The 56,306-nt window shown below is 68.2% G+C and carries 58 protein-coding genes (1 of these 58 running past the window's edge); 40 read left to right on the forward strand and 18 right to left on the reverse strand.

The window, feature by feature from the left end; all coding sequences use genetic code 11:
* Window positions 1–150 precede the first annotated feature (150 nt).
* The 3 genes from ON21_RS05970 to ON21_RS39870 are packed head-to-tail and all read left to right on the forward strand — an operon-like array spanning window position 151 to window position 1,965.
* Window positions 151–882 (forward strand): rhomboid-like protein, encoded by a 732-nt coding sequence (locus ON21_RS05970; RefSeq protein ID WP_051020395.1) that lies wholly within the window; start codon window positions 151–153, stop codon window positions 880–882.
* Between the two features lie 37 nt (window positions 883–919).
* On the forward strand, window positions 920–1,609 hold the full coding sequence (gene nucS, locus ON21_RS05975; protein WP_039796352.1) for an endonuclease NucS: 690 nt from the start codon (window positions 920–922) through the stop codon (window positions 1,607–1,609).
* A gap of 47 nt (window positions 1,610–1,656) precedes the next feature.
* The gene (locus tag ON21_RS39870; RefSeq protein WP_083880417.1) at window positions 1,657–1,965 is read left to right on the forward strand and encodes an Rv1322 family protein; all 309 of its coding nucleotides are present in this window, start codon (window positions 1,657–1,659) and stop codon (window positions 1,963–1,965) included.
* Window positions 1,966–2,066: 101 nt separating this feature from the next.
* Here ON21_RS39870 and ON21_RS05980 read toward each other — a convergent pair whose 3' ends face one another.
* Together ON21_RS05980 and mce are read right to left on the reverse strand one after the other, a co-directional pair.
* A complete protein-coding gene (locus ON21_RS05980; protein ID WP_039796353.1) occupies window positions 2,067–3,068 on the reverse strand; it encodes a coiled-coil domain-containing protein in 1,002 nt (333 codons plus the stop codon).
* 86 nt (window positions 3,069–3,154) lie between these two features.
* Complete coding sequence (gene mce, locus ON21_RS05985) at window positions 3,155–3,628, reverse strand: methylmalonyl-CoA epimerase (RefSeq protein WP_245562476.1); 474 nt, start codon at window positions 3,626–3,628, stop codon at window positions 3,155–3,157.
* Window positions 3,629–3,754: 126 nt separating this feature from the next.
* On the opposite strand from mce, the gene ON21_RS05990 reads away from it, so the two are divergent.
* The 3 genes from ON21_RS05990 to ON21_RS06000 all read left to right on the forward strand — a co-directional run bounded on the left by ON21_RS05990 (window position 3,755) and on the right by ON21_RS06000 (window position 6,390).
* Window positions 3,755–4,933 carry an acetyl-CoA C-acetyltransferase gene (locus ON21_RS05990; protein WP_039796355.1) on the forward strand — a complete coding sequence of 393 codons (1,179 nt, stop codon included), beginning with the start codon at window positions 3,755–3,757 and terminating at the stop codon, window positions 4,931–4,933.
* Window positions 4,934–5,111: 178 nt separating this feature from the next.
* The gene (locus tag ON21_RS05995; protein WP_039796356.1) at window positions 5,112–5,480 is read left to right on the forward strand and encodes a DUF3817 domain-containing protein; all 369 of its coding nucleotides are present in this window, start codon (window positions 5,112–5,114) and stop codon (window positions 5,478–5,480) included.
* 61 nt (window positions 5,481–5,541) lie between these two features.
* Window positions 5,542–6,390, forward strand: a complete 849-nt coding sequence (locus ON21_RS06000) for a tetratricopeptide repeat protein (protein WP_039796357.1) — start codon at window positions 5,542–5,544, stop codon at window positions 6,388–6,390.
* A gap of 44 nt (window positions 6,391–6,434) precedes the next feature.
* On the opposite strand, the gene glgB is transcribed toward ON21_RS06000, so the two are convergent.
* From glgB to ON21_RS06025, 5 genes are all read right to left on the reverse strand, one after another.
* Window positions 6,435–8,588, reverse strand: coding sequence for a 1,4-alpha-glucan branching protein GlgB (gene glgB, locus ON21_RS06005; RefSeq protein ID WP_039796358.1), 2,154 nt, complete (start codon window positions 8,586–8,588; stop codon window positions 6,435–6,437).
* Complete coding sequence (locus tag ON21_RS06010; protein ID WP_039796359.1) at window positions 8,585–10,588, reverse strand: alpha-1,4-glucan--maltose-1-phosphate maltosyltransferase; 2,004 nt, start codon at window positions 10,586–10,588, stop codon at window positions 8,585–8,587. Before ON21_RS06010 ends, glgB begins: the two co-directional genes overlap by 4 nt.
* A gap of 208 nt (window positions 10,589–10,796) precedes the next feature.
* Window positions 10,797–11,240 carry a hypothetical protein gene (locus ON21_RS06015; RefSeq protein ID WP_157170732.1) on the reverse strand — a complete coding sequence of 148 codons (444 nt, stop codon included), beginning with the start codon at window positions 11,238–11,240 and terminating at the stop codon, window positions 10,797–10,799.
* A 425-nt stretch (window positions 11,241–11,665) separates the two neighbouring features.
* Window positions 11,666–13,009: a site-specific integrase gene (locus ON21_RS06020; protein WP_039796361.1), complete on the reverse strand. Its 1,344-nt coding sequence runs from the start codon at window positions 13,007–13,009 to the stop codon at window positions 11,666–11,668.
* Window positions 12,999–13,667, reverse strand: coding sequence for a hypothetical protein (locus ON21_RS06025; RefSeq protein WP_039796362.1), 669 nt, complete (start codon window positions 13,665–13,667; stop codon window positions 12,999–13,001). The genes ON21_RS06020 and ON21_RS06025 overlap by 11 nt, the downstream gene beginning before the upstream one ends.
* Before the next feature lie 407 nt (window positions 13,668–14,074).
* Between ON21_RS06025 and ON21_RS38185 the strand changes: the two genes are divergently transcribed.
* The 11 genes from ON21_RS38185 to ON21_RS06085 all read left to right on the forward strand — a co-directional run bounded on the left by ON21_RS38185 (window position 14,075) and on the right by ON21_RS06085 (window position 24,383).
* Window positions 14,075–14,524: a DUF6907 domain-containing protein gene (locus tag ON21_RS38185; RefSeq protein ID WP_157170733.1), complete on the forward strand. Its 450-nt coding sequence runs from the start codon at window positions 14,075–14,077 to the stop codon at window positions 14,522–14,524.
* Window positions 14,521–14,871 carry a hypothetical protein gene (locus ON21_RS06040; protein WP_039796365.1) on the forward strand — a complete coding sequence of 117 codons (351 nt, stop codon included), beginning with the start codon at window positions 14,521–14,523 and terminating at the stop codon, window positions 14,869–14,871. Before ON21_RS38185 ends, ON21_RS06040 begins: the two co-directional genes overlap by 4 nt.
* Window positions 14,868–15,113, forward strand: a complete 246-nt coding sequence (locus ON21_RS38190) for a DUF6011 domain-containing protein (RefSeq protein WP_157170734.1) — start codon at window positions 14,868–14,870, stop codon at window positions 15,111–15,113. Before ON21_RS06040 ends, ON21_RS38190 begins: the two co-directional genes overlap by 4 nt.
* Window positions 15,110–15,838, forward strand: coding sequence for a bifunctional DNA primase/polymerase (locus ON21_RS06050; RefSeq protein WP_051020396.1), 729 nt, complete (start codon window positions 15,110–15,112; stop codon window positions 15,836–15,838). The genes ON21_RS38190 and ON21_RS06050 overlap by 4 nt, the downstream gene beginning before the upstream one ends.
* Before the next feature lie 368 nt (window positions 15,839–16,206).
* Window positions 16,207–17,325, forward strand: a complete 1,119-nt coding sequence (locus ON21_RS06055; protein ID WP_051020397.1) for a DUF3631 domain-containing protein — start codon at window positions 16,207–16,209, stop codon at window positions 17,323–17,325.
* Between the two features lies 1 nt (window position 17,326).
* The gene (locus ON21_RS06060; RefSeq protein ID WP_039796367.1) at window positions 17,327–17,710 is read left to right on the forward strand and encodes a hypothetical protein; all 384 of its coding nucleotides are present in this window, start codon (window positions 17,327–17,329) and stop codon (window positions 17,708–17,710) included.
* Window positions 17,697–18,041 (forward strand): hypothetical protein, encoded by a 345-nt coding sequence (locus tag ON21_RS06065; protein WP_039796368.1) that lies wholly within the window; start codon window positions 17,697–17,699, stop codon window positions 18,039–18,041. Before ON21_RS06060 ends, ON21_RS06065 begins: the two co-directional genes overlap by 14 nt.
* 315 nt (window positions 18,042–18,356) lie before the next feature.
* Window positions 18,357–22,532: a hypothetical protein gene (locus ON21_RS06070; RefSeq protein WP_039796369.1), complete on the forward strand. Its 4,176-nt coding sequence runs from the start codon at window positions 18,357–18,359 to the stop codon at window positions 22,530–22,532.
* Window positions 22,533–22,558: 26 nt separating this feature from the next.
* Entirely contained in the window at window positions 22,559–23,176 is a 618-nt protein-coding gene (locus tag ON21_RS06075) for a hypothetical protein (RefSeq protein ID WP_039796370.1), read from the forward strand.
* Window positions 23,177–23,482: 306 nt separating this feature from the next.
* A complete protein-coding gene (locus ON21_RS06080; protein ID WP_039796371.1) occupies window positions 23,483–23,824 on the forward strand; it encodes a hypothetical protein in 342 nt (113 codons plus the stop codon).
* Window positions 23,817–24,383: a hypothetical protein gene (locus tag ON21_RS06085; protein WP_039796372.1), complete on the forward strand. Its 567-nt coding sequence runs from the start codon at window positions 23,817–23,819 to the stop codon at window positions 24,381–24,383. Before ON21_RS06080 ends, ON21_RS06085 begins: the two co-directional genes overlap by 8 nt.
* A gap of 171 nt (window positions 24,384–24,554) precedes the next feature.
* On the opposite strand, the gene ON21_RS06090 is transcribed toward ON21_RS06085, so the two are convergent.
* Together ON21_RS06090 and ON21_RS38195 are read right to left on the reverse strand one after the other, a co-directional pair.
* Window positions 24,555–24,737 (reverse strand): hypothetical protein, encoded by a 183-nt coding sequence (locus tag ON21_RS06090; RefSeq protein ID WP_039796373.1) that lies wholly within the window; start codon window positions 24,735–24,737, stop codon window positions 24,555–24,557.
* The gene (locus ON21_RS38195) at window positions 24,734–24,901 is read right to left on the reverse strand and encodes a hypothetical protein (protein ID WP_157170735.1); all 168 of its coding nucleotides are present in this window, start codon (window positions 24,899–24,901) and stop codon (window positions 24,734–24,736) included. Before ON21_RS38195 ends, ON21_RS06090 begins: the two co-directional genes overlap by 4 nt.
* Before the next feature lie 174 nt (window positions 24,902–25,075).
* On the opposite strand from ON21_RS38195, the gene ON21_RS06095 reads away from it, so the two are divergent.
* The 4 genes from ON21_RS06095 to ON21_RS06110 all read left to right on the forward strand — a co-directional run bounded on the left by ON21_RS06095 (window position 25,076) and on the right by ON21_RS06110 (window position 31,051).
* Window positions 25,076–26,008, forward strand: coding sequence for a helix-turn-helix domain-containing protein (locus ON21_RS06095; RefSeq protein WP_051020398.1), 933 nt, complete (start codon window positions 25,076–25,078; stop codon window positions 26,006–26,008).
* A gap of 313 nt (window positions 26,009–26,321) precedes the next feature.
* Window positions 26,322–28,895, forward strand: a complete 2,574-nt coding sequence (gene glgP, locus ON21_RS06100; RefSeq protein ID WP_039796374.1) for an alpha-glucan family phosphorylase — start codon at window positions 26,322–26,324, stop codon at window positions 28,893–28,895.
* Window positions 28,896–29,004: 109 nt separating this feature from the next.
* Window positions 29,005–30,366 (forward strand): NCS2 family permease, encoded by a 1,362-nt coding sequence (locus tag ON21_RS06105; protein ID WP_039796375.1) that lies wholly within the window; start codon window positions 29,005–29,007, stop codon window positions 30,364–30,366.
* A 151-nt stretch (window positions 30,367–30,517) separates the two neighbouring features.
* Entirely contained in the window at window positions 30,518–31,051 is a 534-nt protein-coding gene (locus ON21_RS06110; RefSeq protein ID WP_039796403.1) for a DoxX family protein, read from the forward strand.
* A gap of 133 nt (window positions 31,052–31,184) precedes the next feature.
* Here ON21_RS06110 and ON21_RS06115 read toward each other — a convergent pair whose 3' ends face one another.
* On the reverse strand, window positions 31,185–33,233 hold the full coding sequence (locus ON21_RS06115) for an ATP-dependent DNA helicase (protein WP_039796376.1): 2,049 nt from the start codon (window positions 33,231–33,233) through the stop codon (window positions 31,185–31,187).
* Window positions 33,234–33,290: 57 nt separating this feature from the next.
* Window positions 33,291–33,857 (reverse strand): pyrazinamidase PncA, encoded by a 567-nt coding sequence (gene pncA / locus ON21_RS06120; protein WP_039796377.1) that lies wholly within the window; start codon window positions 33,855–33,857, stop codon window positions 33,291–33,293.
* 186 nt (window positions 33,858–34,043) lie between these two features.
* Between pncA and ON21_RS06125 the strand changes: the two genes are divergently transcribed.
* Complete coding sequence (locus ON21_RS06125; RefSeq protein WP_039796378.1) at window positions 34,044–34,235, forward strand: hypothetical protein; 192 nt, start codon at window positions 34,044–34,046, stop codon at window positions 34,233–34,235.
* Window positions 34,236–34,237: 2 nt separating this feature from the next.
* On the opposite strand, the gene ON21_RS06130 is transcribed toward ON21_RS06125, so the two are convergent.
* Window positions 34,238–35,548, reverse strand: a complete 1,311-nt coding sequence (locus tag ON21_RS06130; protein ID WP_039796379.1) for a nicotinate phosphoribosyltransferase — start codon at window positions 35,546–35,548, stop codon at window positions 34,238–34,240.
* A 123-nt stretch (window positions 35,549–35,671) separates the two neighbouring features.
* On the opposite strand from ON21_RS06130, the gene clpS reads away from it, so the two are divergent.
* From clpS to rdgB, 10 genes are all read left to right on the forward strand, one after another.
* Window positions 35,672–36,022, forward strand: coding sequence for an ATP-dependent Clp protease adapter ClpS (clpS, locus tag ON21_RS06135; RefSeq protein WP_039796380.1), 351 nt, complete (start codon window positions 35,672–35,674; stop codon window positions 36,020–36,022).
* Window positions 36,023–36,044: 22 nt separating this feature from the next.
* Window positions 36,045–36,614, forward strand: coding sequence for an oxidative stress transcriptional regulator AosR (gene aosR, locus ON21_RS06140; protein WP_039796381.1), 570 nt, complete (start codon window positions 36,045–36,047; stop codon window positions 36,612–36,614).
* 61 nt (window positions 36,615–36,675) lie between these two features.
* Window positions 36,676–37,740 carry a P1 family peptidase gene (locus tag ON21_RS06145; protein WP_039796382.1) on the forward strand — a complete coding sequence of 355 codons (1,065 nt, stop codon included), beginning with the start codon at window positions 36,676–36,678 and terminating at the stop codon, window positions 37,738–37,740.
* 195 nt (window positions 37,741–37,935) lie between these two features.
* Complete coding sequence (locus ON21_RS06150) at window positions 37,936–38,355, forward strand: M67 family metallopeptidase (RefSeq protein ID WP_039796404.1); 420 nt, start codon at window positions 37,936–37,938, stop codon at window positions 38,353–38,355.
* 33 nt (window positions 38,356–38,388) lie between these two features.
* Window positions 38,389–38,661, forward strand: coding sequence for a MoaD/ThiS family protein (locus ON21_RS06155; protein WP_039796383.1), 273 nt, complete (start codon window positions 38,389–38,391; stop codon window positions 38,659–38,661).
* 8 nt (window positions 38,662–38,669) lie between these two features.
* Entirely contained in the window at window positions 38,670–39,632 is a 963-nt protein-coding gene (locus ON21_RS06160) for a cysteine synthase (RefSeq protein ID WP_039796384.1), read from the forward strand.
* Window positions 39,633–39,698: 66 nt separating this feature from the next.
* Window positions 39,699–40,424 carry a rhomboid family intramembrane serine protease gene (locus tag ON21_RS06165; RefSeq protein WP_083880425.1) on the forward strand — a complete coding sequence of 242 codons (726 nt, stop codon included), beginning with the start codon at window positions 39,699–39,701 and terminating at the stop codon, window positions 40,422–40,424.
* Between the two features lie 69 nt (window positions 40,425–40,493).
* A complete protein-coding gene (locus ON21_RS06170; RefSeq protein ID WP_083880421.1) occupies window positions 40,494–41,258 on the forward strand; it encodes a cyclic nucleotide-degrading phosphodiesterase in 765 nt (254 codons plus the stop codon).
* A gap of 391 nt (window positions 41,259–41,649) precedes the next feature.
* Window positions 41,650–42,420: a ribonuclease PH gene (rph, locus tag ON21_RS06175; protein WP_039796406.1), complete on the forward strand. Its 771-nt coding sequence runs from the start codon at window positions 41,650–41,652 to the stop codon at window positions 42,418–42,420.
* On the forward strand, window positions 42,420–43,031 hold the full coding sequence (gene rdgB, locus ON21_RS06180) for an RdgB/HAM1 family non-canonical purine NTP pyrophosphatase (protein ID WP_039796386.1): 612 nt from the start codon (window positions 42,420–42,422) through the stop codon (window positions 43,029–43,031). The genes rph and rdgB overlap by 1 nt, the downstream gene beginning before the upstream one ends.
* 11 nt (window positions 43,032–43,042) lie before the next feature.
* Here rdgB and ON21_RS06185 read toward each other — a convergent pair whose 3' ends face one another.
* The 4 genes from ON21_RS06185 to ON21_RS06200 all read right to left on the reverse strand — a co-directional run bounded on the left by ON21_RS06185 (window position 43,043) and on the right by ON21_RS06200 (window position 46,499).
* Window positions 43,043–43,408 carry a DUF3817 domain-containing protein gene (locus ON21_RS06185; protein WP_039796387.1) on the reverse strand — a complete coding sequence of 122 codons (366 nt, stop codon included), beginning with the start codon at window positions 43,406–43,408 and terminating at the stop codon, window positions 43,043–43,045.
* Window positions 43,405–43,878: a glucitol operon activator gene (locus ON21_RS06190; RefSeq protein WP_039796388.1), complete on the reverse strand. Its 474-nt coding sequence runs from the start codon at window positions 43,876–43,878 to the stop codon at window positions 43,405–43,407. Before ON21_RS06190 ends, ON21_RS06185 begins: the two co-directional genes overlap by 4 nt.
* A gap of 212 nt (window positions 43,879–44,090) precedes the next feature.
* Window positions 44,091–44,966 carry an oxidoreductase gene (locus tag ON21_RS06195; RefSeq protein ID WP_039796389.1) on the reverse strand — a complete coding sequence of 292 codons (876 nt, stop codon included), beginning with the start codon at window positions 44,964–44,966 and terminating at the stop codon, window positions 44,091–44,093.
* 117 nt (window positions 44,967–45,083) lie between these two features.
* Window positions 45,084–46,499, reverse strand: coding sequence for a lipase family protein (locus tag ON21_RS06200; protein WP_245562478.1), 1,416 nt, complete (start codon window positions 46,497–46,499; stop codon window positions 45,084–45,086).
* 162 nt (window positions 46,500–46,661) lie between these two features.
* Here ON21_RS06200 and ON21_RS06205 point away from each other — a divergent pair, with 162 nt between their 5' ends.
* The 5 genes from ON21_RS06205 to ON21_RS06225 all read left to right on the forward strand — a co-directional run bounded on the left by ON21_RS06205 (window position 46,662) and on the right by ON21_RS06225 (window position 52,506).
* Complete coding sequence (locus ON21_RS06205) at window positions 46,662–47,321, forward strand: TetR/AcrR family transcriptional regulator (protein ID WP_039796390.1); 660 nt, start codon at window positions 46,662–46,664, stop codon at window positions 47,319–47,321.
* 55 nt (window positions 47,322–47,376) lie between these two features.
* On the forward strand, window positions 47,377–49,410 hold the full coding sequence (locus ON21_RS06210) for an MDR family MFS transporter (protein WP_039796391.1): 2,034 nt from the start codon (window positions 47,377–47,379) through the stop codon (window positions 49,408–49,410).
* 61 nt (window positions 49,411–49,471) lie between these two features.
* Complete coding sequence (locus ON21_RS06215) at window positions 49,472–50,116, forward strand: PadR family transcriptional regulator (protein ID WP_039796392.1); 645 nt, start codon at window positions 49,472–49,474, stop codon at window positions 50,114–50,116.
* Window positions 50,117–50,297: 181 nt separating this feature from the next.
* A complete protein-coding gene (locus ON21_RS06220; protein WP_039796393.1) occupies window positions 50,298–51,500 on the forward strand; it encodes an FAD-dependent oxidoreductase in 1,203 nt (400 codons plus the stop codon).
* An 82-nt stretch (window positions 51,501–51,582) separates the two neighbouring features.
* Complete coding sequence (locus ON21_RS06225; protein WP_039796394.1) at window positions 51,583–52,506, forward strand: LysR family transcriptional regulator; 924 nt, start codon at window positions 51,583–51,585, stop codon at window positions 52,504–52,506.
* A 10-nt stretch (window positions 52,507–52,516) separates the two neighbouring features.
* Here the strand turns inward: ON21_RS06225 and ON21_RS06230 are convergent, their stop codons facing one another.
* A complete protein-coding gene (locus ON21_RS06230) occupies window positions 52,517–53,308 on the reverse strand; it encodes a helix-turn-helix domain-containing protein (protein WP_039796395.1) in 792 nt (263 codons plus the stop codon).
* 86 nt (window positions 53,309–53,394) lie between these two features.
* Here ON21_RS06230 and ON21_RS06235 point away from each other — a divergent pair, with 86 nt between their 5' ends.
* Together ON21_RS06235 and ON21_RS06240 are read left to right on the forward strand one after the other, a co-directional pair.
* Window positions 53,395–53,838, forward strand: a complete 444-nt coding sequence (locus ON21_RS06235) for a hypothetical protein (RefSeq protein WP_039796396.1) — start codon at window positions 53,395–53,397, stop codon at window positions 53,836–53,838.
* Entirely contained in the window at window positions 53,808–54,854 is a 1,047-nt protein-coding gene (locus ON21_RS06240; protein ID WP_245562479.1) for a zinc-dependent alcohol dehydrogenase family protein, read from the forward strand. The genes ON21_RS06235 and ON21_RS06240 overlap by 31 nt, the downstream gene beginning before the upstream one ends.
* A gap of 3 nt (window positions 54,855–54,857) precedes the next feature.
* Here the strand turns inward: ON21_RS06240 and ON21_RS06245 are convergent, their stop codons facing one another.
* The gene (locus ON21_RS06245; protein WP_245562480.1) at window positions 54,858–55,403 is read right to left on the reverse strand and encodes an HNH endonuclease family protein; all 546 of its coding nucleotides are present in this window, start codon (window positions 55,401–55,403) and stop codon (window positions 54,858–54,860) included.
* An 848-nt stretch (window positions 55,404–56,251) separates the two neighbouring features.
* Between ON21_RS06245 and ON21_RS06250 the strand changes: the two genes are divergently transcribed.
* Window positions 56,252–56,306: the 5' portion of a haloalkane dehalogenase gene (locus tag ON21_RS06250; protein ID WP_039796409.1), read on the forward strand. 818 nt of this gene lie beyond the right edge of the window; only the first 55 of its 873 coding nucleotides appear in the window; the start codon lies at window positions 56,252–56,254; its stop codon lies beyond the right edge, outside the window.

Consider the following 56,306-nt stretch of genomic DNA (forward strand, 5'->3'; position numbering starts at 1 on the left):
GGCCCTCGACACAGTCGAGGGCCTTTCGTCGTATTCGGGCCAGAACGTTTCGCAGCAATTTCGTAGGGAACCTTAAGCACATACAGCGCGCGGACGACGATGATGGAGGGTGGGATGGATCGCCGCCCCGCGCGAACAACGGAGGTATGCATGGTCGTCGCGACGACGCCGGGTCACCCGGCGCCGGCCGAGTCCGCCACGTCGGCTCGGCCGCGGTGGTGGCGGCCGCGGCTGCCCGCGACGGCCGTGTACTTGGCGGGGCTGGTCGTCGTCTCGGCGGTCTTCTCCGTACTGAGCGACTCCGCGCAGACGCGGGTGGTTCTGCACGCGAGCACGAACCTGCAGAACTTGCTCGACGGGCGGATCGGGACGTTGCTGGCAAGCGCATTCGTGATCGGCGACGTCGTCGGGTCGTGGGTGATCATTCCGTTGCTGGCCTGCTTGCTGGCTCTCGCCGAGCTGCGCTTCGGTGCGCTGAGGCTGGTGCGCGTTTTCCTGGCCGGTCACATCGGCGCCACATTGCTCGTCGCGGCGGGTCTGTGGGTGGGTGTGGAGGCCGGATGGGCGCCCGCGAGCATCCGCTGGGCCGAAGACGTCGGTGTCAGCTACGGCGCCATGGCCCTGATCGGGGCGCTGGTGGCTGCCCTGCCCTACCGGTGGCGGGCCGCCTGGTCGACGCTGTGGTTCATCGTCGGGGTGGAGGGCGTGCTCATCGAGCAGACCTTCACCCAGGTCGGGCACTTGGTGGCGTTCACGATCGGCACCGTGGTCGGGTTCTTCATGATCTGGACCAGGACGACCACTCGTCGGCAGCTCACCCGGATCGAAAGCGCGTTGCTCGCCGTCAGCGTGGTTCTCGCGGCGATTCTGCTCATGGGCTGACGACAGGGGCGTACCGGCGTTCGCCTACAGTGCTTGGGTGCGCCTAGTGATTGCTCGCTGTCAGGTCGACTACGTAGGGCGACTCACCGCCCATCTTCCGATGGCCCGCAGGCTACTGCTGATGAAAGCGGACGGCTCGGTGCTCGTGCACTCCGACGGCGGCTCGTACAAGCCGCTGAACTGGATGAGCCCGCCGTGCTGGCTGGAAGAACGCAACGGCGATGCGCAGCTCCCGGATGGAGCGAAGGCGCTGTGGGTCGTTGCCAACAAGGCCGGTGAGGAACTTCGCATCACCATCGAGGACATCGAGCACGACTCCTCGCACGAACTGGGCGTAGACCCGGGCTTGGTGAAAGACGGCGTGGAGGCTCATCTCCAAGAGCTGCTCGCCGAGCACGTGCAAACGCTCGGCGCGGGCTACACCCTCATCCGCCGCGAGTACATGACCGCGATCGGCCCGGTGGATCTGCTGTGCCGGGACGCTGACGGCGCCACCGTTGCGGTGGAGATCAAACGGCGCGGTGAGATCGACGGCGTCGAACAGCTCACCCGCTACCTCGAGTTGCTCAACCGGGATCCGCTGCTGGCTCCGGTGGTGGGCGTCTTCGCCGCCCAGCAGATCAAGCCGCAGGCGCGCACGCTCGCCGAGGATCGCGGCATCCGCTGTCTCACACTCGATTACGACGCCCTGCGCGGCACGGAGAGCAACGAATTCCGCTTGTTCTGAACTCGGGGGCGCGCGGGGCTCGCGCGGGCGAGTAATAGGCTTGTCGCATGCCCCGCCGGAAACCGCGTTCGGATCGCCACGCTGATCACTCGCGGGCGGGGGGCGCGCCGATCGGGGATGTTTTCGGACGAACCGAATCGGGTCCGGATGGTGACGAGGCGTATGTGGTCCGCACCATTCCGGGTGCCCGTGCGATAAAGACCTACCGCTGCCCCGGCTGCGATCACGAGATTCCGCCCGGCGTCGCGCACATCGTCGCGTGGCCGGCTTATGGCGGAGAAGACGACCGCAGGCATTGGCATCGTGGGTGCTGGAACGGTCGCCGCACTCGGCGAATCACCCGGCGGTGGTCCTGAGGCCGGAAGGTCCGGATCGACCCGGAATTGAGGAAGGCCGCCCCGATGGGGCGGCCTTCGGTGAATTCGGTTCAGTGTGCTGCAGTCGCCGTGGCCCGACGTCAGTTGCTGATGTCGGCGCTCTCGCGCTCTTCCGAGTCGATCTCGTCGTCCTCGGTGGCGACCTCGGGGATCGCCTTCTGACGGGAGCCGGTGACCGACTTGGTGTTGCCGCCGATCGACTTGCGCTGATCCGGAACGCCGTCGAGCAATTCGCTTTCCCGGTTGACCGCGGCGAGCATCGCGGGCACCGAGTCGAGCTGACCGCGGATACCGAGCAGCTGGGCGAGCACGCGGCCGCGCAGTACGCGCATCTCCTCGGCCAGTTCCTTCGCGTGCGCGATCTTGCGCTCGGAGGTCTGGGTGGCGGAGGTGATGAGGCGGTTGGCCTCGTCGGTCGCGTCCTTGATCCGCTGGGCGGCCTCGGCGCGGCTGGTGGCTTCCAGCTCCTCCATGGCGCGGGTGAGCTTGGTGCGACGCTCGGCCATGGTGGCCTCGAAGTCCTGCTGGGTGGCCTTGCGCTTCGCGTCGGCTTCCTTCGCGATGCGGTCGGCCTCGGCCTGGGCGGCCTCGATGATCTTGGCGGACTCGGTGCGCGCGTTCGCGAGGGTCTGCTCGAATTCGATCTCGAGCGCCTCGCGCTTCTCCTTGGTCTCCGCGAGCAGCGACTCGTACTTGCCACGCATCTCGGTGGCCTGCTGCTCGGCGATCGACACCATTTCCGCGGCCTCGGCCTGTGCCAGAGCACGAACCTCGGACGCCTCGTCGGAGGCGAGCCGGAGCATGCGGGAAATGCGGTCGGACATGCCTTCCGCGGTGGTCGGCGGCACCGAGAGTCGGTCGACCTCCTTGCGGAGTTCGTCGATCTCGTCGCGCGCGTCTTCCAACTGGCTCGCGAGGTTACGTGCTTGGGCCGCAGCCGCATCGCGGTCGGTGGCGGTGACTCTCAGTTCCGCGTCGAAGCGGTCGAAGTAATTACGCACCTCGTCTTGCGCATAACCCTTGCGCACAACGGTGAAGGGCAGTGCAACGAAGCGATTGCGATCGGACTCGGGTGACGACATGGCACACAAACTACAGCCTGAAGACAGCCGATGGTGACTCGACTGCGAATGTCATTCCAACGAGTTTTCCCGACCTGACGCCGATACTAGTGCGTAACATTCGCGTTCGGTTCGACCAACTCGATCAGCACACCTCCAGCATCCTTCGGGTGAATGAAATTGATGCGGGAATCGGCCGTTCCATGCCGTGGGGCGTCGTACAGCAAACGCAGACCCTTGGCGCGCAGGTACGCGGAGACGGCCTCGATGTCGGTCACCCGGTAGGCCAGTTGCTGCAAGCCGGGGCCGCTGCGGTCGATGAACTTCGCGATCGTCGATTCCGCGTCGAGTGGCGCCAGCAACTGCAGGGCAGTGGCGCGGTCGGGTGCGCCGGGCAGCGACAGCATCGCCTCGTGCACGCCCTGGGCCTCGTTGACCTCGCGATGGGTCTCGATCATGCCCAGGTTCTCCGCGTACCAGGCGACCGCGGCGTCCAGGTCGGGCACCGCGATGCCGACGTGGTCCACCGCGGTCACGTAATCCGCGGGGATGAAAGATGACTGTTCGATAACGTTGCTCACCATTCGAAAGTAGCGCGACCTGGCACGGGGTGCGCGGGACACACCCGCTACCGTTGAGTAGAACACCTGCTCTCGCACTGCCGGTATGGGCGCGAGCAGGTCCGATCTACGAATGCGAGGCTCGTCGTGACCACTTCCGTGATCGTCTCCGGTGCGCGTACCCCGGTCGGCAGGCTGCTCGGAGGTCTGAAGGACTTCAGCGGTTCCGATCTGGGCGGGTTCGCGATCAAGGCGGCGCTGGAGAAGGGCGGTGTCGCGCCCGACCAGGTCGACTACGTGATCATGGGTCAGGTGCTCACCGCGGGCGCGGGACAGATCCCGGCCCGGCAGGCGGCGGCGGCCGCGGGCATCCCGATGGACGTGCCCGCGCTGACGCTGAACAAGGTCTGCCTGTCCGGCATCAACGCGATCGCGCTGGCCGACCAGCTGATCCGGGCGGGCGAGTACGAGATCGTCGTCGCGGGCGGTCAGGAGTCGATGAGCCAGGCGCCGCACCTGCTCGAGAAGAGCAGGGAGGGCTTCAAGTACGGCGACGTGACCCTGCGCGATCACATGGCCTACGACGGCCTGCACGACATCTTCACCGATCAGGCCATGGGCGCGCTCACTGAGCAGCGCAACGAGGCCGATCGGATCAGCCGGGAGGATCAGGACGCGTTCGCGGCGGCTTCGCACCAGCGTGCGGCGGCGGCGTGGAAGAACGGCGTCTTCGACGACGAGGTGGTCCCGGTCGCGGTGCCGCAGCGCAAGGGTGATCCGGTGCTGGTGACCACGGACGAGGGCATCCGTGCCGACACCACGGTGGAGTCGCTGTCGAAGTTGCGTCCGGCGTTCCGCAAGGACGGCACCATCACCGCGGGCACCGCGTCGCAGATCTCCGACGGAGCCGCGGCGGTCGTGGTGATGAGCAAGGAGAAGGCGCAGGCGCTGGGTCTGAGCTGGATCGCCGAGATCGGCGCCGCGGGTGTGGTCGCGGGCCCGGACTCGACCTTGCAGGATCAGCCCGCCAACGCGATCGCCAAAGCCTGCGCTCGCGAGGGCATCTCGCCCGCCGACCTGGACCTGGTGGAGATCAACGAGGCGTTCGCCGCCGTCGGCATCGCCTCCACTCGAAAACTGGGCATCGACCCGGAGAAGGTGAACGTGAACGGCGGCGCCATCGCCATCGGCCACCCGCTGGGCATGTCCGGCGCCCGCATCCTGCTGCACCTGGTGCTGGAGCTGAAGCGGCGCGGCGGCGGCGTCGGCGCGGCCGCGCTCTGCGGTGGCGGCGGCCAGGGCGACGCGCTGATCGTCCGCGTCTGAGCCCGGCGGGGCGAGTCCCCGACCTGAATCGTCAACCGATGGCCGCCCCGACGTGGGCGGCCATCGGCCGTCCTGTCCGGCCTGGCACTGATGGGCCGCGAACACCCAGCGCCGAAGGCGCCGCCAATTAGACACAGCTCACTACGACAGCCTGTAGTGCATCGGGCAGAATGGGCGCATGGGCAATGTCTTCGACCTGAGTACGGTGGCCAAGCGGTTTCGTTTCATCGCGGTGCTCGAGGCGATCTCCTGGGTGCTGCTGATCATCGGCATGGTGTTCAAGCGGATTCCCGAGCCGGTGCTGTGGCCGGTCAAGGTGTTCGGCATGACGCACGGCATCGTGTTCGTGCTGTTCGTGATCACCGCGATCATGGCGGCGCGCGAGCTGGGCTGGAATGCCAAGACCACCGTTCTGGCGCTGCTGTCGAGCATCCCGCCGTTCTGCACGGTGCTGTTCGAGGTCTGGGCGGTGCGCACGGGGCAGTTGGGTGAGCTGAGCAACGCCGATTCGGTCGAGTCCGGGGCACCCGCATCCGCCACGTCGTGACAAACTGGAGGTCGTGAATCGACCAGCCGCACGCCGTCCTTCGCCCGCTGTCGCCGCCGCCATGTCCGGCGCGGTCGATCTGTCCAGCCTGAAGCAGCCCGCGGGAGGCGCGGGCGGTCCGGCCGGTGGCGACTACGCGGTTTCCGAGGCCGATTTCGAGACCAAGGTCCTGCGCCGTTCGATGCAGGTGCCCGTGGTGGTCGTGCTGTATTCGCAGCGCAGTCCGGGCAGCGTCGAGCTGGTGCGGACGCTGGAACGTCTGGTGGCCGCCGACGGCGGCGCCTGGGATCTGGCCGCCGTCGAGGCCGAGGCCAATATGCGTATCGCGCAGGCGCTGCGGGTGCAGGGCATCCCGACCGTCATCGCGATCGCGGCCGGGCAGCCGCTGGCCGATTTCGAGGGCGCCCAGCCGGAGCCGCAGGTGCGGCAATGGCTGAACGCCGTGGTCGACGCGGTGGCGGGCAAGCTGGAGGACGGCGGGCAGCCGCAGCCGCAAGCGGAGGACCCGCGTTTCGCGGCGGCCGAGGCGGCGCTGGAGCACGGTGATCTGGCCGGCGCCGAGGCGGCCTACCAAGCGATTCTCGACGCCGAACCGGCGAACGAGGAGGCCAAGGGCGCGCTGCGGCAGCTCCGCTTCCTGGCCCGGGCCCAGGAACTGCCGGAGTCGGCGATCGCGGATGCCGACGCCGACCCGTCGAACGTCGATGCCGCGATCCGCGCCGCCGATCTGGAGTTGTTCCAGCAGCGGCCCGAAGCGGCCTTCGATCGGCTGATCGGCGTCGTCAAGCGCACTTCCGGCGACGAGCGCACCAAGGCGCGCACCCGGCTGCTGGAGCTGTTCGAGCTGTTCGATCAGGCCGAGCCGTTCGTCGTGGCCGCGCGCCGCAAGCTGGCCGCGGCACTGTACTGAGAGCGCGCGGATTCGGGGTCGTGTCGGGTGCGGCCCCTCGTTCGCTACGCGGGGCGTAGCCAGACCGCGCCGTGCGGTGCGAGCGTCACGGTGGCGGAGGCGGGTCGGTCGTGCCACGGCTCGTCGGTCGCCGTCACCTCGCCCAGGTTGCCCAGGCCGGAGCCGCCGTAGTCTGCGGCGTCGGTGTTGAGGATCTCCAGCCAGGGGCCCTGGTGCGGCAGGCCGACTCGGTAGGCGTGGTGCGCCGACCCGGAGAAGTTGTAGACGCAGGCCACCACGGAGCCGTCGGAGCCGTATCGCAGGAACGCCAGCACGTTGTTCGCACGGTCGTTCGCCTCGATCCAGGCGTAACCGCCGGGGGTGGTGTCCTGGCTCCACAGGGCGGGGTGGGCGCGGTAGACCGCGTTCAGGTCGCGCACCAGGGTGGTGATGCCCTGGTGCAGCGGGTTGTCCCGTTCGTGCCAGTCCAGGCCGCGATCGTGCGACCACTCCCGGAACTGGCCGAAATCCTGCCCCATGAACAGCAGCTGTTTACCCGGGTGGGCCCACATGTAGGCCAGCAGCGCCCGCACGCCCGCGGCTTTGGCGAAATCGTCGCCCGGCATCCTGGTCCACAGCGTGCCTTTGCCGTGCACGACCTCGTCATGGCTGATCGGCAGCACGTAGTTCTCGCTCCAGGCGTAGACCAGCGAGAAGGTGATCTCGTTGTGGTGCCAGGAGCGGTGCACCGGGTCTCGGCCGAGGAACCCGAGGGTGTCGTGCATCCAGCCCATGTTCCATTTCATGGTGAAGCCGAGACCGCCGACGTCGATGCCGCGGGTGACGCCGGGCCAGGTGGTGGACTCCTCGGCGATCGTCACGACGCCGGGGTGATGCCGGTGCAACGTCTCGTTGAGATCCTGCAGGAAGTCGACGGCCTCCAGGTTCTCCCTGCCGCCGTGCACGTTGGGCTCCCACTGGCCTTCGGCGCGGGAGTAGTCCAGGTAGAGCATGGAGGCGACCGCGTCGACGCGCAGGCCGTCGATGTGGAATTCCTCGATCCAGTAGCGAGCGTTGGCGATGAGGAAGTTGCGTACCTCGGGTCTGCCGAAGTCGAACACATAGGTGCCCCAGTCGAGTTGCTCGCCCCGGCGCGGGTCGGCGTGTTCGTAGAGCGGGGTGCCGTCGAATCGGGCCAGCGCCCACTCGTCGCGCGGGAAGTGGGCGGGGACCCAGTCCAGCAGGACGCCGATGCCCGCCGCGTGCATACGGTCGACGAACGCGCGGAAGTCGTCCGGGGAACCGAAACGGGCCGTCGGCGCGTAGTAGGAGGTGACCTGGTAGCCCCACGAGCCGCCGAACGGATGCTCGGCGATGGGGAGCAATTCGATGTGGGTGTATCCGGTCGCCCGCACGTAGTCGGCGAGCTGATCGGCCAGTTCGCGGTAGCCGAGGCCGGGTCGCCACGACCCGAGATGCACTTCGTAGACGCTCATCGGGGCGCGGGTGGGGTCGGTCGCCGCGCGCTGCTCGAGCCAGGCGCTGTCCTGCCACACGTGGTGGCTTTCGGTGACCACCGACGCCGTGGCCGGAGGATGCTCGGTGGCGAAGGCCAGCGGGTCGGCGTGGTCGACGGTCCGCCCGTCGGCGCCGTGGACGCGGTATTTGTACTTGGCGCCCGGCGCGACACCCGGGACGAAGACTTCCCAGATCCCGGACGACCCGAGCGCGCGCATCGGCGCGGTGTTGCCGCTCCAGCCGTCGAAGTCGCCGATCACGGTGACGCCGCGCGCGTTCGGCGCCCACACCGCGAACGACGTGCCCACGACGTCACCGTCGAGGGTCGTGTAGCGGCGCGGGTGTGCCCCGAGCACATCCCACAGGCGTTCGTGGCGTCCTTCGCCGATCAGGTGCAGGTCGAGTTCGCCCAACGTGGGCAGGAAGCGGTAGCCGTCGGCGGCGATGATGGTCTGGCCGCCCGGATAGGTCGTCACGACGCGGTAGTCCATGATCTCCGGGTACGGCAGCACCGCGGCGAAGACGCCGTGGCCGAGGGACTTCAGCGTATGGTCGTCGCCGCCGACGCGCACCGACACGGTTTCCGCGTGCGGGCGCAGCACCCGGACGGCCGTGCCCTCGGGATGGGGGTGCGCGCCGAGCACGGTGTGCGGGTCGGAATGGGTGCCCGCCGCGAGCAGCATGAGGTCGCGACGTTTCATCGCAAGGTCCTGCGGTAGGCCAGCTCGGTGCGCGCCTGCTGGGACACCGGGGGCAGGGCGATGATGTGCGCGACGGAACGCGCCGGGTCCAAGCGCACGTAATTGGTCTGCGCCCAGTGGTATTCCTCGCCGCTGACCTCGTCGTACACCACCGGATGGTCGTGCCACTCGCGGCCGATCGCGGGGAGGTCGAGCGAGAGCATCCCCCATTCGGCGCCGAAGGGGTTGAGATTCACCACGACCAGCACCGCGTCGCCACTGCCGGGATCGATCTTGGAGTAGGCGATCAGCGCGTCGTTGTCCACGTGGTGGAAATGCAAGCAGCGCAATTGTTGCAAGGCGGGGTGCGCCCTGCGGATCTCGTTGAGCCGGGTGAGCCAGGGCTCCAGCGATTCTCCGCGCGCGAGCGCCTCGGCGAACGGGCGCGGGCGCAACTCGTACTTCTCCGAATCCAGGTACTCCTCGCTGTCGGGGCGCACCGCTTGGTGCTCGAACAGCTCGAAGCCGGAGTAGACACCCCAGGTCGGGGCGAGGGTGGCGGCCAGGACGGCGCGGATGGCGAACATCCCCGGCCCGCCGTGCTGGAGACTCTCGTGCAGGATGTCCGGGGTGTTCACGAAGAGGTTCGGGCGGGCCTCGTCGGCTTTCGCGGCCAATTCGTTGCCGAATTCGGTCAGCTCCCATTTGGCCACTCGCCAGGTGAAATACGTGTAGGACTGGCTGAATCCGCGCCGGGCCAGCCCGTAGAGCCGGGCGGGGCGGGTGAACGCCTCGGACAGGAAGATGACATCCGGGTCGGTGCGCCACACGTTCGCGATCAGCCACTCCCAGAAGTCGGCCGGCTTGGTGTGCGGGTTGTCGACGCGGAAAATCCTGACGCCGAGCGCGATCCAGTGTTTGACCACTCGCAGCACTTCGGCGTAGAGACCGTCGGGATCGTTGTCGAAGTTGACGGGGTAGATGTCCTGGTACTTCTTCGGCGGGTTCTCCGCGTAGGCGATGGTGCCGTCGGGCAGGGTGGTGAACCACTCGGGGTGCGCCTGCACCCACGGATGATCCGGTGCGCACTGCAATGCGAGGTCCAGCGCCACCTCCAAGCCCAGTTCCCGCGCCGTAGTGACGAACTCGGCGAAGTCGGCTTCGGTGCCCAGATCCGGATGCACGGCATCGTGACCGCCGTGCTTCGAGCCGATGGCCCACGGCGAGCCGACGTCGCCCGGCTCGGTGGTCAGCGTGTTGTTGCGGCCTTTGCGGTTGATCTCGCCGATCGGGTGGATCGGCGGCAGGTAGACCACGTCGAAGCCCATGGCGGCGATGCGCGGAAGGTCCTTGGCGGCCGTGACGAAGGTGCCGTGGACCGGCTTGCCGGTGGCGTCACGGCCGCCGGTCGAGCGGGGGAAGAACTCGTACCAGGAACCGTAGAGCGCGCGGTGCCGCTCGACCAGGACGGTGTGTTGCGGCCCCCGGGTGACCAGGTCGCGCAGCGGCGTGGCGCGCAGGATCTCGGCGACCTCCTCGGTGAAGGCCGGGGCCACCCGCGCGGGCAGTTGTTCGTCGCCGCGCAACGCCGCCGCGACCCCGCGCAAGCGCTCGAACTGCTTCTTCGGAACGGCCTGTGCCGCGCGGTCGAACAGGCGGGCGCCCAGCTCCAGATCGTTGGCCAGGTCGGCGGCGCTCTGCCCGACGGCCAGCTTCGCCTCGATCGCCGATCGCCAGGTCGCGATCGGATCGCTCCAGCCTTCGATCCGGTAGGTCCAAACCCCCGGCGTGTTCGGCGTGAAGGTCGCGTTGAAGACGTCGGGCTCGTAGTCCGGCGTCATGCGGACGCGGGTGGCTCGCGACGCGCCGGGGGCACGCACGACGAGTGTTGCGGCGACGGCCTCGTGTCCCTCTCGCCAAACCACTGTGCGCACCGGGAATACCTCGCCGACCACCGCCTTGGCGGGCCGGCCGCCTGGGATGGACGGGGCAGTGTCATCGATAGCGATGCGGCCGGTCACGGTCCCCAACCTACCGGTAACCGAACTTTCGGACCGGCTCAGCCGATTTTTCGTACGCCGTCGCGGCCTGTCACGGCGGCGGCCGAGCCGGGCGGTCCGGTCAGCGTGCGTCGGCGGCCAGGCCGAGGGGAGAGCTGCCCGGGCGGCCACGGCCCGCTTGTCCGTTGTGGCCACCCGGGCGCTCAACCTGCGGTGCCCGGAACGCCGATCACGGCATGACCATGCACGCGAAGCCGAGGTTCATTCCGTTGCCCACCGTCATTGCCGGTGAAGTCCAAGCGGGCGTGGAGCCTTGCGTGGCGGAAATGGTGTGCTGCCCGGTCGCCTCCGGGATCCAGACCGTGGTGGCCTGGTTGCCGACCACCGGTGCGGGATTCGGTGAGAAGGTGCCCCCGGCACTGTCGGCGAAGTGCACGGATTCGGTCGAGGGATTGTTGTCCACGGTCGCAGTCACTCGGTATTGGCAGTTGGTTCCGTAGTTCCCGAAGCCGAAGCTTGTGCCCTGTGCCGGGCTCGCGGTCGCGGTCGTGACCGCAGCGCCCGCGGCGGGTGCGGCGAGCACGAATGCCGCCGCGAAAGCTCCGAACCCCGTGATCGCTGCTCCAGCGCGCGACCAGCGCCGATCGCGGGCGCGATTTGGGTGTGCTGTCATCCACATCTCGATCACTCCCGTACTGATTCGGTTGGTGCGGCCGGTTGGTCCGCACAGCTTGTGGGTTTGCCCGGCGTTCCGGAGTTCACAAGCGAGCGCGGGTCTCGATCGGGTAGCGGGAACGCGGGTACCGGTGCGCCCGGCGTGGCCGTTCCGTGACGATGGAGAGCGTTACGCAAGATCGGGTTCGTCGCTCGGATCGACGCGCAGCGCCGGGAAACACGCTGGTCGGACGGTTGTTCCGTGCCCTGGTCACGCGGGGCGCGTCCCGCGGTCGCCGTGTAGGTTCTACCCAATGAAGGCATTGCGTCGATGCAACGCCTATGGGCGGTGGAAACCCGCCCTCACCTGCGTCTAGCCCACAGACTGATCAGGCGAAATTCGGCCCTGTGACAGTTTTGTGTCAGCTTTGGGCCGGTTAACCGTCACAGTGCGTCCGCGAAGTCGACCACGACGGCCGTGGCGCGGCCCGGGACATAGTGCTGTGTGGTCACCGGGGAGTTCTTCTCATGGCCCAGGATGAGCCGAGCGGCGTCGATGCCGTGTGCCTCGGCGACGCGGGTTGCGCGCGTGCTCCGCAGTGTCCGTGGTGTCGACCATTCGATCTCGGTGCCCTTCACGATCCGCCGCCAGATCTTCCCCATCTGGTCCGCGCTGAGCACCTTCCCCGCCCTACTCGGCATAACGAGGGTTTGTCCCGGTGCAGCGGCCAGACGACGCCGTCGCAGCATCGCAAGTGACTCCGTCGTCACCTTGACCGTCTTTCCCATGGACTCGAACGTCTTCGTGAACGGCTGCCGATATACCACCGACAGCACGCGGTCGTCGTCCATCTCTCGCCAGCCGCTCGGAACGACTATCTCGTGCTCGTCGAGCTGGTAGTCCCCGATGACTTTCCGGATCTGCCGCACGCGCAGTTCGGTGTCGACGACCGTGGCGCCGAGCGTGACCGTACCGGCGTCGAAGTCCACGCCATCGGTCCAGCGGATTGCCACGCCTTCGCCCGGCCGCGCGGCCACGTCGTAGACAAGCTTGGTGTAGTCGCGGTACTTCGGGTCACGGCGGTACCGACGGTTCTCAGGGCCGAAGTACGCGGCTTCCAATTCCCAGTACAACGCCATCTCTTCAGGGGTGAACGGCTGCGGTTCCTCCGGGAAGTACGGGTTCACCACGATGTTCTTGCGGTGCGCCCGCTGCCCGTGCTCGCCGCGGTACCCCTTCAATGCCGTGACCGGGTTGTAGTCCCGTAGTCCGTCGTCGACGAGCATCTGGAACGACTGGCTGAGGATCGTCTTCTGTAGGGCCTGTTTGGTGGTCGACCAGTTCAGTTGCTCGAGGTGCAACCGGATGTGGAACGGCTTCACATCCACGGCCTTCATCCGGCCGAGGTCGGATCCGACGATGACCACCTTGTCCTTCTTGGCGAGTGGACCCGTCGATGCCTCGATCTCGCGGCGGTAGGTGCGCGAGTTCTGCGGTCGCTTCTTCGTGTTGTTCTCGTACGCCTTCAGCCAGGACAGGACGACTTCGGCCACGGTCGCGTCAGGGCTGTACGCGCTGAGGGCGGTGTGCCGCGGACGCCACAGTTTGACCCGTTCCTTCAGTGCGTCCTTTGCCTTGCGCTTCGTCTCCCCAGATGCCCATAGCCGGGACGGCCGACCGATGGGTTCGCCGATGAGGCAGTAGATCTGGAAGCACTGCCTTTGTTCATTCCACTTCGGTTCGCTGAAATCGCCGTGCTCACCCGGCGCGAGTGGCCTACGGGGCATTGTGCAAATCCTTCTGTTGCGCAATAAATTTGGAAAGCTCTGCCTTGAGTTCGCGCGTCACCCGACCGCGCTTCTGCGCATTTGCGTCAGCGCCAGCGAGTTCGTTCCGCTTCTGGGTGAACGTCTCACCCCAGAGCTTCGCGGACAGAAAGACCATGAAGAGATCGGATACGCCGAGTTCGCGGCTGACCTTCGCGTCGGTTTCGGTGGAGTCGTGGTGTATCTGTCGAACCGTTCCCATGCGCACCCCCTGCCGTAGCCAAGCGGGCAACTCGGACAGCTCCCGCAATGCATCGGACACCACCCCAGTGGCGTCGACACCGGGACGCTCGACGGGCTCCCCTCGTAGCGCTGCCGCCACGGCCCGGCCGGTCATGATCAGTTCGTCGTTGATGCGGATATTGCCGTCGTGTGCAACGAGATCGCTCAGCGCAACGTCCTGATCGGTCGCTGAACTCAAAGCGATCGAGAGGCTGAGCAGAGTTGGAAGGGTCGGTTTGATGCGGCCGGCTTCGAGGTCGCCTACCTTGCCCGTTGTCCACCTGAGTCCCACATGCCGCGCCTCGCGGCTCACCTCCTCGAGCGTGGTCTCGCTGGCCAGTCGAATCCGCCGGGCATTCGCCCCGACGACGGCGGCGAGATCGCTGATGTCTGTCATGACAGCTGAGATTACCTCAGTTCGAGTGAGTTGACAGGAGGGTTGCTGGGGTGCATGGTTATCTCTAGTCACACAAATTCGAGTGATCAGAGATGGAGGTTCGGTCTAGTGGATGTCCGCAAGCCGTTGGCAACGCCGAAAGAGGTTGCTGCTTACCGGCGCACGACCGTCGGAGCGCTTGAGCAAGAGCGTCACACAGGTACCGGTCCGCGGTTCAAGAAGCTCGGTCGGCGCGTTTTGTACGACTGGGAGGACGTATACGCCTGGGTCGACGCGAATACGGCTACGAGCACGTCGGGGGCGGCGTGACAGTCGCTCACAAGCCCATAGACGGGAGCGACCCGGCGAGCGGGTACCAGCCGCTCAACCGGGTCGGAAACACCAAATCCTCACCACAAGGAAGTGTCATGAACAAGACTACCAACCCCGCCCAGTGGATCGACCTGGCCTGCTCGGTCTGCAAGACGGTCATCGCTACCGTGTCCGCCCCGCTGCCGGACGTCCCGGTCAAATGCGCGCAGTGCAGCCGCGCTGCAACCTGCGCAAGCTGGTGCACCGACGGTACCGGCCACCGCGGCGAGTACTTCGACGCCGACCGTGTCTGCTGGGGGCGTGACGTCGTGATCCCGCTGACGCTGGAAACCCCGACCCACCCCCAGCAGATGCCCGCCTGCGAGATCACTCCCCATCGGAGGTGGGGCGGCAGCGACAGCGTCTACTTGGCGTGCCCGGGCGGCGACCTGGACATGACGGTGTCCGAGGCGCGGCGGATCGCGACCACCTTGCTCCAGGTCGCCGATCAGGTCGAAGCCGAAAAGACCACCGTGCCCGGTTCCACCGAGGGGGCGCAGGCATGACCGCAAACCCTGATCGTTTCGTGATCGTTGGTGACGACGGATTGCCGCGCAGCGTCGTCGACCTCGCCGACATGCAGGCGCACTCGACCCGGCTCATGTACCAGATGGCCGCCGTCGCAAGCGATAACGACGCACTCGACCGGATCGGCACCGAATGGGCGGAAGCCCTGGATCCCGATTTCTTCGGCTACGTCGCCGCGGGCGCGCTGTCGCTGATGGTGCGCAACGTCCTGGACCCGCTGTTGCAGGTGCTCGACACGCTCTCACCGTCGCTCGGTGCCGACCTACGGGCGAAGTTGGTCGAGAGCCGCGACCACGCGGAGCGGACTCTCGGAGGTGGCCGTTGAGTGACCACGAAATGACCCAAGGCGCGACCGGTTCGGTCGCGCCTTCGGGCGTTCCCCCGACGGAGCGGTACGAGGACCGGTTGGACGCGGCGGTGCTCGCCGCTGCCCGTGAGCGCGGATTCCGTCTCGCGGTCCGCTGCAACAGGTGCGGGCAATGGGTTGTCGCCGCGGAATCTGTTGCGTGGCACCTGGGCCCGGTTTGCCGCCGCAAGCTCGCGATCGAGAAGGGGGACGCCGCGTGACCGTGGAAGCTCTCCCCCTGGAATACGCGCTGGCCTACGCCCGCGCGGGGTTGTCGGTGCTGCCGCTGGCCCCGCGCGGGAAGCTCCCCGCCTGCGCGCACGGCAAGGACGACGCCACCACCGACCCGGAGGTGATCCGGGCGTGGTGGCACCAGAACCCGCGCTACAACGTCGGCATCCGCCCCTCCGACACCACAGTGGTGCTCGACATCGACCCGCGATCAGGCGGAACCCTCGAACAGTTGGGAGAGGTTCCGGAGACGTGGACCGCCCACACGGGTGGGGGCGGCTGGCACTTGTGGTTCCGATACCGGGGCCGCTGCCGGGGCAAGCTCGCCGACGCCGTGGGGGTCGACGTCAAGACCGCCGCCGGATATCTCGTGGTCGCGCCGAGCATGCACCCGTCGGGGCGGCGGTACGAGTGGGCCAACAGTGCCCGTATCGCGCCGCTGCCTGATCACTTGGTGGAGCGGGTGGCCTATCCGGTGCGCCAGCAGTACCGGGCCCGGCCGTCCAGCGACCGGAACGAAGGACTCATTCGCACCGTGGCCACGGCTGCCCCGGGGAACCGGAACCAGGCGCTGTTCTGGGCCGCGTGCCGCGCATTCGAGCAGGGCGCCGACCCGGGCCTGATGGACCTGCTACGCGCCGCGGCCGCCACGGCGGGGCTCAGCGCCCCCGAGATCGAGCGGACCTTGATGTCCGCAGAACGGAGACGTGCATGAGCAATGGACTCGACTTCTCACATGCGGCTGAATCAGCGCCTTCGGGCGTGCCGACCTATCCGGGGTGTGTCGAGCACGGCGGAAGGTTCACCGACCACTGCCCCGCCTGTTCCCGCGCGTACGCCCGTGCTCTCCGCGCGGAGAGGGAGCGTGCCGTCTCCGCGGCTGCGGCGGAGACCTCCGGAGTAACCGGAGTAACCGGTGGAAGTGGCGGAACTGGTGATACGAAGCCGCCGGTTACTCCGCCTCCGCCAGATTCTCCGGTTACTCCGGGGCAGGGTGGGGAGCCGGTTACTCCGCCTCCGCCACTTACTCCGGTTACTCCAGAGGAAGGGCCGGATCCACTCCTGGAGGCAGCACTCGCAGGAGTGCTCGAGGAAGTCCGGGAGCACTTCGCCGCCTACGTTTACACCGCCGACCCTGACGACTCGGTCACGCTGTCGTTGTGGGTGGCGCACACCTACGCCTGCGAGGAGACCTACACCAGCCCCCGGCTCAAGTTCGATTCCCCGATGCCGGGCAGTGGCAAAACGACTGGTCTCGAACACATCCAGCACCTGGCGCGCGACCCGCTGCTGATGTCCACGGTGTCCTCCTCGGCGCTGCTGCCGCGCATCCTCAACCAGGAGATCCGCACCCTGCTGATCGACGAGTGCGACCGGTCCCTGTCGCCGAAGAAACCGGGAGTCGAAGATGTGCTGGCGATCATCAACTCCGGATACAAGCGATCGTCCACGCGGCCCGTGCTCGTTCCCGACAAGGAGAACGGCGGATGGTCGGTGGAGGAGATGAGCACCTACTCTCCGGTCGCGATGGCAGGCAACGCCCCCGACCTACCGGAGGACACGGTGTCGCGCTGCATCGAGATCCTGTGCGTCCCGGCGAACAACGGAGAGGTCGAAGAGACCGACTGGGAACTGATCGAGGACGAGGCAACCGAACTGGGTAGGCGCTTGGGCCTTGCTGTCGAGGAGGTCTTGGTCGTGATCAGTGGAGCCCGTCCCGCGCTACCCGCGAAGCTCACCGGTCGCCGCAAGGAGGTGTGGCGGCCGTTGGCTCGGATCGCGTCGGCGGCTGGCGGCGATTGGCCGTCGAGGTTGGAGAAGATCATCGTCAAGGACTTGGAGCGCAACGAGATGATGCGTGAAGACGGAGCTATCAAGGTGCGCCCGCATGTGGTGTTGCTCGCCGATCTGCGGAAGGCGTTCGGGGAAGAGCCCTATGTGCCGACGGCGGATTTGCTGGAGCGGCTGGCACGCGGCAACCCCGACATGTGGGCCGCGGACGCGTTCAAGAATCGCACCGCGATCACTGCTCAGCGCATGGGCCGCATGTTGTCCACGAACTACCGGATCAACTCCTGGCGGCCGTCGTCGCCGAAGAATGCGCCGCGCGGATACCGGAGGTCGGACTTCGAACGCGCATGGAAGTACATGGGTATGGCGGCTCCGGAGAAACCGGTGGAAACGGCAGAGCTGGAGATCTGAGATGAGCGAAACCAATTGGGGTCCGTGGGAACTCGACGCCGACAACTACGCCCTGCGGATCCACGGAGTGCGAAAAGTGGTGCTCGACCTCCCGGGCGGCGATTACGAGATCGACCTCGAGGAGTGCCTCACCGCCGCGCAGACGCTCGACTGGGTTATGCAGATCGCGGGCAAGGAATGGGCGACCGACGACGTCGTTGCCGGACTGGTCCGCGCCCTCAACGAGATCCTGAGCCCGCAAGCGCACCTGTGCCCGTTCGGGATTAGTCGCACCATCGCCCGACCGACCGTGCGCGATCTCGTCCGCCGTGCCCAGCGCGCCCGAAAAACCCGAGCGCGGAGACGAACCCGCAGCGGGGAGGGGGCACCGGATGCACCTAGATGACCGCGAAGCCCGCGTAGCGTTCTCCTGGCTGGACTACGCGGTCGTTCGCCGCAACCTTGCCCGCGAACCGATCCCGCCCGCCCTCGCCCAACTCATGCACCGCCTCGAGGCGGAACTCCGCGACGCGACACCGCGCGCGACCTCCGAACTGATCGGCGCGAGAGAAGCCGCCCGCATCCTGCACTGTGGTGAACGACTGGTACGCACACGCGCTCAGGAATTGGGTGGCAGACGCATTTCCGGGCGCTGGGTATTCGACCGGGAGAAGGTCGAAGAATTCGCGCGCACCCCCCGCCGCAGACAATGTCCGAATTTGCCGCGCACGGACTGATTTCTGTACGCCGATAAACCGCATCGATACCGTCGGAATTGCCCACCTTGGCAGCAGGGAGTTTCGGGTTAGGTCGGCGGGTAGACGGTTCACAGGGAGATTGAGGTCGATCATTTCCCTGTGAACCGTTCCCGCAATAGACGCGGGACGGTGAATCGGAATGCACGGAGATCCACGGGACTATCTGATAGACGGCTGTGTCGCATTCTTGCGCGAACTGTCCGAACCCGAATTCGAACTGATCCTTCTGCGTGCACGCCCCCCGGAACCAGACCCTGACGACGGCACTGTTGCGCCGATCGGACGGCGCGCCGCATGACCGCGCCCGCCAACGCCGTGGAACTAGCCGTGGCCTACGTGTCCGTGGTCCCGGAAACTTCGAAGATCGCCCGGGGCATCAAGGACGCCATTCGCGGCGGCCAGTTGTACGCGAATCGCAACCCGATCAACATCAAGGCCAACGTCGATGTCTCCCACATCGGTGGGGTAGAGATCCCCGCCCTGGTGGACACGACGCGGTTCGACGCTGGGATCCGTGACGCGCTGCGCGAGGCGCAAACCTACGCCACCGCGCACCCGATCGACATCCGCGCGAACGTCGACGTCTCCCACGTCGGCAACGTCGCGGTCGATGTGGTCCCGGACTTCGGCGACTTCGGCGACCGCATGTCGGTGGGGTTGGCGATCGCGCAGGCCAGCCACAACTGGACGGTCAACGTGGGAGTGGATGTCGACGGCGCCGGCGCGCTCGCGCAAATGTCGTCGGTCCACGCTGCCCTGCAAGGGATGGCGTCCCCGATCCATCAAGAGGTCAACGTCGATGTCGACCGCCGCGGCGGAGCGGCGACGGTGGGGTCTCTCGTGTCCGGCCTGGGGTCGGTCGGTGCGGCCGCCGGAGGACTGTCCGCCGTAGCGGCTGGTATCGCCGCGATCGGTGGCGCTGCGGGTGCCGCTGTGGGTGCGGTCGGGACGCTCGGTGTCGGTTTGGCCTCCCTGGGCCCCGCTGCGGCCGCTGGTATCGCGACCGTCGCCGTCGGTATGCAAGGCGTGGGGGATGCGTTCAAAGCACTGTCCGCGGCGGAGGACGCCGCGGGCACCGATATGGCTGCGCAGGCGAAAGCCGTGTCCGCGGCCAACGATCAGCTCGAGTCCGCGATCGAGGGTGTCGCCACCGCGCAACGCTCGCAAGCCGACGCGGTGAAGGACGCGAAGGATGCGCACCAGGACATCGCCCGCGCCTACAAGGACGCCGCCGACGAGCTCGAGGACTACCAGTTCAAGCTGAAGGACGCCGCCCTGTCGGAGCAGGAGGCGGCGCTCGCGGTCCGGGAAGCCCGCGACGAGTTGGCGAAGGCCAAACCCGAGGACCGGGAGAAGGCGGCGCTTCGGTTGCAGCGCGCCGAACTGCGCTACCAGGAAGCCGTCGAGAAGAACAAAGACACCCAGGAGCAGGCGAACGAAGCCTTCCAGAAGGGTGTCGAGGGCTCGGACAAGGTCGTCGCCGCCAAGGACAAGGCCGCCAAGGCTGATGAGCGTGTCGCCGACGCGGACCGTGCGGTGGAGAAGGCGCACGCTCAGGTCGCGAAGGCACAGCAGGCGGTGACGGATGCGATGAACTCCGGGTCCTCCGCACAGGACAAAGCCGCGCAAGCGTTGGCGAAGCTGTCGCCCGCGGCGCAAGCGGCCGTTCTCGCCACCCGTGACCTCGCGCCCTTGTGGAAGGACCTCAAGAACGCCACCCAGGAAGCGCTGTTCGCCGACGCCGCCCAGGGCATCACCGAACTCGCGACCGCAGCCATGCCCACGTTGAAGGCGGGCATGGTCGACGTCGCCGCCAGCATGAACGGGCTGACCAAGCAATTCGCGGCGTTCTGGGCCGCACCGGAGAACCTCGCCGGTGTTCAGGCGGCGTTCGCGGGTGCCTCCAACTTCATCGACGGACTCGGCCCCGGCCTGCAGCAAGCCACCCAAGGGTTCCTGTCCCTCGGGCAGGCATTCGAGCCGGTCGCCAACCAAGTCGGCGCCCAGCTCGGCGGAATGCTCGGGCAGATCGGGCAAGCGTTCACTACCACGTTCCAGAACGGGGAACTGACGCAGCTCATCTCAACGTTCGGTGACACCCTCCAAGGACTGGGTGAAGGTCTGAACCCGTTGATCCAGGGCCTGATCCAGATGGGCAACATCGTCGGCCCCACCCTGGGGCCGCTGTTCAAGACTTTGGGGGAGTCCCTCGGCGCGCTCGGCCCCTCGCTGGGGCAGTTGGGCGCCACTTTCTCCACCACGTTGACCGGGATCCTGCCGGACCTGTCGAAGTTCATCGACGCACTCGCCAAGGGCCTCGAACCCGTCCTACCCGTGATCGGTGACCTACTCCAGTCGATGATGACCGCGCTCACCCCGCTCATCGGACCGCTGTCGCAGATCGCTCAAGTCGTGGGAACCGCCCTGTCCCAAGCGATTACAGCGCTCGCCCCATCCATCGGGCCGATCGGTGACGCGTTCGCGTCCCTGTTCACCGCGATCTCGCCGATCCTGCCCGTGCTCGCCGAGATCGCCTCCGGGATCCTGCAAGCGTTGGCGCCCGCGCTGACAACGATCTTCGATGCGCTCGCACCGGTGATCCAGCAGTGGGGCGACCTGCTTTTGCCAGCGTTCAAGCAGTTGCAGCCGATCCTCGCCGACGTCGCCACGACGCTCGGTAACGCGCTCGCCGACGCCCTGGTGCAGATCTCCCCGTACATCCCTGACATGGCGAAGGCGTTCACCGATCTGGTGATGGCGTTCACCCCACTGTTGCCGGAACTGGCTCGGCTCGTCGCCGACCTTCTCCCACCGATGCTGGACCTGTTCGTCTCGATCCTGCCGCAGGTCATCGACTTGACCAAGGCGTTTACCTGGTTGGCGAACAACGTCATCGTCCCGATCCTGATCCCCGCGATCAGGGGAATGTCGGAGTACCTGACCGACCAGTTGGAAAGCGTCTCGAAAGCCATCACCACCGCCCGCGACTTCTGGGGCGGCGCACTGGACAAAATGGGCAGCTTCTTCCGTGGCCTCGGCGACACCGTCGCGCAGATCTGGGACGGGATCGTCCGCAGCGTCGCCATCGGCGTGCGCTCGATTGGTGAGATCCTCCAGAAGGCAGGCGATTCCCCGATCCCGTTCCCCGGCCGCGGCAAAGCCGCCGAATACGGCAGCTCCCTCACCGAGTGGGCCAACGCGCACATGGCCGCTGGCGGCCTACTGAGCGGACCAGGTACCGGTACCAGCGATTCCATGCTGATCGCCGCCTCCACCGGGGAGTACATCGTCAACGCCAGCGCCACGGCCGCGAACCTGCCCCTGCTCGAGGCGATCAACGCCGGATGGATCCCCACCGCCGAGTTCCTGCACGGCATGATCCCCGGCTTCCGCGAAGGCGGCCTCGTACCGGGTAAGGCATTCGCCCAGAGCATGGACTCCGCCACCTACCTCATGGGCGGCTACAACCGGCAGCAAATCGACTGTTCCGGCATCGTCTCCGCCGTCGTCAACGACGCCCTCGGCCTGGACCCGTTCTCGCCGCGCATGTCCACCATCAACGAAGGCCAATGGCTCGCCGCGAAGGGCGCGAAGCCCGGACTCGGCCCGGCCGGTTCGATCAACATCGGCTGGTTCGACCACGGTGGCGGCGCGAACGGGCACACCGCCCTCACCCTCGGCGACGGAACCAACGTCGAATCCAACAGCAGCGACGGTGTCGTCATCGGCGGCCCTGTGGGCGCCACCCACAAGATGTTCGACAAGCACATGCACATCCCGCCGGAACTGCTGCGCGGCGGCGACCTCGGCACCTCTGGGGGTAGCGGCGCCACCAAGGGCGGCCGCCCGGGCAAGCTCGGCGGCTCCGCGGGCACCGGCGGGACCGGGACCGGCAGCGGCGCTACCGGTGCGGGTGCTGACGCGTCGGGCACCGACGCCGCGGGAGCTACCCCGGTGCTGGTCACCAACTGGCCCCCGCAGCTGTCCGTGGGCGGGCCCGCCACTACAGGTTTGGCGCCCGGTGAACTGTCGACGGCAACCTACGGTCCAGCCGCGACCGCACCCACCACCACACCGAGCACGGTGGCACCGAACGCAGGTGCCGACAGCAAGCACCCCCTTGCGGGTCTGCCGATCCCCGGCGTCGGCAAGCTGTTCGACGGCCCCGCCCCCTGGTACCTCGCCGCCACCCCGGAGCAGGCGCTCGCCAACCTCGGCAGCCAAGCCGCAGGCCTCGCCCAGAGGACCGGCAGCGACTTCCAGAGCCTCATCCAGAACAACTGGCGAGAGATGCTCGACACCGGCCTTGCCGTGGCTGGCATGGGCGCCTCCGGCGGGTTCGGCAGCGGGATGCCACCCATGACCGTCATCAACAACGGCATGGACCCCAACAGCGCCGCGGCCGCAGTGGAACGCGTCGTCCGCCGACGCACCCTCGCAACCCAACGATCCGGCGGCTTCGGCCGCTAACCCACCCATCCCGAAAGGAAAAACTCATGCCACGACCCGCGATCAACAAGGCCCGCATGGACCAGCTCCGCGCACAGGTAGCCGAAGCCACCAACAACATTCGCAACGACAAGCGCTACTCCGCCGAAGGGAAGCGCAACGCCATAGCCTCGGCCTACCGCCAAGCCCGCCGCGAAGCGCAGCAACTCCGCGACCAGCACATCGCCGACACCGACACCTTCAAGCGCACCCTCGAACGCGACCTGTTCGGCCTGCCCAAGAACAGCGACTCCGCCGCCATCATGGCCTACCGCGACGCACAAGACAGGGTCGCCGCACTCGACGGTGAAGACGCCTGCACCAGGGCCGCCGAACGCGCCCGCATAACCGGCGACGAACACATGATGCGAGCCCTACTGCACCGCGCGTTCGACCGCGCATGGCTGCCCATCATCTACGCGGCCGACGCCGAGAACCCCGGCGTGCTCGACAAGGCCAAGGAACTCGGATCCCTGCCCGACGAACGCACACAGAATCTCGAGAACAACGTCGGCCACAGCATCCGGATGCCCGAAGAACTCGGCGCCGCCTCGGACCGCCAGATCGACCAGTGGGCCGACGCGCACGAACCAGCCGTCGACGCCCCGCGGTACGTCCACATGTAGGCCAGAGGCCCCAAAGAGGGGTCTGTGCTGTATCCTCAGGCCAGGCAGTCAGCGGGGTAATCCCATACCCGCGCAAGCCAATTCAGGGCCGCCACGGAAGCAGTCAGACCCCCCTGGGGGAGGACTGCGGATGGCGGCCGATCCGCCCCCCCTTGGCATAGACGCTCCGGCTGGCTGCAATGCACCCGGAATCATCGCCCCAGGTCAGGGGCATTCCCCGTTCCCCAGCCTGTCCGGCCGATCCCCGAGCCTCGGTGTATCCGCTGGTCAGAGACGGTTATTCGTTACATCAGGAGGTGAGAGCGTATGCCGCGCATGAAGCCGTCCACCGCGCTGCGTAAGCGGATGGATGCGGCCCTGGGGCCCGGTATGGACTGGACAGAGCAGGAGCTCGAGCTGTTGACCCTCGCCGGCCGGGCCGCGGACCGCGTCGAGATCGTGCAAGCCCAGTTCGACCGCGAACTGTCCCGCGACGAACCGCGACCCATGCACGTGGTTCGCCTCTCGGCGGAGCTGCGTGCACTGGAGCGAGCGCAGGCCGATCTGGTCGCGCGGTTGAACCCCGTCGGTGAGGGCCCGGCGAAGTCCGAGCGGCATGTCCGGGCAGCGCTGGTGCGCTGGGATCGGGAGAGGGAACGTCATGGCTAGGAAGCGACCCGAACCGTTCGGGCTGCCACCGGTGCCCGCCGAAGCGCTGGCGCTGGCGACAGCCGACGGCCGGTTCCACCGCGGTGGTTACGTGGAAGACGAACCGCGACACACGCTGATGATGGCGAAGTGGCGGCGCTGGTGCGAGCTGCGTCGAGCGTGGGCGGAACAGGTGGGTCTCCCGCGGGGCCGTGCGGTGGCGCAGTGGCGATCAGCGGTCGCCGAAGCCAAGCGGCAACGGCAGATCATCGCGGAGTCGCTGGTGTCTGCGCAGGAGAACACGCGCCCGCAGTACAGCAACGAGCTGAACAAGCTGAACAAGTTGATTGCTGAGGAGGAGGAGCGGCGGGGGATCGAGTCGGGTGGGATGGCTGGCCATGTTCCGCCGGAGTTGCGTGATCCTGCGGTGTGGGCGTCGCGGGAGGAGTGGATGCAGGCGCGGGAGGAGTGGATTGAGGCGGGGAATCGGTGGCCGGGTGGTGAGGTGGCGGAGTTCGCCGGGGTGTTGGAGGTGTTGCGGGCCGCTCCGGATGAGCCGTTCGATTGGGGCGCGATCTGACGGTGGCGACCGTTACAAATGTTGTGCCCGTTGGAACCGAGGGACATCCAGTCCCCCGGATGCTTGGCAGGGTCCTCTGACGGCGAAACCGGGGTACTCGTTGTTGAGTACCCCGGTTTTCTAGCTCCCCGCGACCCGGCTTCCGTCACGTGACGTAACCAGGTCTTCAGCTTACCTCCCGCCGGTCGTGTCGCCTCCGTCGAGCTCGCGGAGGAACCGCTCCGCGGACACCTTGCGGGGGCATGGCGGTGTGCAGGTGGCGTGAATCTTCAGCAGGCCGCGAGCGTGCTTCTCGTCCGCGGGCATGTTCCCGTCCTCGCAGTAGTCCTGTACCCAGGAACGTCGCGTCGTCACCGCCGGTCCTCGCGGTCGATGCGTTCCATGACCTCCCGGAACGGCACCCGCTCGTCGGGATCGCCGCCGAGCTCGAGTAGCCACGGCAGCACCCAGAACAGCAGGATCAACAGACCGCCGACAGCGGCCATGACGATGAGGACGGTTGCAAGCTCTGTGGTCATACGGTGACCCTTCGGCGCAGTGTGGTGTGGGTTGGGTACACCCGGCACCGAGGACTACCGCTTCGGGGGGCGGTGTCGACCCGGCACCGGGTGCTGATCTCAGTTTCAGCCGGTTCACCTAGTTGTGACCCCGTTGCTGTGTTGACACCTGTTTTCCATCGCTACCGTGGGGAAATGGACCAGGGGGCGCTACTGCGCACGGCGCGCAAATCGGCAGGGGTGTCGCTGCGCTCGATGGCGCGGATGACGAACTACTCCCCGGCCTACTTGAGCCTCATCGAGTCCGGGAAACGGCCTGCGCCACATGAGGTTGTCTGCGCCTACGAGCGGACGCTGGGTACGGATCTCGAGCGGCTGTCGGCAGTCTCGGACTCGCCCGCGAAGGTCGATTCGAGCAGCCTGGGCGACGTCGCGGTCATGCTGTCGGCAACGCGACGCATCGAGGACGCAGCTGGACCGGCTGCGGTTGTCGCAGTCGTGCAAGGCATGTCGTCGATGGCCGAGCAGTTCGCGGACCAGGCTCGTGCGCGTCACGCCTCCCGCGCCGCGGCGCTGGCGAGCGAGGTCACCCAGTACCGCGGTTGGCTCGAGCACGCGACGGGCGCCGGTAAAGCCTCCCTGCGCAGCCTGGACCGGTCCATTGCTCTCGCTGAACATGCTGGCGGTAGCGACCAGCTCGCGCACGGGCTCAGCTTCGGCGCGTACGTCCGCCTCGAGCGTGGGCGGCTCGACGAAGCGGCACAGATGGTCGAAGCCGTGCTGTCCGTGCCTCGTTTGCACCCGCTGATTCGCGTGTACGAGCGCTATCAGCACGCCCGCGTGCTCGCGGTGGCGGGCGATCGGCACGGCGCCGAGCGTGCCCTGCTGCTCGCCGACTCGGAAGCAGACGCGGCAGCAGATGAGCCACCACCGGACGCGGGGTATTGGTACACGCCGGGTTTCTTCGGCCTGCAACGGGCCCGGGTGCTTCGCACTCTCGGTGATGTCGAACGCAGCCGTGAAGTCGTGGCGCAGTCGCTTCAGTCGATGCCGGAGGATCACGCCAAGGCTGAATGGGCGGCGAAGTGGCGCCGCGCGGCCGCCGGAGACGACGACGTACCGCACTGACCTAGCGGCCGGACTCCGGCGACATCATCTTGCTGACGCCGACAAAATGACTGGTCGCCCAGGTTGTCGACGTCGACAAGCTGGATCCGAACCCGCGGCTGGCCGTTCGTTTGCTGTGAAGCGCCTCCGGGCGGTTCTTGTGGCCGTTTTGGTGAAGCAATTCAGGCTGAGTTCCACTCAGCTCGACTAACTCCGTGTGATTTGTGACCTCGGACGTCGGTGTCCAAAGGCTTGGATATCCCCAGGTAGAGGCACGAGTGGAGCTTAGTGGAGCTGAAAGCAGATCGCCCCGTGTCAGTGTAGGTTCTACCCAATGAAGGCATTGCGTCGTTTCACCGTCCGTGCCCATCTGCCCGAGCGCCTGGCGGCTCTGGGCGAACTCGCCACGAATCTGCGCTGGTCGTGGCATCCGCCGACGCAGGACCTGTTCGCCGCGCTCGACCCGCGGCGCTGGCAGGAGATGGGGCACGACCCGGTCCGGATACTCGGCGAGGTGCCCGCGGCGCGGCTGGACGAGCTGGCCGCCGACCCCGATTACGTCGCGCGGGTGGACGCCGCGGCGGCGGACCTGCGCGCGTATCTGGCGGCGCCGGGCTGGTTCCAGCGCCGGGCGGGGGAGGAAGGGGTGCGCGGCATCGCCTACTTCTCGATGGAGTTCGGCGTCACCGAGGTGTTGCCGAACTATTCGGGCGGTCTGGGCATCCTGGCCGGAGACCATCTGAAGGCCGCCTCCGACCTGGGCCTGCCGCTGATCGGCGTGGGATTGCTGTACCGCTCGGGCTATTTCCGGCAGTCGCTGACGACCGACGGCTGGCAAGCCGAGCACTATCCGGCGCTGGATCCGCAGGGCTTGCCGCTGCGGGCGCTCACCTCGGAAGGTTCGCCGGTGCTCATCCACGTCGCGATGCCCGACCGCAGGGTGCTGCGCGCCCGGGTGTGGATCGCGCAGGTCGGCCGGGTTCCGCTGCTGCTGCTCGACTCCGACATCGCCGAGAACGATCCGGAACTGCGCGCGGTCACCGACCGGTTGTACGGAGGCGACCAAGAGCATCGCATCCGCCAGGAGATCCTCGCAGGCATCGGCGGTGTGCGGGCGGTGCGCGCGTACACCGCGTCCGCCGGACTGCCCGATCCCGACGTGTTCCATATGAACGAAGGTCACGCGGGTTTCCTCGGCGTGGAGCGCATTCGCGAATTCGTCGCGGCCGGGCAGGATTTCGATTCGGCGCTGGCCGCCGTGCGAGCGGGCACGGTCTTCACCACGCATACGCCGGTCCCCGCGGGTATCGACCGGTTCCCGATGCCGATGATCCGCCGCTACTTCGGCGGTGCGCACGGAGAATCCGAATCCGCTCTGCTGCCGGGCCTTTCGGTGGACCGGATCGTGGCCCTCGGCCGGGAAGCCGACCCGTCGGTCTTCAACATGGCGCACATGGGCCTGCGGCTCGCGCAGCGTGCCAACGGCGTGTCGAAGCTGCACGGCGAGGTGAGCCGCTCCATGTTCGCTTCGCTGTGGCCGGGCTTCGATCCGGCCGAGGTGCCGATCGGATCGGTCACCAATGGTGTGCACGCCAACACCTGGGCGGCGCGGGAGTGGGTGGACAAGGCGCGCGAGCACATCGGCGCGGAACTGGTCGAGGAGGGGCGCGGCTGGGAGCGGCTGCGCGACGTCGATCTCACCGAGTTGTGGTCGACCCGCAACACCCTGCGCGGCATCCTCGTCGACGAGGTGCGCCGCAGGCTGCGCGCGTCCTGGCTGGAACGCGGCGCGGCGGAGGCCGAACTCGGCTGGGTGAACGGTGTTTTCGACCCGGATGTGCTGACCGTCGGGTTCGCGCGCCGGGTGCCGACCTACAAGCGTCTCACTTTGATGCTGCGCGATCCGCAGCGGCTGCGCGCCCTGCTGCTGGACCCGCGGCGGCCGATGCAGCTGGTCGTCGCGGGCAAGAGCCACCCGGCCGACGACGGCGGCAAGGCGCTGATCCAGCAGGTGGTCCGCTTCGCCGACGATCCCGAGGTGCGGCACCGGATCGTCTTCCTGCCCGACTACGACATGTCGATGGCTCGCTACCTGTACTGGGGCTGCGACATCTGGCTGAACAACCCGTTGCGCCCACTGGAGGCCTGCGGCACCTCCGGCATGAAATCCGCGCTGAACGGCGGGCTGAATCTCTCCATCCGGGACGGCTGGTGGGACGAGATGTACGACGGCGAGAACGGGTGGGCCATTCCGACCGCGGAAGGCGTGCGGGACGAACACCGCCGCGACGATCTGGAGGCCGCCGCGCTCTACGACTTGTTCGAGCGTGCGGTGGCGCCGCGCTTCTACGAGCGCGACTCGTCCGGAATGCCGGTGCGCTGGGTCGAGATGGTGCGCCACACCCTGCAGACCTTGGGACCGAAGGTGCTGGCGTCGCGGATGGTCCGCGACTACGCGGTGGAGTACTACGCTCCCGCCGCCGCGGCGTCGCAGCGGGCGACGGCCGACGATTTCGCGGTGGCACGCGCCATCGCCGAGTACCGCCACCGGGTGGAGTCGGCGTGGCCCTCGGTGAAGGTGGTCCAGGTGGACAGCGCCGGGCTGCCGGATACGCCGGTGATCGGGGCGCGGCTGTCGCTCACCGCGCGGGTCGAGCTCGGTGGGTTGAGCGTGCCGGACGTGACGGTACAGGCGGTGCTCGGCCGGGTGTCGGCGACCGACGATCTCTCCGACACCACGACCGTCCCGATGACGCACATCGGATCCGACTCCGGCGCCGAGCTGTTCACCGTGGACACGCCGCTGCCGCTGTCCGGTGCGGTCGGGTACACCGTGCGTGTGCTGCCGCACAACGATCTGCTGGCCTCCGACGCCGAGTTCGGGCTGGTCTCCGCCCCGAACGCGTAACCGGGGTGGCTCCGGTCACGGTGGCGCCGCCGCGGGTGTCGCGGGTAGTGAACCGTCGGCTACCGTGCCCTTGGCCCGCCCCGAATCGTTCCTCGACTGGAGTCACCCCATGGTCACCGACGTTCTGCACCGGACCCGAGGACGCCTCGACGGATACTTCGGAGTCGGCTCGACCGGCTCGACCGTCAAGCGCGAACTCATGGCCGGGACGGTCACGTTCTTGGCCATGTCGTATGTCCTCGCGGTCAACCCCGCGGTGCTCGGCGATCAGGGCGCGCTGGGTGACAAGGGCATCCCGATGCAGGCGGTGTTCACCGCCACCGCCGTCGCCGCGGTGTTCGGCACGCTGGTCATGGGGCTGTGGGCGCGGTATCCGATCGCGCTCGCGCCGGGCATGGGACTCAACGCGTTCTTCGCCTACACGGTGGTCCTCGGCATGGGGATTCCCTGGCAGGTCGCGCTGTCGGGCACGTTCCTGTCCGGCGCCATCTTCTTCGTTCTCGCGGTGACGAGAGTTCGCGAACGCATCCTCAACGCCATCCCGATGCAATTGAAACTCGCCGTGGGCGCGGGCATCGGATTGTTCGTGGCCTTCCTCGGCCTGAAGAACGCCGGGATCGTGGTCAACAGCGACGCGACGCTGGTCACCCTGGGCGACTTCACCAAGGGCACCACCTTGCTCGCGCTGTTCGGGTTGCTGGTGACGGTGGTGTTCCTGGTGCGCGGCTGGCACGGCGCCGTGCTCTATGGCATCGTGCTGACCACGATCGTCGGCATCGTCAGCGGCTTGGTCGCGCTGCCCACGGGGTTGTTCGCCGCGCCGAAGGGGCTCGAGCAGACCTTCGGTCAGGCGATCGTCCATCTGCCCGACGCGTTCACCGGCCAGATGGCCGTGGTGGTGCTGACCATGCTGTTCGTCGATTTCTTCGACGCCTCCGGCACGCTGATCGGCGTCGCGAACCAGGCCGGGCTGCTGGACGAGAACGGCAAGTTGCCGCGCGCGGCGAGCGCGCTGGCGGCCGACTCGGTGGGCACCATGGCGGGCGCGGTCATCGGCACCTCCACCACCACCGCCTATGTGGAATCGACCGCGGGCGTCTCGGCGGGCGGACGGACCGGGCTGACGGCTGTCACCACGGCGGGTTGGTTCCTCCTCGCCATGTTCTGCTATCCGATCTTCGCGGTGGTCGCCGGCTCCAGCGAGGTGACCGCGCCCGCGCTCATCGTGGTCGGCATCCTGATGGCCCGCTCGCTCGGCGAGATCGACTGGAACCGGCTGGAGTACTCCGTGCCCGCGTTCATCACCATCGTGATGATGCCGCTGACATACTCCATCGCCAACGGCCTGGCGATGGGCATGCTGCTGTATCCGATCGTCATGGTGGCCAAGGGCCGCATCAAGGATGTGCATCCGGCGATGTGGGCACTGATGCTGGTCTTCCTCGGGTATTTCTTCTTCCTCGCGGAATGACCATCGGCTGAACCAACCTTCCCGTCCGACCGTGGAATAGACCGAGAGGTCGGGCAGTTGCCCCCGTCGTGCGATAATCGGACCATAGTCCGTTTTCTTCGCCGAAGTAACGATCGTGTCCGGGAACGACAGCGCAGGGATGAGGACCACCATGACCATCAAATCCGTACTCGACAGAACCGGAACCGACACCGAGCTGGACCGGATCGCCCCCGACATCGGCCTGCTGATCGTGCGCGTCGTCTTCGGCGGCCTGCTCGCGGCACACGGGGCGCAGAAACTCTTCGGCTGGTGGGGAGGGCCAGGTCTGCAAGCCAACGCGGACGGCTTCGAGAAGATGGGCTACAACCCCGGCAAAGTATTCGGGACGCTGGCGGGTCTCAGCGAGTTCAGCGGCGGCCTGCTTTTGCTGCTCGGTCTGTTGACGCCGCTGGCCGGGGCGATCGTGCTGGGCACGATGATCAACGCGATCAACGCCACCTGGGCCGGTGGACTGCTGGGCGGATACGAGATGGGCCTGCTGTTCGCGGTGGTCGGCGCCGCACTTCCCTTCACGGGGCCGGGCAAGTTCTCGCTGGACGCCGGGCGTCCATGGGAGCGTCACGGATTCGTGTGGGGTGTGGGCGCGCTGATCCTCGCCGTGGTGACAGGCGTGCTCACGCTGATCCTGAAGTGGGTGCTGTAGAACCCTGCGACGCAGCCGGATTCGCGGCGCGGCGATCTCGGTCGTCGCGCCGCTCGTTTCTGTCACACCGCGGGCTGCCGGATCGTCGTCCTGATGTTGTGGCACTTGCCGAACGAAGGAGGAGTGTGATCTATCACACCTTCGCCGCGGCGGCCAGCCTGCTCAATGCTTTCACCACGACCTCCGGGTCGGCCGTCTCCCAGTAGGGCGGCAGCGACGCGCGCAGGTATCCGCCGTAGCGAGCGGTGGCGAGGCGGGAATCGAGGATGGCTACCACGCCGCGATCGTCGACGCTGCGCAGCAGGCGTCCGGTGCCCTGGGCGAGCAGCAGAGCCGCGTGGTTGGCGGCGACGGTCATGAAGCCGTTGCCGCCGCGCATCTCCACCGCGCGTTGCCTGGCCGCCAGCAGCGGATCGTCCGGCCGGGGGAAGGGGATGCGGTCGAGAATCACCAGGCTCAGCGACGGACCGGGCACGTCGACGCCCTGCCACAGCGACAGCGTGCCGAACAGGGAAGTCTCCGGGTCGTCGGCGAACTTGCGGACCAACGCGCCGGTGGCATCCTCGCCCTGGCACAGCACCGGGGTGGACAACCGTTCGCGCAGCGCGTCGGTGGCCGCGCGGGCGGCGCGCATCGAGGAGAACAAGCCGAGGGTGCGTCCGCCCGCCGCCGTGATCAGTCGTTCGATCTCGTCCAGGTAGGCCGGTGCGAGCCCGTCGCGGCCCGGCGCGGGGAGGTGTTTGGCGACGTAGAGGATGCCGGACTTGGCATGGTCGAACGGTGAGCCGACATCGAGCGAACTCCAGCGCACCACGTCGGCGTCCGAGGGCGCCTGCGCGCCGTTGGCGGTGGCCGGGTCGGTGCGATTGCCCGACTGGGCGGGCAGGCCCCAGGTGACCGCGAGACCGTCGAACGAGCCGCCGATCTGCAACGTGGCGGAGGTGAGCACGACGGTCGCGGTGCCGAAGAGCCTGCTGCGCAGCAGCCCGCCCACCGACAGCGGCGCCATCCGCAGCGACCGGCGCGCGACACCCCGGATCTCGTCGGCGGCCAGCCAGATGACGTCGCGGCGAGCGGCGGGATCGGGCTCGTCGAACGCCGTCAGCGCGCGGACCGCGCTGTCGTGCACCTCGTCGAGCGCGGCCGAGGCCATGGTGCGGGCGGCGGAAGTCTCCGGATCGCCCTGCGCGGTGGTGCTGCCCGGCGGCGCGAGTGCGGTGCGCGCGTTCCACGCGGCATCGCGGACCAAGGCCAGCACCGGGGCGACGCCGTCGGGCAAGGTGTCCCACCGGGCGGCGGCCAGCTCCTCCAGCGCGGTGTGCCAGGCCTCCGCGGCGCCCTCCAGCCGATCGACCTCCTGCTCGTCGATGAGTTTGGCGCAGCGCCGGGCCGCCGCGCTGATCGCGGCGGAGGTCAGTTCGGCGGTGGCAACGCCGGTGACCCGGTCCACCAGCTCGTGCGCCTCGTCGATGACCACCACGTCGTGCTCGGGCAGCACCTGGATGCCGCTGATCGCGTCGATCGCCAGCAGCGCGTGGTTGGTCACCACCACGTCGGCCTGCGCCGATTCCGTCCTGGCGCGCTCGGCGAAGCAATCCTGGCCGAAGGAGCAACGGGACTTGCCCAGGCACTCCCGCGACGACACGCTGACCTGCCGCCAGGCGCGATCGGTCACGCCGGGGGCGAGTTCGTCGCGGTCGCCGGTCTCGGTGTCGGAGGCCCACTCGTTGAGCCGTTGCACTTCGCGACCGAGGCGCGAGATCGCGAACGCGTCGAACAACTCCGCTTCGGCGGGCTCGTCCGGAACGGCGCTGTTGATCTTGTTGAGGCACAGATAGTTGTTGCGACCCTTGAGAATCGCGAACTTCGGCGTGCGGCCGAGGGGGCCGCTCAGCGCCTCGGCCAAGCGGGGGAGGTCGCGGTCGACCAGCTGACGCTGCAGCGCGATGGTGGCCGTGGAGACCACCACCGTGCGGCCGGTGCGCACGGCGTGGCGCAGGCTCGGCACCAGATACGCCAGCGACTTGCCGGTGCCCGTTCCGGCCTGCACGGCGAGGTGCTCCTTGGTGTCGATCGCGTGGTCCACCGCCGCGGCCATCGTCACCTGCCCGGCGCGTTCCTTGCCGCCGAGGGCCTGCACGGCGGTGGCCAAAAGGTCGGAAACGGGCGGCAGTTCGGGCACGCGAGCAGCCTACTCGGCCCCTCCGACAGCACCGGGCGGTCGCCGAGACCGAACGGTCTACCGGGTGATGCTGCCTTCCAGGTCGACGCCCGCCCCGCGCATGCGGTCCAGTGCGGCGCCGATCGTCTCGGCTGCGACGCCCGCGGTGAGATCGAGCAGGACGCGGGTGTCGAAGCCCTCGATGCGCGCGTCCAGTGCGGTGGCGCGCACGCAGTGGTCGGTCGCGATGCCCACCACGTCGACGGCGTCGACGCCGCGGTCGTGCAGCCAGTCGGCCAGCCCGGTGCCGTCCTCGGTCGTGCCCTCGAACCCGGAGTAGGCCGCCGAGTACGCGCCCTTGGAGAAGATCGCCTGGATGGGCTCGGTGGTCAGGGCCGGGTGGAAGTCGGCGCCCGGCGTGCCGACCCGGCAGTGCGGCGGCCAGCTGTCGATGTAGTCGGGCTCGTCGGAGAAATGCGCACCGGGATCGATGTGGTGATCGCGGGTGGCCACGACCACCGCGTAGTTCGCCGCGGCGAGGTGCTGGCTGATCCGGGCCGCCACGGCGGCGCCGCCGGCGACCGCGAGCGAACCGCCCTCGCAGAAATCGTTCTGGACGTCGACGATGATCAGGGCCCGGGTCATGGCGACCTCCCGCGGTGTGGCTGAACAACTGTTTCAGATTCTGCCGCTCCGGGCGGACGCTCGTTCCGCCGACTCGCGGGAAATTCGCCTGCGCGCGATGTAAACGCGGCCCGCGCCCACGGTGATTACCGGGTGCCCCCTTTCATCGGCGGCCGGATGCGCCGCCTTCCAGCACGGAGACCTCTGATGAGCCCTGCCCGACTGTTCCGCACCGTAATCGTCGCCACCACCGTGTTCCTGGCGGTCTTCTTCCTGCTCGGCTCCAGGCCCGCGGAGCCGTCGGCATGGGTGTGGTTCGGGATCACCGGAGTCGTGTTCGCGCTGCTGTTCGCCGTCGGACTGCGGCTGGTGACCCGCGTCGACCAGCGCAGGCGCTGACCTCAGACGAAAGTGGTCACCACGGCGGGTTCACCCGCCGAGAGTTTGAGCCCCTCCCACGGCAGGCTGATCAACCCGCGCGCGACCAGGTCGCGGCTTTCGGCGAGGGTGGGCAGGTCATCGACCTGCTTACCCTCCCGGATCAGCGGGACCAGCAGCTCACGGGCTTCGAAGCCGTTGCGGGGCGGCGTCGGCCCGGCCGCCGGGTAGACGATCTCCTCGACGATGGTGCCGGTGTCGCGGGCCAAGCGGACGGCCTTCTTCGTACCGCCGCGGGACTGCTTGTGACTGCTGCGCTTGGCGACCGGCACCCCTTCGACCTCGACCAGCTTGTAGACCATCCCGGCTGTCGGCGCGCCCGAGCCGATGACCAGCGCGGTTCCGACACCGTAGACGTCGACCGGCTCGGCGCGCAGCGCGGCGATGGCGTACTCGTCGAGATCGCCGGAGACCACGATGCGGGTCTTGGTGGCCCCGAGCGCGTCAAGCTGGTCGCGCACCTGCCTGGCCAGCACGCCGAGATCGCCGGAGTCGATGCGCACGCCGCCCAGCTCCGTGCCCGCGACCTCGATGGCGGTCGCGACGCCCCTGGTGATGTCGAAGGTGTCCACCAGCAGCGTCGTGCCGACTCCGAGCGTCTGCACCTGGCTGCGGAACGCTTCGGCCTCGTGTGCGCCGTCCGGGCCGCTGTGCAGCAGGACGAACGCGTGCGCGCTGGTGCCCGCGCCCGGAATGCCGTAGCGGCGCACCGCCTCCAGATTCGAGGTGGCGTCGAAACCGGCGAGATACGCGGCGCGTGCGCAGTCCGCGGCGGCCAGTTCGTGGGTGCGCCGCGAACCCATCTCGATCATCCGGCGGCCGCCCGCGGCGCTGACCATCCGCGCCGCGGCGGCCGCGATGGCGCTGTCGTGATTGAGAATCGAGAGGATCAGCGTCTCCAGCACGACGCATTCGGCGAAACTGCCGCGCACCGACAGGATCGGGGAGCCCGGGAAGTACAGCTCGCCTTCTGGGTAGCCGTCGATGTCACCGGTGAACCGGTAGTCACGCAGCCAGTCCAGCGTCCGCCGATCCGAGAACGAGGCGGCGACGGCCAGTTCCGCCTCGCCGAACCGGAACTGCCGCAGCGCGTCGAGCACCCGGCCGGTACCCCCGACGACGCCATATCGGCGACCGTTTGGCAAACGTCTAGCGAACACTTCGAAGGTGCACTGCCGCTGCGCCGAACCGTCGGCGAGCGCCGCGGCGAGCATGGTCAGTTCGTACTGGTCGGTCAGCAGCGCCGTGCTGGTCGCGCCGTCACGCAGGTCCACGCTGTCACTGTAGACAGAACGGTCGGCGCACGGTGTCCGGCATCGGCCCGGTGAACCGCCGAAAACCCCGATCGGGGCTGCGTGGGTGTTGTTTATCCGGAGTCGAGTCGTACCCTTGACCTTATGGCCTTGTGCAACACAGTCCGGGGTGACGTCGTTGTGGACGCCGCGAACGCGACATTGTCGGCGGCACAGGCGACACCCGAAGCGGTGGAGTACACCGAGATCCTGGAGGCGGAGGACCGCCCGTGGGTGACCGTGGTCTGGGACGATCCGGTCAACCTCATGCACTACGTCACATACATCTTTCAGAAGCTTTTCGGCTACAGCAAAGCGAAGGCGACCGAGCTGATGCTGAAGGTCCACAACGAGGGCAAGGCAGTGGTCTCGTCCGGTTCCCGCGACAAGATGGAACACGATGTCCAGCGACTGCACGCCGCGGGACTCTGGGCCACCATGCAGCGGGACGACTGACCGGCCCGACTACCCTGACGCCGTGCGTAAGTGGAGCAGGAAGAACTCGCTGAGCGGTCTCAAACTGCGATCCGAAATGGACGCACGTGAGGCCAACGTGCTTCGGTCACTGGTCGGTGCGGTCTCCGGGCTGCTCACCGAGCGCGCCGGGTCCGCCCCCGAGGACGACTTGGCCGCCCTCACCGGACTGCGCTCCGGCAATACCGCCCCGCCGGAGGATCCGCGGCTGCGCAGACTGCTGCCGGACTTCCACCGCAGCGAGCCCGGCTCGCCGGACGCCGAGCGCGCCGACCTCAACAGCGCGCTGCGCGGTCTGCACGAGCCCGACATCATCGACGCCAAGCTGGCGGCGGGCTCGGTCGTGCTGGACACCGTGCCCAGCGCGGGCGGCAAGATCGTCCTCACCCCCGAGCAGGCCGACGCGTGGTTGACCGCGCTCACCGACGTGCGGCTGGCGCTGGGCACGGTGCTGAACATCGACGCCGACACGCCCGACCATCTCGACCCCGACGATCCGCGCGCTCCGCACCTCGACGTGTACCACTGGCTGACCTGGATGCAGGACTCGCTGCTCCAGGCGCTGGCGCCCTGACCGGGCGCGCTGCGAAGATCGGCGCGAAACGACCAGCAGTCCCGCGCCGTGAGGAGTCCAGATGGTGAATGCCGAACCGGGTGAGCACAACTCGCTCACCGACGTGCCCGGAGTGCTGGTCGGTCATCATCACGTCCTCGATCCGGCCGCCACGCTGGGCTCCGGGGCGGCGACGGGATGCACGGTGGTGCGCGTGCCCGGCGGCGCGGTGGCGGCGGTCGACGTGCGCGGCGGCGGGCCGGGTACCCGCGAGACCGATCTGCTCGATCCGATGAACACCGTTCGCCGGATCGACGCGATCCTGCTCACCGGTGGCAGCGCCTTCGGGCTCGCCGCCGCCGACGGGGTGATGCGGTGGCTGGAGGAGAACGGCGCGGGCATCGTGATGGACCCGGCGGACCCGAGCCGGGTCGTGCCCATCGTCCCCGGTGCGGTGATCTTCGATCTCCCGGTCGGCGCGTGGCGCATCCGCCCGACCGCCGAGTTCGGCTATCGGGCCGCCGCGGCGGCGGACGTCGACTTCGCTCGCGGTTCGGTCGGTGCGGGCGTCGGCGCACGCGCCGGTTCGATCAAAGGCGGGGTGGGCACGGCGAGCATCGTGCTGGGCGACGGCGCGGCCGCGGGAATCACCGTCGCGGCGCTGGTCGTGGCGAATCCCGTCGGCTCGGTGTTCGATCCCCGCACCGGGTTGCCGTGGGGGTGCGGCACCGACGGGCCGGATTTCTTCGGTTTGCGGCCCGCGACGGCGGAGCAGTTGGCGGCGGCGAACGCGCTGCCCGTGAAGGGCGCCGTGCTCAACACCACGATCGGCGTCGTGGCCACGGACGCTCCGCTCGATCCGGCGGGATGCAAGCGGGTCGCGGTCGCCGCGCACGACGGGCTGGCCCGTGCGATCCGTCCCGCGCACTCGCCGCTGGATGGGGACACGCTCTTCGTGCTCGCCACCGGGACGGCCGAGGAGGACACCGACCTGCCGCTGCCGCCCGCCTTCCCCGCCGATCTGCTCGTCCTGGATCAGATCTGCACGGCCGCCGCCGTCTGCGTCGAGCGCGCGATCGTCGACGCGATCCGCTCTGCGCACACGGTGGCGGGCATCCCGGCTTACGAAGACTTGTTCGGGGTTTGATCTGCCGCGACTTCGTCGCGAACGCGCATGCTCGGTCTGGCTTCGCGCCGGCCCGACCGGCCCGCCACCACGGGCCCGCCCGCACTGCGCCTCGGTGTCTTACCGGGGACCGGGCGAGGCCGCCGGGGGAATAGCCGAATATCCTGGCTCGTTGTCGACTGCGATGGGTCGGCGTTGTGGAAAGGTGTGCGACTCGTGCTGGTGATCAGGGCCGACCTCGTGGAGGCGATGGTGGCGCACGCGCGCGCCGATCACCCCGATGAGGCCTGCGGTGTCATCGCGGGGCCGGAGGGCTCGGATCGTCCGGAGCGCTTCATCGCCATGGTCAACGCCGAGCGTTCGCCCACGTTCTACCGCTTCGACTCCGGCGAGCAGTTGAAGGTGTGGCGCGCGATGGACGATGCCGACGAGGAGCCGGTCGTCATCTACCACTCGCACACCGCCACCGAGGCCTATCCGAGCCGGACCGACGTGTCGTACGCCTCCGAGCCGTTCGCGCACTACGTGCTGATCTCCACCCGTGACCCCGAGCAGCACGAGCTGCGCAGCTACCGGATCGTCGACGGCGAGGTCACCGAGGAGCCGGTGCGGATCGTCGACGCGTACGAGAACTAGACCGATGACTGTTCGCGAAACCGAGGAGTACCCATGCCGGTAACCGTCTCCATTCCCACGATCATGCGCGGCCTCACCGGGGGTGAGAAGCGCGTGCAGGCCGAAGGCACCACGCTGTCGGCGCTGATCGACGACCTCGAGGCCAACCACCCCGGACTCGCCGAGCGCCTGCTGAAGGACGGCAAGCTGAACCGCTATGTCAACATCTACGTCGACGACGAGGACGTACGCTTCGCCGGTGGGCTGGACGCCGAAGTGCCCCAGGACGCCAGCGTCACGATCCTGCCCGCCGTGGCAGGAGGCTGACCCGTCCCGTGGCGCGTTACGAATCGCTGATCGCGACCCTCGGCAATACTCCGCTGGTCGGCCTGCGCACCCTGTCCCCGCAATGGGACGGTGACGATCATGTGCGACTGTGGGCGAAGCTGGAGGATCGCAACCCCACGGGCTCGATCAAGGACCGGCCGGCGCTGCGGATGATCGAGCAGGCCGAGGCCGACGGCCTGCTGCGGCCCGGCTGCACGATTCTCGAACCCACGAGCGGCAACACGGGCATCTCGCTGGCCATGGCCGCGAAGCTCAAGGGATATCAGTTGATCTGCGTGATGCCCGAGAACACCTCGGTGGAGCGGCGGCAGTTGCTCACCATGTTCGGGGCGCGGATCATCGACTCCCCGGCGGCGGGCGGCTCCAATCAGGCCGTCGCGCTGGCCAAGCAGATCGCCTCGGAGAATCCCGACTGGGTGATGCTCTACCAGTACGGCAATCCGGCGAACGCGTCGGCGCACTACGAGACCACCGGCCCGGAGATCCTGGCCGACCTGCCCGAGATCACCCATTTCGTCGCGGGGCTCGGCACCACCGGCACGTTGATGGGGACCGGCCGCTTCCTGCGGGAGAAGGTGCCCGGCATCGAGATCGTGGCCGCCGAGCCGCGTTACGGGGAACTGGTCTACGGCCTGCGCAACATCGATGAGGGATTCATCCCCGAGCTGTACGACGAGAGCGTGCTGACCACCCGTTTCTCCGTCGGCCCGTACGACGCGGTGAAACGCACCCGGGAACTGGTGCTCGAAGAGGGCATCTTTGCAGGCATCTCCACCGGCGCCATCCTGCACGCCGCGCTCGGTGTCGCCCGCAAGGCGGTCAAGGCGGGCACGCGCGCCGACATCGCGTTCGTGGTCGCCGACGGCGGGTGGAAGTACCTGTCGACCGGGGCCTACGACGGCACGCTCGAAGAGGCGGAAGAGCGGCTCGACGGCCAGCTCTGGGCCTGATCCCCCGGCCGCGCCGGTACCCTCGGTGAGGCGGGGCCACGCCCCCGCCACGGCGAGGAGGTGGCCATGACCGGCGCGGGACTCGGGCCGTCGTTCGACCCGGATCGGATCGCGGCGCTTCGTGCCCGACTGGGCAAGCCCGTCGGGGCGCCTGGACCGTCCACGCCGCCCGCCGCCGGAGGTTTCGCCGCGATCAAGCAACTGTGGCTGCGGGCCGGAGTGCTGATCGTCGGATTCGTGGGTGTTCTGTACGGCGTCGAAGGGGTCGACCACGCGGTCGGCGGACAACTCGACCACGCGGGCATCGAGCCGCGCCGCGCCGACGGGCTGACCGGCATCCTGTTCGCCCCGTTGCTGCACGGCGGCTGGGGGCACTTGATCGGCAACACGCTCCCGGTGCTGGTACTCGGTTTCCTGGTGTTGCTGGCGGGCATCGGACGCGGGCTGGCCGCGACCGCGATCATCTGGTTGGGGGCCGGGCTCGGCGTCTGGCTCACCGGAGCGACGGGAAGCACGCATATCGGCGCGTCGTCGCTGGTCTTCGGCTGGTTGACCTTTCTCATCTCGCGTGGGTGGTTCGCTCGCAATCCAGGGCAGATCGTGCTCGGCCTCGTGGTGCTGGCCCTCTACGGGTCGCTGCTGTGGGGCGTTCTTCCCGGACAGCCCGGAATCTCTTGGCAGGGGCATCTATTCGGCGCGTTGAGTGGATTGCTGGCCAGCTGGGTACTCTCTGGAGATGCACGACGAAACCGCCGCGGGAACCGAGCCGGAATCGGCGCGTCGCCGCGGTGAGCGGGCGGCCCGCCGGAAATGTGGGGGGATCCTTTCTTGAGTGAGAATTCCGCGTGGCAGCATGGGGGAATGCGCCTTACCGTCCTCGGGTGCTCGGGCAGTGTGTCCGGCCCGGACTCCCCCGCGTCGGGTTACCTGCTGACCGGCCCGGACATGCGGCCGACGGTCATCGATTTCGGTCCGGGAGTGCTCGGCGCGTTGCAGCGCCACGCAGATCCCGGTGAGGTCGACATCTTCCTGACCCACCTGCACGCCGACCACTGCCTGGACCTGCCCGGTTTGCTGGTGTGGCGCCGCTATCACCCGACGCCCCCGGAGGGGAAGGCGATCGTGCGCGGCCCGTCGGACACCTCGCTGCGCATCGGCAACGCCTCCGCCGAGGTCGGCGGCGAATGCGACGACTGGTCCGATGTGATCGACATGCGGCGCTGGGTCGAAGGCGAGCCCGTCTCCTTCGGGCCGGGTCACACCGTCACCGCGCGCCGGATGTTCCACCCGCCGGAGTCCTACGGTCTGCGCATCGTCACCGCCGCGGGCCGTACTTTCGTCTACACCGGCGACACCGCACTGTGCCCCCAGGTCCACGAACTCGCGCAGGGCGCCGACATCCTCATGGCGGAGGCCTCCTGGACCCACGACCCGGCGAATCGCCCTCCCGGCATTCACCTTTCGGGCACCGAGGCGGGCCAGATCGCCGCCGAGGCAGGCGTGAAGGAACTCCTGCTCACCCACATCCCCCCGTGGACCTCCCGCGAAGACGTGATCGCCGAGGCGAAGGAACAATTCGCCGGCCCCGTGCACGCGGTGGCCCCGGGCGAAACCTTCGATATCTGACCGAATCCGAGCACGGCAGTCGGCATGAACTCGAGCGGGCTCCCAATACCGGACATCGACTCACGGTGCCGCAGCACGCCGTCGACCGAATGACACACCGATCGGCGAATCCGCATGCCGCGTCGGCCACGATTCGGGCTGACACGAACCGGGCGCCGACACTCGGCCCGACCACGATCGGCCCGGCCGTTCCACCGATACGCCCGGGGCGGGCAGACTCTGATAGCAACTGTCCCGTTGCGACGCGCCCAGCGCACCTCCACTACGTCTTTCGAGCGAAGCGAGACCAAGCCTGTTCCGTTCGCGGCCCGTCGCGCGAACGCGAGCCACAAAGGGGCCGCGAACACGCCGCGCCGAAGGCGCGGCCAAACAAACCCAGTAGGCTGTGGCCGTGTCGAGACGAGCCGATGGCAGGGCGGACGATGAGCTCCGCGAGGTCCGGATCACCCGTGGTTTCACCACGCATCCAGCTGGTTCGGTGCTGGTGGAGTTCGGGCAGACGCGGGTGATGTGCACCGCGAGCGTCACCGAGGGGGTGCCGCCGTGGCGGCGTGACTCCGGATTGGGCTGGCTCACCGCCGAGTACGCGATGTTGCCCGCCGCGACGCACACGCGCAGCGGGCGGGAATCGGTGAAGGGCCGGATCGGCGGACGGACCCAGGAGATCAGCCGCCTGGTCGGCCGCTCGCTGCGCGCCTGCATCGATCTCGCCGCGATCGGGGAGAACACCATCGCCATCGACTGCGATGTGCTCCAGGCCGACGGCGGCACCAGGACGGCCGCGATCACCGGCGCCTACGTCGCGCTGGCGGATGCCGTGACCTATCTCGGCGCGGCGGGTGCGCTGGCCGACCCGCAGCCGATCTCCTGTGCGATCGCCGCGGTGAGCGTCGGCGTGGTCGACGGCCGGGTGCGCGTGGATCTGCCCTACGAGGAGGACTCGCGCGCCGAGGTGGACATGAACGTGGTCGCCACCGATACCGGAACGCTGGTGGAGATCCAGGGCACCGGCGAGGGCGCCACCTTCCCGCGCTCCACGCTGGACAAGCTGCTCGATGCCGCGCTCGCGAGCTGCGAGCAGTTGTTCGTCGTCCAGAAAGAGGCGCTGGCGCTGCCGTATCCCGGCGTGCTTCCCGAGCCCGCCGAGTCGAAGAAGAAGTGATGAGCCGTCGTCTGCTGGTAGCCAGCCGCAACGCCAAGAAACTGAACGAATTGCGCCGCATCCTCGACGAGGCGGGCATCGCCGGGATCGAGATCGTCGGATTGAACGACGTCCCCCCGTACGACGAGGCGCCCGAGACCGGCGCGACGTTCGAGGAGAACGCGCTGGCCAAGGCCCGCGACGGCGCCGCGGCCACCGGATTGGCCTGTGTGGCCGACGATTCCGGTCTCGAGGTGGACGCGTTGAACGGCATGCCCGGCGTGCTGTCGGCGCGCTGGTCGGGCAGGCACGGCGACGACGCCGCAAACAACGCGCTACTGCTTGCGCAGTTGTCCGACGTGCCGGACGAGCGCCGCGGCGGGCGGTTCGTGTCCACCTGCGCGCTGGTGGTGCCCGGTGGCGCGGAGACCGTGGTGCGCGGTGAATGGCCCGGCTCGATCGGGCGGAAGCCAGTGGGCGACGGCGGTTTCGGCTACGACCCGCTGTTCGTCCCGGAAGGCGGCGATATCACCGCGGCGCAGTTGACGCCCGCCCAGAAGGACGCGGTGTCGCATCGCGGCCGGGCGTTGGCCCAGTTGACGCCCGCGCTGGCGGCGCTCGCCGAAGGCTGACGCGGGCGGCCTCAGACGCCGAAGGTCTGCTTGACCTGCTTGGCGTTGACGTGCTCGACGAAGAACGACAGCAACGGGATGGTGCCCGCGAGCAGGGTGCCGACGGTGCGCAGCACCGGCCAGCGGACCTTGACCGCGAGGTCGGCGGTGACCAGCAGGTAGACGAAGTACACCCAGCCGTGCACGACCGCGATCCAACTCGGGGTGGCCACGTCGAAACCGTACTTGGCGATCATCTCACCGGTGAGCAGCAGCAGCCAGAGACCGGTGATCCAGGCCAGCGCTCGATAGCGCAGCAGTGCCGGACCGATCTTGGCGGCGTTCCCGGCGGGGGCCGGGGCGGCGGTGGTCTCGGTGGAATTCTCGCTGGTGGTCAACCGGCGCTCCTCTCGCGGGTGTGCAGGCCTGCCGCGCGGACCTGTTCTTCGATGTCGTCGGCGTGCAGCGCGGCGAGGTAGCGGTTGTACTCGGCGAGCACGGGGTCCTCATCCCGGACGGCCTTGGGGCGCTCGGGCAGCAGCCCCGCCGGGAGTTCCGTTGGCGTGAGCGGCTTGGTGGCACGCCTGGCTGGGGCGGAATCGCGCCGCGGGGCCGCGGCGGGATCGTTCTTTTCCTCGGGTTCGGCTGCCTCGCGTTCGAGCCGGACGAACCGGAAGTAGGCGAAGACGGCGAATCCCGCGAACAGGGGCCATTGCAGTGCGTAGCCGAGGTTCTGTGCGGTGCCGGTCGCGGACTCGTATCGCTCCCATTGCCACCAGGCCAGCCCCAGGCACCCCAGCGCGGCGACGATCACCAGCGCGATGAGGGCCGGGCGGTTGTGTGCCGAGCGGCGGGGTGAGGCGGACACGGCTTCTACGGTACCCGTTCTACTACGCGAGCCGTAGAACGAGGTACGCCGTCCGGCGCCTGCTGTGACCACGGTCATCGCGGCGGGGACCGGCGCGGATCGAACCAGCTCCGCGGCGGCCTCGATTGCCGAGACGATCGGGCGCGCCGTCCGGACGGACGCCCGATACGCCGTGTCCTCGAGACGGCCGAGCCTTGCCGGCGTCGCCCGGCTCAGAACGAGTAGGTGACGCCGGTCTTGCGCTCCGACTCGATCCACAGCCGCTGCCACAGCTCCCTGTTCTTCGACAGGCGGGTGGACGAGGAGGGTTTCACCGGACCCTGGGTGCCGAAGAGCCGGGTCGGGCCCCAGTAGGTCTCGGGGTCGGCGTCCGGCATGGTCGCGGCGAACAACGTCGAGTGCGCGGCCTTGGCGGGCGAGTGCCCGATCAAGCGGATGAACGGCTTCGAGATGTGATCGAGCGGCGTCTCGGTGTGTGCGAAGAGGTCGGTGGCCGAGACACCGGGATGCACGGCGTAGGAGCGCTTGGCCGAGCCGGACTCGCGCAGCCTGCGCTGCAGTTCGCGGGCGAACATCAGATTGCACAGCTTGGCCTGCGCATAGGCGAGGTTGCGCTGGTACCGGCGATTCTCATAGTCGAGGTCGTCGATCCACAGCTTCGGTGTCTGCTTGTGCGCGATGCTGGAGAGGGTGACCACCCGATCGGTGATCCGGTCCAGCAGCAGGCCGGTGAGCGCGAAGTGTCCGAGGTGATTGACGCCCCACTGGGTCTCGAAACCGTCCTTGGTGCGCGAGAACGGCAGGTTCATCAGGCCCGCGTTGTTGATCAGGACGTCGAATCGGCCGGTCTCCCCGGCGAACTTGCGCACCGAAGCCAGATCGGCCAGGTCCAGTTCGGCCACTCGGACGTCGCCGTCGATGCCGCCGGCGACCTCTTTCGCCTTGACCGCGTTGCGGCAGGCCATGATCACGGTCGCGCCCTTGGACGCCAGGACTTCGGTCGTGACGGCGCCGAGCCCGCCGTTCGCGCCGGTGATGACAAAGGTGCGTCCCGTCTGATCCGGGATCTCAGTTGGTTTCCACGCCATGGGTCAACCTTACTTTGGAGTAAGTTGCAGGGGTAGATGTCGACATCGATCGTCTCAGACGCGCGTGCCCGTGTCGCGGAACGCGACCGCGACACGGGTACCCTTTGCCGGGCTGTTTCAGCGGCCGCTGCCGATGGGTTGCCCGAAAGCGGCTGCGAGTACGGCGCCCACCGTATCGCTCCACACCTGCCAGGTGGCGGGATCCAACGTCATCGAACCGACATCGGTGATGGTGACGCCGTCGGCCACCGGCACGCCCGCGAACCGGTCCTTCAGCCACAGCAGTGCCCGCGGCGCCGCGATCGGGTCGAGGGTCAGATGCTCGCTGAAGTGATCGCGGATGTACTCGACCCGCGCGCCCGGGTCCTCGGCATAGGTTCCGACCAGCTCGTTGACTGGCCCGACCGGGATCAACCAGTCGGCATTGGCCTGGTACATCAGCATGGGCATGTCCGGCACTGCCTGGCCCAGCTTCGTCTTGTTCAGCACGTCGACGACGGCGGGGTCGGTGAAGGGGTTCTTCGCCAGCATCCCGAGGTTGTCCGCGAACGGGAACAGCGCGGCCTGGTAGCTCGCGCAGAGCTGTTCCTTGCCCGCGATCATGAGTCTGCCCAGGCCGTTCGCGTTCTCGTCGAGAAACTTCCGCAGTTCGGGATATTCGCGCGAGACGCCGAGCGCGCCCGCGAAGATCAGCCCGGCGGAGAGATTGCCGTTGGCCATCCGCAACGCGGCCGACAGATCGGCGGGGATGCCGCCCTCCGCGGTGCCGACCACGTTCAGTTCGGGTGCGTAGTCGCGCTTCGACTCGGCGGCCCAGCCGGTGGCGATCGCGCCGCCGGAGTAGCCCATCATGCCGACCCTGGTCGAGGTCCCGGACAGTTGCATCGGCGCGAAGTTCTCCGCGGCGCGAATGCCGTCGAGCGTGATGCGGCCTGCCAAAGGCCCTGCGGCGTAAGCCGAGTCGGGTCCCTGGTGATCGGGGATCACCGCGGCCCAACCCTGGGCAAGCGCCGCCTGCACCTCGAGGAACTGCGCGGCCACCAGGGTGGAGCCGGTCAAGGTCGCCGGGATGGAACCCATCCGGAGCTGATACGACGGCATGCAGTAGTTGCCGGTCGAGTCCTCGGCGATCTGGTAGGAGAACAGCGGCCGGTCGGCGACGTAGCCGCGCGGCTTGATCACCGTGGCCACGGCGGGGATGGCCTCGCCGCGGGAGTTGGTGGAGCGGTAGGACAGCTGCCAGGCGTCCACGTTCACCGGCAGCAGCGACAGGTTGGCCAGATCGACCTGGCGTGCGGCGATGATCTGGCCGGGAGCCAGGTCGGCGTAGGTCTGCGCGGGCGGGCGATAGAACGCCGGGTCGAAGCCGGGCGGCAGCGGCGGAATCGGGAACGGCAGCGCGGGCTGGACCGTGACCTGATCGTTCGGCACCGGTTCGGCGGCAGCGGGCCCGGCCGGGAGGAAGGGCAGCCCCGCGGCCACCGCGGCGAACGCCGCGAGCAGCTTCGGTGCGTGTTTGCGGGAGATGACCACGCGAGAACCTCTTCGTTCGGTGAGCCCTATTTGTGAGCCCCATCGGTTTCAGACTGGCCATGAGTATGCGGTGCGATGATCCGAATCACAAGAACGAATCGGCTCGGGCCCAGGCGCGCCGAGGTGGTTCCCGGTCGCCGTGATTTCGCTACGGTGAGAGATGTGACGGCGACAGTGGGCAGGCAATACGGCGGGCGTGCCGTCGTGGAGCGGAAAGCCGAGCGGCGCCTGCGGTTCGTCGAGGCGGCCACCCGGATCTTCGCCGAACGCGGCTACGCCGATTGCTCGCTGGCCGACGTGTGCGCCGCCGCAGGCTTGTCCAAGCGGCAGTTCTACGAGGAGTTCCAGGCCAGAGAGGACGTTCTGGTCGCAGCGTACGACCGGATCCAGGACGAGGCCGCCGCCGCCGTGGTCGCACGGATGGACGCGCTCGACCCGGCGTTCGACCTGCGCGCCGCGATGACCGCCGTGGTGACGGCCTATCTGGAATCCATCGGCTCCGATCCCTATCGCGCGAAGGTCGCCTTCATCGAAGTGGTCGGTGTGAGCGACCGGATGGAGCGGCACCGCCGCGAACGCAGGCACGCGTGGGCGGCCGTGCTGGAGTCGCACGTGGTACCGGTGGTCGCGCCCGGTTCGCGGGTGCGCGGCGCGCCGGGGTGGGGCGCGAGCGCCTTGATCGGCGCGATCAACGGGCTCGCGCACGAGTGGGTGCTCGCCGACCCGCGTCCGACGGTCGCCGAACTCGTCGATCTGCTCGTCCCCATCGCGATGTCGCTCATCGAGCGGCCGGACGAAGCGCCGGAGGGCGCGCCCGCCTGATTCGCTGCCGTGTCGCTGGATGTCCATCCAAGCGGCAAAAGCCCATACTGAGCTGATGGCCGGTTCGGTTGCTGTCGCCGCGGACCCTGTTGCCCCCATGGGCAGGGCCAAGACCAACATCGTGTTCGGCACCATCGTGCTCGGCATGCTGATGGCGGCGCTCGACCAGACCATCGTGTCCACCGCGCTGCCCACCATCGTCGCCGACCTCGGCGGGGCGGGGCACATGGCGTGGGTGGTCACCTCCTACCTGCTCGCCGAGGCGGTGGCGACGGCGCTGGCCGGCAAGCTCGGCGACCTGTTCGGCCGCAAGCTGGTGTTCCAGATCAGTGCCGTGATCTTCATCGTCGGCTCGATGGTCGCCGGCCTGGCGAACGGCATGCTGTTGCTGGTACTCGCCCGCGGCATCCAGGGCTTCGGCGCGGGCGGACTGATGGTCACATCGATGGCGCTGATCGCCGACATCATTCCGCTGCGACAGCGGGGCAAGTATCAGGGCGCGCTGGGCGCGGTGTTCGGCGTGACCACGGTGATCGGTCCGACGCTGGGCGGCCTGTTCACCGACCACGCCAGCTGGCGCTGGTGCTTCTACGTCAACGTGCCGGTCGCGGTGGTGATGATCGCGCTGGCGGCCCGCACCATCCCGCGGGTGCGGGCGGCGGCCGAGCCGATCATCGATTACCTCGGCATCGGCCTGGTGGCGCTGGGCGTCTCCTGCCTGATCCTCGGCCTGGAATGGGGTGGGCAGCAGTACGCGTGGGACTCGCCGACGATCATCGGTCTGTTCGCCGCGGCGGCGCTCCTGCTCGCGGCGTTCGTCGCGGTCGAGTTGCGAGCCGCGGAACCGATGCTGCCGATGGGGTTGTTCCGCAGCCGGGTGTTCACGGTGTGCTCGATCCTCAGTTTCATCGTCGGCTTCGCGATGCTCGGTTCGATGACCTACCTGCCCGCGTATCTGCAATACGTCGACGGGGTTTCGGCCACCGTGTCCGGTGTGCGCACGCTGCCGCTGGTGGCGGGCCTGTTCGCCACCTCGATTCTGTCCGGGCAGGTGGTCGGCAAGACCGGGCGCTACCGGTACTTCCCGATCGCGGGCACCTTGGTCATGGCGCTCGGCCTCTACTTGATGTCGACGATGGGCCGGACCACCGGCACGTGGCTGGAGTCGCTGTACATGCTGATCCTCGGCTCGGGCATCGGACTGGCGATGCAGGTGCTCACGATCGTCGTGCAGAACACGGTGCCGTACGCCCAGCTTGGTACCGCGACCTCCGGCGTCACGTTCTTCCGCACGCTCGGCAGCGCTTTCGGCACGGCCATCTTCGGCACGCTCTACAGCAACGAGATCGGGCCCGGCCTCGCCGCCGCTCTGGCCCAGGTGCGCGTGGTGCCGCCCGCGGTCGCGGCGGACCCGCATGCGTTGCGCGCGCTGCCCGCCGAGCAGTCGGCGCCGATCATCGACGCGTACGCGGACGCCATCGACCACGTGTTCTTCTGGGTCGTGCCGATCGCGTTGGTCGGATTCGTGGTCGCGTGGTTCCTGCCCGAGGTGCCGCTGCGCGACAGCGCGCGGGCGGGGGCGGGCGATGTGGGGGAAGGGTTCTCGGTGCCCGACTCGCCCGATCGGCTGGTGCAACTGGAACGGGCCATCGCGGGCACCATGCACCGGGCGGGGTCGGAGGATCCGATCGGCGCGCGCATCCTGGCCGACGCGGACAGCGATTTGACGCGCGGTGAGGCGTGGGCGCTCGGGCAGGTGTATCTGCGCGACCGGGTGCGTGGCGAGGCCACGTTGGCCGGAATCGCCCGGGCGCATCGAGTGCCCGAGGAGGTGATCGAGCCGATCTACGACCAGGTCGGGGCGGAGGGCTATCTGACCAGGGAGGGGCAACGCTTGCGGCTCACCGACTCCGGTGCCACCGAGATGGATCGGATCAAGGCGGCCTGGCGGCGCTGGCTCGACACCAGGCTCGACGACTGGAACGAGGCCGATCCCGCCGATCGCGCGCTGCTGGATCAGGCGCTGACGAACATCGCCACGAAGTTGCTGGAAGACCATGCGCGCGCGGAGGAAACAGTACCTGCCTGACCCTCTTGCGGCTGATTACTCGTAGGCGTATATTCGTAGACGAGTAAGAGGAGGTGCCGCGATGAAGAAACGCAAGGTCGACAACCTGCTGGCGCTCGCGGTGCTGTCGGTGATCATCGAACGGCCGATGCATCGATACGAGATCGCCCAGACCTTGCGCGAGCGAGGCAAAGACCAGGACATGGCGATCAAGTGGGGTTCGCTCTACACCGTCGTGCAGAACATGGCCAAGGTCGGCTTCCTCGAGGTCGTGGGCAGTGAACGGGCCGGCGCCCGGCCCGAGCGGGTGATCTATCGGATCACCGACGCCGGTCGCGCCGAGATGGCCGATTGGACCAGGGAACTGCTGTCGACTCCGGAACCGGAGCATCACCGGTTCGTCGCGGGTCTGTCGATCCTCGCGGTGCTTCCGCCCGCCGAGGTGATCGAACTGCTCGGCACCCGCCTCGAAGCGCTGGACCGGACGATCGAGACCGTGCGTCGCGAACTCGGCGAACTCGCGGGGACCTTGCCGCGACTGTTCATCGTCGAGTCCGAGTTCGGGTTGGCGATGCTGGAAGCCGAAGCGGCCTGGACGCGCTCGCTGCGCGCGGAGTTGACCGAGGGCACCTTCCCTGGACTGGCGCAATGGCGTGAGTGGCACGAGCGCGGCACGCTGCCGTCCGAGGTCACCGAAATGGTGGAGAGGGGGATGGCCGAGAACTAGCCGAGAACCGGACCCGGCGAAGGTGCGGCAACACCGCCGCCGGGCCCGATCGAACAGTCTCGAACCGCGCCCGCGAACGCGCACCCGGCTACAAGGCTGGCAACCACAGGATAACCGGGTGGGTGGCGCGTGGGTCGGTCCGGGAACCGAAACCCGTATCGCACGAATCCTGGAGACACCCATGTCCACAACACGTACCGCCCTGGTGATCGGTGGCGGCATCGCCGGTCCCGTCGTCGCGACGGCCCTGCGCAAAGCGGGCATCGACGCCCGCGTCTACGAGGCCTATCCCGGCCCTTCCTACGGCATCGGCAGCGGGCTCGCGCTGGCGCCCAACGGCGTCGCCGCGCTCGACATCATCGGGGCGGGCGACCCGGTCCGCGCCATCGCGCTGCCGGTCCGCAATATGAACATGTCCGTCGGCGCCAAGGTACTGGAGATGCCCGGCATCCCCGATATGCCGCCGCTGCAATTGGTCGATCGCAGTGAGCTGCACCGAACGCTGCACCGGCACGCGGAGGCGGCGGGCGTTCCGTTCGAGTACAACAAGCGCCTGGTCGACGTGCGGGAGGACGAGTCGGGCATCACGGCCGAGTTCGCCGACGGCAGCACGGCCACCGCCGATGTGCTGATCGGGGCGGACGGCATTCGCTCGCGGGTGCGCACGCTGATCGACCCGAACGCGCCCGGCCCCGACTACACCGGCATGCTCGGCTTCGGCGCGACCACCGAGTGCGACGCCGACATCCCGCCGGACACCATGACCTTCGCGTTCGGCAAGCGGGCCTACTACCTGTACTGGCCGCTCGGGGACGGGCGGGTGGCGTGGGGAGCGAACCTGCCGCACAAGGAGTATCTGTCGCTCACCGCGGCCAGGGCGGTGCCGAGCGCGCACTGGTTGCGGATCTTGCGCGAGACCTACGGCGACGACACACCCGGCGGCGAACTCGCTCGACGCACCACCGAGGAGCAGTTGGAGGTGGTCGGCGCGCTGCACATCATGCCGCCGGTGCCGCACTGGTATCGCGGGAGGATGGTGCTGGTGGGCGATGCGGTGCACGCGCCGTCCAACAGCTCCGGTCAGGGCGCGTCGCTGGCGATCGAGAGCGCCGTGCAGCTGGCCCGCTGCCTGCGTGATCTGCCCCCCGCCGAGGCCTTCTCGGTCTACGAGCGCTTGCGGCGCGAGCGGGTGGAGGGCGTCGCGGCCCGCGCGGCGAAGATCAATCACAGCAAGACGCCGGGGCCGGTCGGGCGCAAGATCATGCAGTTGCTCATGCCGGTCATGGCCAAGACCGTGATGAAACCGGAGAAGACCATGGGACCGGAGCAGCGCTACCGGATCGATTGGGACGCTCCGGCCGACCGCGAGCTCGCGTCGGTCTGAGTCGACCGGGAGGTCCCGCAGGCCTCGGAGGACCTGCGGGACCTCCCGTCTCCGGATATCGGCAAGGAAATAGGCTTGTCCGGTGAGCGATAGGGATTCCGATGGACAGCTGGATCTGAACCAATTGCGCACCTTCCTGGCCGTGCACCGGGCCGGATCGATCACGGCCGGGGCGCGGCTGGTCGGCTTGTCCCAGCCGACCGTCACCGGCCAATTGCAGGCGTTGGAGAAGCGGCTCGGCGCCCGACTGTTCGAGCGACTTCCGCGCGGCGTCGCGCCGACCGCGGCGGCGAACGAACTGGCGGCCGGCATCGCCGCACCGTTGGACGCGCTGGACGCCGTGGCGGGCCCGTCCCGCCGCGCCGAACCCACGCCACAGCCCGCCGTTCGTCTCGCCGGACCCGCCGAGTTCCTCGCGGTGCACGGACTTCCGGCGCTGGCGCCCCTGATCGAGCGAGGTGTGCGGCTGACGGTCCACGCGGGGCTGTCCGACGACCTGCTCGGCGGCCTGCGGGCCGGGCACTTCGACCTGGTGGTGTCGACGGTCCGGCCCAGAGGCCGGACGGTGGTCGCCGAACCGCTGTGCGATGAGGAATTCGTGCTCGTCGCCGCGCCCCCGGTCGCCGCACGCGTCGACAGCGATCTGCTGCGGGCCAGGGGGCCGATCGCGCTGTCCGATCTACCGCTGGTCAGCTATGCCCCGGATCTGCCGATCCTGCGGCGGTACTGGCGGCACGTCTTCGGCGTCCGGCTCGCCGCCGAAGCCGCGGTGGTCGTCGCCGACCTGCGCGCGGTCGCCGCGGCGGTCGCGGCGGGGGCGGGGATCAGCGTGCTGCCGAGGTATCTCTGTGCCGCCGAACTGGATTCGGGGTCGCTCGTCGCGCTGCTCGAGCCGGAGGATCCGCCGATCAACACCGCGTTCCTGGTGCGCCGCCCCGGGGCCGCCGTCCGCCCGCACGTCGAGCTGGTCCGCCAGCGGTTGACCGCGGCGGCGCGGCACTGGTGAGGGCGGGCCGTCAGAATCGCGTCGCGCGCTCGCGCAGGATCCGCGCGGTCTGCTCGTCGCCGGGCAGGAACGCCTCCAATTGCAGTTCGGCGAGCGTGACGTCCACCGCGGTGGCGAATGAGGTCAGCGTCGTGATCAAACGCAATTCCCCTTCGGCGCAGCGCAGGCGCAGCGGCACCGCGAAACCGAGATGGTCCGGCCCCGGCTCCGCCTGCGGCAGATAGGACTCCAGCTCGTCGATCAACTCGTCCAACACGGGATCGGGACTGCGCGCCATCCGGTTGCGCAGCGCCTCGGTGACGTGCCGCCCCCATTCCGGCAGGTTGAGCACGCGGGTGGCCAAGCCGTCGGGGTGCAGCGCGAGACGCAGCACGTTGACCGGCGGCTCCAGCAGCCATCCGGCGGCGCCCTCGGCGAGCACCTCGAAGGCCGCGTTGGCGGCGAGCAGCACACCGTGCGGCCGGACCACCAGCGCGGGGTAGGGCAGATGCCCATCCAGGATCGCCCGCAACGCCTCCAGCACCGGCGCCAATTCCACCGTGTCGAGCGCTGATTCGGGGAAGACCGGCGCGTAACCCGCGGCGAGCAGCAGTCCGTTGCGCTCGCGCAGCGACAGTTCCAGTGATTCGGCCAGCCGCACCACCATGGTGCGTCCGGGGCGCGAGCGGCCCTGCTCCAGGAAGCTCAGGTGACGCTGGGTGGTGTCGGCGCGGATCGCCAGATCCAGCTGGCTGACCCGGCGCAGCGTGCGCCAATGCTTGAGCTGCCGGGCGAACCCGGTGGACTCGGCCGCCGTCGTCATGGCAGCAGTATCGGGTGTGGGGCCGCGGGCTCGCCATACCCTGCGGGGAATCGCACAGACCTCCGACGGCGGCAAGACTCCGTCGCATGAGCAAAGAACTCGATGAGCAGGAACTGTCCCGATTCGCCGAGCGCTACATCGCGCTGTGGAACGAACCCGACGCCTTGGCCAGGCGCAAGCTGATCCGGCAACTGTGGGCCGAGGACGGGGCCCAGGTACTGGTGGATCCGCCGCAGGCGATGCGGGAGGCGCTGGCCCGGTTGTCGTTCCCGATCCCGACCGTGGAGATCCGCGGCTACGAAGCGCTGGACCGGCGTGTCGATCGCGCCTACGAGGAGTTCGTCGCACCCGGTGAGCACGTGTTCGTACCCGAAGGGCCGGTTGTGCGCCTCTCGCTGAACCTGATCGGCCTGACCTGGCACATGGTGACGAAGGCCGACGGGGCGGTCGTCGGCGGTGGCTACGACGTCATCGCGCTCGACGACGCAGGCTTGATCCGGTGGGACCACCAGTACATCGGCGTCGCGTGATGGGGGCCGTCGCCTACCATCTCGACCCGGCGCGCGGGGCGGACGCGCTGACCGTCGCGCCGCAGGAGATGCCCGAGCCAGGCCCACGCCAAGTGGTGATCCAGGTGCGGGCGGCGTCGTTGAATCGTCGCGATCTGATGTTGCTGGACGGAACGTATCCGCTGCCCGCGACCCCGGGCGTGGTCCCGCTCAGCGACGGCGTCGGCGAGGTGATCGCGGTGGGCGAGCAGGTCACGCGCGCCGCCGTGGGCGACCGCGTGACCGCCACCTACTTCGTCCGCTGGATCGACGGCCCGCAGCGCCAAGCGCACGTGGTCGAGCAGTACGGCGCGACCTATCCCGGCATGCTCGCCACATACGCGGTGCTGGAAGAGGATTCGGTGGTGCACGTGCCCGGCCATCTCACCGACGCGGAGGCCGCGACGTTGACCTGCGCCGGAGTGGTGGCGTGGGCGGCGCTGACCACGCCCCTGCCGGTGCTGCCCGGCGAGACCGTCTTGACCGTCGGCAGCGGATCGGTGGCGCTCTTCGGCGTGCAACACGCGAAAATGCTGGGCGCCGAGGTCGTCTCGGTCACGCCGAACGCACGCAAGGCCGAGCGGCTGCGCGCGCTCGGAGCGGACGAGGTGATCGATCGGAGCCGTACTCCGGACTGGGAGCTCGCCGTGCTCGATCGCACCGGCGGCGACGGCGTGGAACACATCATCGATGCGGTGGGGATGCCGACCCTGGCGAAATCCGTGCGGTCGGGCGGATACAACGCGCGGATCACCATGATCGGCGCGATGCCCGCCGCCGACCCGCCCGTGGGCAACCCGTTCGGGACGTCGTATCTGTCCATCCGCCGCATCGCGGTGGGCAGCCGGACGGATTTCGAGGCGATGAACCGAGCGATCATCGCCCACCGTATGCGTCCCGTCATCGACCGTGTGTTCGCGTTCGAGGAAGCCGAAGCGGCCTACCGGTACTTCCGCACCGGGGATCCCTTCGGGAAGGTGGTGATCGAGTTTCCCTAGGCCTCAGGGGCAGGCGGTGAGAATCCGTGACATGGCGTCCTTCTCGGCCGGGGTGACCCACAACTTGTAGGCCGTCTTCACCTGGACCTGCCTGGTCACGTAGGCGCAGTGGTAACCCTTGTTCGGCGGCAGCCATTCGGCCGCGTCGGAGTCGCTCTTGGACTGGTTGGTGGGACCGTCCACGGCCTGCAGGTTCATCGGGTCGTTGGCCAGGTCGCGGCGGCGTTCGGCGGAAAGCTGCTGTGCGCCTGTCTGCCAGGCGTTCGAGAGCGCGACGACGTGGTCGATCTGCACGTCGTCGGAAGTCTTGGTGCCGCGCTTGAAGTCGATGGTCTTGCCGGTGTAGAGGTCGGCGAGCATGCCGGTCGAGACGATGCATTTGCCCGACTTGAACGTCACGTCGGTCATGTCGCGCTGGAGGATGTCGTTGCGGGTGTCGCAGCCGTTGCCGCCGCCGGGGACCGAGACGTTGTCGGACCAGGGAGGTCCGAATTCGTCACGGCTGTAGCCGGTTTTGGGCGCGCGGTCGGCCACGCGCAGGGCGTTCAACAGGGCGAGGGCATCGCGGGATGGGATCGGGGCGGGCGCGTCGGCGCAGGCCTTGCCACCGGAACCGCAGCCCGACGCCGTCGACTGGCCGGGGGAACGGTTGTGCAGGAGACGAGTCCGATGGAAGTCGCCACCATGATGCCGATCAGAGCCAACCGTTGCACTGTGGACTTCATCGAACTTCCTAACGCCGAATCCACTTGAAACTGTAACCGGCGTCAAGGTATCCAGTGGCGGCGTTCGCGCAACCGACCGGCGCGTATGACATTCGGCACAGCGGGCCTTGCATCGGAGTCGGTCCAGCCGGGAGAACGGGGCCGCCCCCGAATCGCCGTGCCGGCGCCGATTCGGGGGCGGTTTATCACGAGCAGGCCGGTGGAGCCGCGCGGTTGTGCGGATGGTTGTCCACTCCGAAGACCGCACTGGGACGACACCACGGGGCTGATGAGGGGGAGGTCCCGAGGTGTCGAGCCGCGCCTGCTCCGGGCTCGCTCGTGATGATCAGGGGTGATCGATATCCGGCGGGCACCGGTGACCAGGGAAGCCGCTCTCCGGTTGCCGTACGCATCCGCTCCGTCTCGATCACGCTTTGTTCTACGTACCAAGACAGTAGATAGATGTCGTGTGAATTGGCAAGTTCGTTCCCACGGTTCAAAAAGTTTCTCAGCCGATCTTCAGTTTCGGCCATACATCTACTGCATGAGTACGGATGTGCCCGCATTCTGTCCGCTCCGCGCGACCGGTTCGACGGGCGTGTGACGATGCTCACTTCATATCCGGTCACAGGCGGCGGGATTCGTGTGTCCAAACGGGTGCAGGCGAAAGGCCGAACCCGAAAGGACCACATCATGCCTACCGTCGACGTCATCGACTCGTTCATCAACTACCGCGACACCGGTGCCG

The organism is Nocardia araoensis NBRC 100135, from assembly GCF_000308435.1.
Taxonomy (GTDB): domain Bacteria; phylum Actinomycetota; class Actinomycetes; order Mycobacteriales; family Mycobacteriaceae; genus Nocardia; species Nocardia araoensis.

Bases quoted from the DNA above. Each gene is read 5' to 3' on its own strand.
- ON21_RS06060 (WP_039796367.1), top strand. From the start codon at position 17,327: ATGAGCGAAACCAATTGGGGTCCGTGGGAACTCGACGCCGACAACTAC.
- ON21_RS39870 (WP_083880417.1), top strand. From the start codon at position 1,657: ATGCCCCGCCGGAAACCGCGTTCGGATCGCCACGCTGATCACTCGCGG.
- ON21_RS05980 (WP_039796353.1), bottom strand. From the start codon at position 3,068: ATGTCGTCACCCGAGTCCGATCGCAATCGCTTCGTTGCACTGCCCTTC.
- clpS (WP_039796380.1), top strand. From the start codon at position 35,672: ATGGCCTTGTGCAACACAGTCCGGGGTGACGTCGTTGTGGACGCCGCG.
- ON21_RS06110 (WP_039796403.1), top strand. From the start codon at position 30,518: ATGACCATCAAATCCGTACTCGACAGAACCGGAACCGACACCGAGCTG.
- pncA (WP_039796377.1), bottom strand. From the start codon at position 33,857: ATGACCCGGGCCCTGATCATCGTCGACGTCCAGAACGATTTCTGCGAG.
- ON21_RS05995 (WP_039796356.1), top strand. From the start codon at position 5,112: ATGGGCAATGTCTTCGACCTGAGTACGGTGGCCAAGCGGTTTCGTTTC.
- ON21_RS06170 (WP_083880421.1), top strand. From the start codon at position 40,494: ATGCGCCTTACCGTCCTCGGGTGCTCGGGCAGTGTGTCCGGCCCGGAC.
- ON21_RS06015 (WP_157170732.1), bottom strand. From the start codon at position 11,240: ATGACAGCACACCCAAATCGCGCCCGCGATCGGCGCTGGTCGCGCGCT.
- ON21_RS05970 (WP_051020395.1), top strand. From the start codon at position 151: ATGGTCGTCGCGACGACGCCGGGTCACCCGGCGCCGGCCGAGTCCGCC.
- ON21_RS06220 (WP_039796393.1), top strand. From the start codon at position 50,298: ATGTCCACAACACGTACCGCCCTGGTGATCGGTGGCGGCATCGCCGGT.
- glgB (WP_039796358.1), bottom strand. From the start codon at position 8,588: ATGAAACGTCGCGACCTCATGCTGCTCGCGGCGGGCACCCATTCCGAC.
- ON21_RS06040 (WP_039796365.1), top strand. From the start codon at position 14,521: ATGACCGCAAACCCTGATCGTTTCGTGATCGTTGGTGACGACGGATTG.
- ON21_RS06075 (WP_039796370.1), top strand. From the start codon at position 22,559: ATGCCACGACCCGCGATCAACAAGGCCCGCATGGACCAGCTCCGCGCA.
- ON21_RS06000 (WP_039796357.1), top strand. From the start codon at position 5,542: ATGTCCGGCGCGGTCGATCTGTCCAGCCTGAAGCAGCCCGCGGGAGGC.
- ON21_RS38195 (WP_157170735.1), bottom strand. From the start codon at position 24,901: ATGACCACAGAGCTTGCAACCGTCCTCATCGTCATGGCCGCTGTCGGC.
- ON21_RS06155 (WP_039796383.1), top strand. From the start codon at position 38,389: ATGCCGGTAACCGTCTCCATTCCCACGATCATGCGCGGCCTCACCGGG.
- ON21_RS06145 (WP_039796382.1), top strand. From the start codon at position 36,676: ATGGTGAATGCCGAACCGGGTGAGCACAACTCGCTCACCGACGTGCCC.
- ON21_RS06195 (WP_039796389.1), bottom strand. From the start codon at position 44,966: ATGGCGTGGAAACCAACTGAGATCCCGGATCAGACGGGACGCACCTTT.
- glgP (WP_039796374.1), top strand. From the start codon at position 26,322: ATGAAGGCATTGCGTCGTTTCACCGTCCGTGCCCATCTGCCCGAGCGC.
- ON21_RS06085 (WP_039796372.1), top strand. From the start codon at position 23,817: ATGGCTAGGAAGCGACCCGAACCGTTCGGGCTGCCACCGGTGCCCGCC.
- ON21_RS06020 (WP_039796361.1), bottom strand. From the start codon at position 13,009: ATGCCCCGTAGGCCACTCGCGCCGGGTGAGCACGGCGATTTCAGCGAA.
- ON21_RS06235 (WP_039796396.1), top strand. From the start codon at position 53,395: ATGAGCAAAGAACTCGATGAGCAGGAACTGTCCCGATTCGCCGAGCGC.
- rdgB (WP_039796386.1), top strand. From the start codon at position 42,420: ATGAGCCGTCGTCTGCTGGTAGCCAGCCGCAACGCCAAGAAACTGAAC.
- ON21_RS06095 (WP_051020398.1), top strand. From the start codon at position 25,076: ATGGACCAGGGGGCGCTACTGCGCACGGCGCGCAAATCGGCAGGGGTG.
- ON21_RS06080 (WP_039796371.1), top strand. From the start codon at position 23,483: ATGCCGCGCATGAAGCCGTCCACCGCGCTGCGTAAGCGGATGGATGCG.
- ON21_RS06215 (WP_039796392.1), top strand. From the start codon at position 49,472: ATGAAGAAACGCAAGGTCGACAACCTGCTGGCGCTCGCGGTGCTGTCG.
- ON21_RS06165 (WP_083880425.1), top strand. From the start codon at position 39,699: ATGACCGGCGCGGGACTCGGGCCGTCGTTCGACCCGGATCGGATCGCG.
- ON21_RS06070 (WP_039796369.1), top strand. From the start codon at position 18,357: ATGACCGCGCCCGCCAACGCCGTGGAACTAGCCGTGGCCTACGTGTCC.
- ON21_RS38185 (WP_157170733.1), top strand. From the start codon at position 14,075: ATGAACAAGACTACCAACCCCGCCCAGTGGATCGACCTGGCCTGCTCG.
- ON21_RS06025 (WP_039796362.1), bottom strand. From the start codon at position 13,667: ATGACAGACATCAGCGATCTCGCCGCCGTCGTCGGGGCGAATGCCCGG.
- ON21_RS06125 (WP_039796378.1), top strand. From the start codon at position 34,044: ATGAGCCCTGCCCGACTGTTCCGCACCGTAATCGTCGCCACCACCGTG.
- ON21_RS06230 (WP_039796395.1), bottom strand. From the start codon at position 53,308: ATGACGACGGCGGCCGAGTCCACCGGGTTCGCCCGGCAGCTCAAGCAT.
- ON21_RS06065 (WP_039796368.1), top strand. From the start codon at position 17,697: ATGCACCTAGATGACCGCGAAGCCCGCGTAGCGTTCTCCTGGCTGGAC.
- ON21_RS06105 (WP_039796375.1), top strand. From the start codon at position 29,005: ATGGTCACCGACGTTCTGCACCGGACCCGAGGACGCCTCGACGGATAC.
- ON21_RS06210 (WP_039796391.1), top strand. From the start codon at position 47,377: ATGGCCGGTTCGGTTGCTGTCGCCGCGGACCCTGTTGCCCCCATGGGC.